The sequence below is a fragment of the Kitasatospora sp. NPDC008050 genome, from assembly GCF_042957465.1.
In the GTDB taxonomy this organism is placed as follows: domain Bacteria; phylum Actinomycetota; class Actinomycetes; order Streptomycetales; family Streptomycetaceae; genus Kitasatospora.
Genome location: NZ_JBIBIJ010000007.1, coordinates 319,696 through 376,203, shown reverse-complemented (window position 1 = coordinate 376,203; position 56,508 = coordinate 319,696). Strand labels below are relative to the sequence as shown.

General features: G+C 73.7%; 50 protein-coding genes (1 of these 50 only partly in view). 30 read left to right on the top strand and 20 right to left on the bottom strand.

Features of this window, described 5'->3' with window-relative positions:
• Positions 1–51: 51 nt before the first annotated feature.
• The 5 genes from egtB to ACFZB9_RS17200 all read left to right on the top strand — a co-directional run bounded on the left by egtB (position 52) and on the right by ACFZB9_RS17200 (position 4,928).
• Complete coding sequence (gene egtB / locus ACFZB9_RS17220; protein WP_391448078.1) at positions 52–1,383, top strand: ergothioneine biosynthesis protein EgtB; 1,332 nt, start codon at positions 52–54, stop codon at positions 1,381–1,383.
• Entirely contained in the window at positions 1,383–2,147 is a 765-nt protein-coding gene (gene egtC / locus ACFZB9_RS17215; RefSeq protein WP_391447891.1) for an ergothioneine biosynthesis protein EgtC, read from the top strand. Before egtB ends, egtC begins: the two co-directional genes overlap by 1 nt.
• Positions 2,148–2,186: 39 nt before the next feature.
• On the top strand, positions 2,187–3,161 hold the full coding sequence (egtD, locus tag ACFZB9_RS17210; RefSeq protein WP_391447890.1) for an L-histidine N(alpha)-methyltransferase: 975 nt from the start codon (positions 2,187–2,189) through the stop codon (positions 3,159–3,161).
• Positions 3,162–3,319: 158 nt separating this feature from the next.
• Positions 3,320–4,021: a TetR/AcrR family transcriptional regulator gene (locus tag ACFZB9_RS17205; protein ID WP_391447888.1), complete on the top strand. Its 702-nt coding sequence runs from the start codon at positions 3,320–3,322 to the stop codon at positions 4,019–4,021.
• Between the two features lies 1 nt (position 4,022).
• Positions 4,023–4,928 carry a diiron oxygenase gene (locus ACFZB9_RS17200; RefSeq protein WP_391447886.1) on the top strand — a complete coding sequence of 302 codons (906 nt, stop codon included), beginning with the start codon at positions 4,023–4,025 and terminating at the stop codon, positions 4,926–4,928.
• A 13-nt stretch (positions 4,929–4,941) separates the two neighbouring features.
• Here ACFZB9_RS17200 and ACFZB9_RS17195 read toward each other — a convergent pair whose 3' ends face one another.
• Positions 4,942–6,774 (bottom strand): NAD-binding protein, encoded by a 1,833-nt coding sequence (locus tag ACFZB9_RS17195; RefSeq protein WP_391447884.1) that lies wholly within the window; start codon positions 6,772–6,774, stop codon positions 4,942–4,944.
• Positions 6,775–6,994: 220 nt separating this feature from the next.
• Here ACFZB9_RS17195 and ACFZB9_RS17190 point away from each other — a divergent pair, with 220 nt between their 5' ends.
• From ACFZB9_RS17190 to ACFZB9_RS17165, 6 genes are all read left to right on the top strand, one after another.
• A complete protein-coding gene (locus tag ACFZB9_RS17190; protein ID WP_391447882.1) occupies positions 6,995–8,695 on the top strand; it encodes an ATP-binding protein in 1,701 nt (566 codons plus the stop codon).
• A gap of 70 nt (positions 8,696–8,765) precedes the next feature.
• A complete protein-coding gene (locus ACFZB9_RS17185; RefSeq protein ID WP_391447880.1) occupies positions 8,766–9,191 on the top strand; it encodes a roadblock/LC7 domain-containing protein in 426 nt (141 codons plus the stop codon).
• Positions 9,188–9,544, top strand: a complete 357-nt coding sequence (locus ACFZB9_RS17180) for a DUF742 domain-containing protein (protein WP_391447879.1) — start codon at positions 9,188–9,190, stop codon at positions 9,542–9,544. Before ACFZB9_RS17185 ends, ACFZB9_RS17180 begins: the two co-directional genes overlap by 4 nt.
• Positions 9,522–10,160, top strand: coding sequence for an ATP/GTP-binding protein (locus tag ACFZB9_RS17175; RefSeq protein WP_391447878.1), 639 nt, complete (start codon positions 9,522–9,524; stop codon positions 10,158–10,160). Before ACFZB9_RS17180 ends, ACFZB9_RS17175 begins: the two co-directional genes overlap by 23 nt.
• Positions 10,157–11,641 carry a cytochrome P450 gene (locus tag ACFZB9_RS17170; protein ID WP_391447877.1) on the top strand — a complete coding sequence of 495 codons (1,485 nt, stop codon included), beginning with the start codon at positions 10,157–10,159 and terminating at the stop codon, positions 11,639–11,641. Before ACFZB9_RS17175 ends, ACFZB9_RS17170 begins: the two co-directional genes overlap by 4 nt.
• Positions 11,623–12,768: a cytochrome P450 gene (locus ACFZB9_RS17165; RefSeq protein ID WP_391448076.1), complete on the top strand. Its 1,146-nt coding sequence runs from the start codon at positions 11,623–11,625 to the stop codon at positions 12,766–12,768. The genes ACFZB9_RS17170 and ACFZB9_RS17165 overlap by 19 nt, the downstream gene beginning before the upstream one ends.
• Before the next feature lie 61 nt (positions 12,769–12,829).
• Here ACFZB9_RS17165 and ACFZB9_RS17160 read toward each other — a convergent pair whose 3' ends face one another.
• Positions 12,830–13,543, bottom strand: coding sequence for a polysaccharide deacetylase family protein (locus tag ACFZB9_RS17160; RefSeq protein ID WP_391447875.1), 714 nt, complete (start codon positions 13,541–13,543; stop codon positions 12,830–12,832).
• Positions 13,540–14,655, bottom strand: a complete 1,116-nt coding sequence (locus ACFZB9_RS17155) for a glycosyltransferase (protein ID WP_391447871.1) — start codon at positions 14,653–14,655, stop codon at positions 13,540–13,542. Before ACFZB9_RS17155 ends, ACFZB9_RS17160 begins: the two co-directional genes overlap by 4 nt.
• Before the next feature lie 557 nt (positions 14,656–15,212).
• Between ACFZB9_RS17155 and ACFZB9_RS17150 the strand changes: the two genes are divergently transcribed.
• The 3 genes from ACFZB9_RS17150 to ACFZB9_RS17140 all read left to right on the top strand — a co-directional run bounded on the left by ACFZB9_RS17150 (position 15,213) and on the right by ACFZB9_RS17140 (position 19,190).
• Positions 15,213–15,890: a response regulator transcription factor gene (locus ACFZB9_RS17150; RefSeq protein WP_391447868.1), complete on the top strand. Its 678-nt coding sequence runs from the start codon at positions 15,213–15,215 to the stop codon at positions 15,888–15,890.
• A gap of 103 nt (positions 15,891–15,993) precedes the next feature.
• On the top strand, positions 15,994–17,358 hold the full coding sequence (locus ACFZB9_RS17145) for a sensor histidine kinase (protein ID WP_391447866.1): 1,365 nt from the start codon (positions 15,994–15,996) through the stop codon (positions 17,356–17,358).
• Positions 17,359–17,474: 116 nt separating this feature from the next.
• Positions 17,475–19,190, top strand: a complete 1,716-nt coding sequence (locus ACFZB9_RS17140) for a sigma-70 family RNA polymerase sigma factor (protein ID WP_391447864.1) — start codon at positions 17,475–17,477, stop codon at positions 19,188–19,190.
• 121 nt (positions 19,191–19,311) lie between these two features.
• Here ACFZB9_RS17140 and ACFZB9_RS17135 read toward each other — a convergent pair whose 3' ends face one another.
• The gene (locus tag ACFZB9_RS17135; protein ID WP_391447862.1) at positions 19,312–19,668 is read right to left on the bottom strand and encodes a hypothetical protein; all 357 of its coding nucleotides are present in this window, start codon (positions 19,666–19,668) and stop codon (positions 19,312–19,314) included.
• A gap of 240 nt (positions 19,669–19,908) precedes the next feature.
• On the opposite strand from ACFZB9_RS17135, the gene ACFZB9_RS17130 reads away from it, so the two are divergent.
• Both ACFZB9_RS17130 and ACFZB9_RS17125 read left to right on the top strand, forming a co-directional pair.
• Positions 19,909–20,355: a MarR family winged helix-turn-helix transcriptional regulator gene (locus ACFZB9_RS17130; RefSeq protein ID WP_391447861.1), complete on the top strand. Its 447-nt coding sequence runs from the start codon at positions 19,909–19,911 to the stop codon at positions 20,353–20,355.
• Between the two features lie 73 nt (positions 20,356–20,428).
• Complete coding sequence (locus ACFZB9_RS17125) at positions 20,429–22,519, top strand: prolyl oligopeptidase family serine peptidase (RefSeq protein WP_391447859.1); 2,091 nt, start codon at positions 20,429–20,431, stop codon at positions 22,517–22,519.
• 5 nt (positions 22,520–22,524) lie between these two features.
• Here the strand turns inward: ACFZB9_RS17125 and ACFZB9_RS17120 are convergent, their stop codons facing one another.
• Positions 22,525–22,875: a hypothetical protein gene (locus ACFZB9_RS17120; protein WP_327066076.1), complete on the bottom strand. Its 351-nt coding sequence runs from the start codon at positions 22,873–22,875 to the stop codon at positions 22,525–22,527.
• 180 nt (positions 22,876–23,055) lie between these two features.
• Here ACFZB9_RS17120 and ACFZB9_RS17115 point away from each other — a divergent pair, with 180 nt between their 5' ends.
• The 3 genes from ACFZB9_RS17115 to ACFZB9_RS17105 all read left to right on the top strand — a co-directional run bounded on the left by ACFZB9_RS17115 (position 23,056) and on the right by ACFZB9_RS17105 (position 26,165).
• Complete coding sequence (locus ACFZB9_RS17115) at positions 23,056–23,244, top strand: hypothetical protein (RefSeq protein ID WP_391447857.1); 189 nt, start codon at positions 23,056–23,058, stop codon at positions 23,242–23,244.
• A 226-nt stretch (positions 23,245–23,470) separates the two neighbouring features.
• Positions 23,471–25,522, top strand: a complete 2,052-nt coding sequence (locus ACFZB9_RS17110) for a transglycosylase domain-containing protein (protein ID WP_391447856.1) — start codon at positions 23,471–23,473, stop codon at positions 25,520–25,522.
• Between the two features lie 250 nt (positions 25,523–25,772).
• Positions 25,773–26,165: an SCO5389 family protein gene (locus tag ACFZB9_RS17105; protein WP_391447854.1), complete on the top strand. Its 393-nt coding sequence runs from the start codon at positions 25,773–25,775 to the stop codon at positions 26,163–26,165.
• A 97-nt stretch (positions 26,166–26,262) separates the two neighbouring features.
• Here ACFZB9_RS17105 and ACFZB9_RS17100 read toward each other — a convergent pair whose 3' ends face one another.
• Together ACFZB9_RS17100 and ACFZB9_RS17095 are read right to left on the bottom strand one after the other, a co-directional pair.
• Positions 26,263–28,038: a hypothetical protein gene (locus ACFZB9_RS17100; protein WP_391447852.1), complete on the bottom strand. Its 1,776-nt coding sequence runs from the start codon at positions 28,036–28,038 to the stop codon at positions 26,263–26,265.
• 371 nt (positions 28,039–28,409) lie between these two features.
• Entirely contained in the window at positions 28,410–29,333 is a 924-nt protein-coding gene (locus ACFZB9_RS17095) for a LysR family transcriptional regulator (protein WP_391447850.1), read from the bottom strand.
• A gap of 84 nt (positions 29,334–29,417) precedes the next feature.
• Here ACFZB9_RS17095 and ACFZB9_RS17090 point away from each other — a divergent pair, with 84 nt between their 5' ends.
• The 11 genes from ACFZB9_RS17090 to ACFZB9_RS17040 all read left to right on the top strand — a co-directional run bounded on the left by ACFZB9_RS17090 (position 29,418) and on the right by ACFZB9_RS17040 (position 43,797).
• Positions 29,418–30,137 carry a succinate dehydrogenase cytochrome b subunit gene (locus tag ACFZB9_RS17090; RefSeq protein WP_391447849.1) on the top strand — a complete coding sequence of 240 codons (720 nt, stop codon included), beginning with the start codon at positions 29,418–29,420 and terminating at the stop codon, positions 30,135–30,137.
• Positions 30,134–32,092, top strand: coding sequence for a fumarate reductase/succinate dehydrogenase flavoprotein subunit (locus tag ACFZB9_RS17085; protein WP_391447848.1), 1,959 nt, complete (start codon positions 30,134–30,136; stop codon positions 32,090–32,092). Before ACFZB9_RS17090 ends, ACFZB9_RS17085 begins: the two co-directional genes overlap by 4 nt.
• Entirely contained in the window at positions 32,089–32,823 is a 735-nt protein-coding gene (locus ACFZB9_RS17080; protein WP_391447847.1) for a succinate dehydrogenase/fumarate reductase iron-sulfur subunit, read from the top strand. Before ACFZB9_RS17085 ends, ACFZB9_RS17080 begins: the two co-directional genes overlap by 4 nt.
• A 114-nt stretch (positions 32,824–32,937) precedes the next feature.
• Positions 32,938–35,076, top strand: a complete 2,139-nt coding sequence (locus tag ACFZB9_RS17075) for a restriction endonuclease (RefSeq protein WP_391447845.1) — start codon at positions 32,938–32,940, stop codon at positions 35,074–35,076.
• Positions 35,077–35,356: 280 nt separating this feature from the next.
• Positions 35,357–36,118: an ABC transporter ATP-binding protein gene (locus ACFZB9_RS17070; protein ID WP_391447844.1), complete on the top strand. Its 762-nt coding sequence runs from the start codon at positions 35,357–35,359 to the stop codon at positions 36,116–36,118.
• Positions 36,119–36,187: 69 nt separating this feature from the next.
• The gene (locus ACFZB9_RS17065; RefSeq protein WP_391447842.1) at positions 36,188–38,740 is read left to right on the top strand and encodes an ABC transporter permease; all 2,553 of its coding nucleotides are present in this window, start codon (positions 36,188–36,190) and stop codon (positions 38,738–38,740) included.
• 187 nt (positions 38,741–38,927) lie between these two features.
• Positions 38,928–39,953, top strand: a complete 1,026-nt coding sequence (locus tag ACFZB9_RS17060; RefSeq protein ID WP_391447840.1) for a DUF4129 domain-containing protein — start codon at positions 38,928–38,930, stop codon at positions 39,951–39,953.
• Positions 39,950–40,603, top strand: coding sequence for a hypothetical protein (locus ACFZB9_RS17055; protein WP_391447838.1), 654 nt, complete (start codon positions 39,950–39,952; stop codon positions 40,601–40,603). Before ACFZB9_RS17060 ends, ACFZB9_RS17055 begins: the two co-directional genes overlap by 4 nt.
• 169 nt (positions 40,604–40,772) lie before the next feature.
• Positions 40,773–41,798 carry an AAA family ATPase gene (locus tag ACFZB9_RS17050; protein WP_391447837.1) on the top strand — a complete coding sequence of 342 codons (1,026 nt, stop codon included), beginning with the start codon at positions 40,773–40,775 and terminating at the stop codon, positions 41,796–41,798.
• Positions 41,795–43,213, top strand: a complete 1,419-nt coding sequence (locus ACFZB9_RS17045) for a DUF58 domain-containing protein (RefSeq protein ID WP_391447835.1) — start codon at positions 41,795–41,797, stop codon at positions 43,211–43,213. The genes ACFZB9_RS17050 and ACFZB9_RS17045 overlap by 4 nt, the downstream gene beginning before the upstream one ends.
• Positions 43,210–43,797, top strand: coding sequence for a hypothetical protein (locus tag ACFZB9_RS17040; RefSeq protein ID WP_391447833.1), 588 nt, complete (start codon positions 43,210–43,212; stop codon positions 43,795–43,797). The genes ACFZB9_RS17045 and ACFZB9_RS17040 overlap by 4 nt, the downstream gene beginning before the upstream one ends.
• A 75-nt stretch (positions 43,798–43,872) precedes the next feature.
• Here ACFZB9_RS17040 and ACFZB9_RS17035 read toward each other — a convergent pair whose 3' ends face one another.
• The 13 genes from ACFZB9_RS17035 to ACFZB9_RS16975 form a co-directional block, all read right to left on the bottom strand.
• The gene (locus tag ACFZB9_RS17035) at positions 43,873–44,829 is read right to left on the bottom strand and encodes an ABC transporter permease (RefSeq protein ID WP_391447831.1); all 957 of its coding nucleotides are present in this window, start codon (positions 44,827–44,829) and stop codon (positions 43,873–43,875) included.
• On the bottom strand, positions 44,789–45,682 hold the full coding sequence (locus ACFZB9_RS17030; protein WP_391447829.1) for an ABC transporter ATP-binding protein: 894 nt from the start codon (positions 45,680–45,682) through the stop codon (positions 44,789–44,791). The genes ACFZB9_RS17035 and ACFZB9_RS17030 overlap by 41 nt, the downstream gene beginning before the upstream one ends.
• The gene (locus ACFZB9_RS17025; protein WP_391447827.1) at positions 45,679–46,275 is read right to left on the bottom strand and encodes a MarR family winged helix-turn-helix transcriptional regulator; all 597 of its coding nucleotides are present in this window, start codon (positions 46,273–46,275) and stop codon (positions 45,679–45,681) included. The genes ACFZB9_RS17030 and ACFZB9_RS17025 overlap by 4 nt, the downstream gene beginning before the upstream one ends.
• Before the next feature lie 109 nt (positions 46,276–46,384).
• The gene (locus ACFZB9_RS17020) at positions 46,385–47,050 is read right to left on the bottom strand and encodes a hypothetical protein (protein ID WP_391447825.1); all 666 of its coding nucleotides are present in this window, start codon (positions 47,048–47,050) and stop codon (positions 46,385–46,387) included.
• A gap of 121 nt (positions 47,051–47,171) precedes the next feature.
• Complete coding sequence (locus tag ACFZB9_RS17015; protein ID WP_391447823.1) at positions 47,172–47,699, bottom strand: GNAT family N-acetyltransferase; 528 nt, start codon at positions 47,697–47,699, stop codon at positions 47,172–47,174.
• Positions 47,700–47,955: 256 nt separating this feature from the next.
• Complete coding sequence (locus ACFZB9_RS17010) at positions 47,956–49,194, bottom strand: styrene monooxygenase/indole monooxygenase family protein (RefSeq protein WP_391447821.1); 1,239 nt, start codon at positions 49,192–49,194, stop codon at positions 47,956–47,958.
• Between the two features lie 75 nt (positions 49,195–49,269).
• On the bottom strand, positions 49,270–49,905 hold the full coding sequence (locus ACFZB9_RS17005) for an ATP/GTP-binding protein (RefSeq protein ID WP_391447820.1): 636 nt from the start codon (positions 49,903–49,905) through the stop codon (positions 49,270–49,272).
• On the bottom strand, positions 49,886–50,368 hold the full coding sequence (locus tag ACFZB9_RS17000; RefSeq protein ID WP_391447818.1) for a DUF742 domain-containing protein: 483 nt from the start codon (positions 50,366–50,368) through the stop codon (positions 49,886–49,888). The genes ACFZB9_RS17005 and ACFZB9_RS17000 overlap by 20 nt, the downstream gene beginning before the upstream one ends.
• Positions 50,369–50,412: 44 nt before the next feature.
• Positions 50,413–50,823: a roadblock/LC7 domain-containing protein gene (locus tag ACFZB9_RS16995; protein ID WP_391448074.1), complete on the bottom strand. Its 411-nt coding sequence runs from the start codon at positions 50,821–50,823 to the stop codon at positions 50,413–50,415.
• Positions 50,824–50,981: 158 nt separating this feature from the next.
• Positions 50,982–53,075, bottom strand: coding sequence for an ATP-binding protein (locus ACFZB9_RS16990; RefSeq protein ID WP_391447816.1), 2,094 nt, complete (start codon positions 53,073–53,075; stop codon positions 50,982–50,984).
• Between the two features lie 837 nt (positions 53,076–53,912).
• Complete coding sequence (locus ACFZB9_RS16985; protein WP_391447815.1) at positions 53,913–55,685, bottom strand: peptide-N4-asparagine amidase; 1,773 nt, start codon at positions 55,683–55,685, stop codon at positions 53,913–53,915.
• A gap of 295 nt (positions 55,686–55,980) precedes the next feature.
• Entirely contained in the window at positions 55,981–56,214 is a 234-nt protein-coding gene (locus tag ACFZB9_RS16980; RefSeq protein ID WP_391447813.1) for a hypothetical protein, read from the bottom strand.
• 81 nt (positions 56,215–56,295) lie between these two features.
• A protein-coding gene (locus ACFZB9_RS16975) for an EamA family transporter (RefSeq protein ID WP_391447811.1) crosses the window boundary here: on the bottom strand, positions 56,296–56,508 show its 3' portion. Its footprint extends 750 nt past the window's final position; only the last 213 of its 963 coding nucleotides appear in the window; the start codon falls outside the window, past its right edge; the stop codon is at positions 56,296–56,298.

The following is a 56,508-nucleotide window of genomic DNA, read 5'->3' as shown; positions in this document are numbered from 1 at the left end:
CCGGGCCCCGCGCGGAGCAACGCACCGGGCCGCACCGAGCTGACCACCGAACTGACCACCGAACTGACCGACGAGCAGCTGCGCGAGGCCATCGCCACCGAACTGCTGGCCGCCCGGGACCGCACCAGCGGTCTGACCGACTGCCTGGACGACGCCGAACTTGCCGCCCAGCACTCGCGGTTGATGTCGCCGCTGGTCTGGGACCTGGCCCACATCGGCAACCAGGAGGAACTCTGGCTGCTGCGCAACGTCGGCGGCCGCGAGCCGATGCACCCCGAGATCGACCCGCTCTACGACGCCTTCGAGCACCCGCGCGCCGAGCGCCCCACCCTGCCGCTGCTGCCGCCCGCCGAGGCCCGCGGCTACGCCCACGAGGTGCGCGGCCGGGTGCTCGACCTGCTGGCCGGCGTCGAACTGGCCGGCCCGCCGCTGCTCCAGGCGGGCTTCGCCTTCGGGCTGATCGCCCAGCACGAACAGCAGCACGACGAAACGATGCTGATCACCCACCAGCTGCGCAGCGGCGCCGCCGTGCTCTGCGCCCCGGCGCCCGAGCCCGCCCCCATCGGGCTGCTGCCGAGCGAAGTCATCATCCCGGCAGGCCCGTTCACCATGGGCACGGACACCGAGCCATGGGCGCTGGACAACGAACGCCCCGCGCACCAGGTGGACCTGCCGGGCTTCGCAATCGACACCACCCCGGTCAGCAACGCCGACTACCAGCGCTTCATCGAGGACGGCGGCTACCAGGAGCCGCGCTGGTGGAGCCCGCAGGGCTGGGCGCACCGGACGACCGCGAAGCTGACCGCGCCACTGTTCTGGAGTCGCACGGACGGCCAGTGGCTGCGCCGCCGGTTCGGCCACCTCGAACCGGTACCGGCCGCCGAACCGGTGCTGCACGTGACCTGGTACGAGGCGGACGCCTACGCGCGCTGGGCCGGGCGGCGGCTGCCCAGCGAGGCGGAGTGGGAGAAGGCGGCCCGGCACGACCCGGCCACCGGCCGCTCACGCCGCTTCCCCTGGGGCGATACACCGCCCGGGCCGCAGCACGCCAACCTCGGCCAGCGCCATCTGCAGCCGGCCCCGGTCGGCAGCTACCCGCAGGGCGCATCGCCCTACGGGGTACGGCAGTTGATCGGTGACGTGTGGGAGTGGACGGCCAGCGACTTCGCCCCCTACCCGGGCTTTCGGGCCTGGCCCTACCGGGAGTACTCGCAGGTCTTCTTCGCCGCCCCCGGCGAGCGGGCCGAGTACAAGGTGCTGCGCGGCGGCAGTTTCGCGGTCGCACCGGTGGCCTGCCGGGGCACCTTCCGCAACTGGGACTACCCGATCCGCCGGCAGATCTTCGCCGGCTTCCGGACCGCCCGGGATCTGGATGTCGCCTGATGTGCCGTCATCTCGCCTACCTGGGGGTCCCGGTGGCCGTGGCCGAGGTGCTCCTCGAACCGCCCTACGGGCTCTACCGGCAGTCCTGGGCGCCGCGACTGCAGCGCCACGGCACGGTGAACGCGGACGGCTTCGGTCTGGGCTGGTATGTCGAGGGCGACCCGCAACCGGCCCGCTACCGCCGGGCGGTGCCGATCTGGGCGGACGAGAACCTCACCGACCTGGCCCGGGCGATCCGCACCCCGGCCCTGCTGGCCGCCGTCCGCTCGGCCACGCCCGGCACCAGCGCGGACGAGAGCGCCGCCGCCCCCTACCGCAGTGACGGCTGGCTGTTCAGCCACAACGGCGCGCTCGGCGGCTGGCCGGGCGCGGCGGGCGCGCTGGCCGGGCTGCTGGAGCCGGGCGAGCTGCTGGAACTGGCGGCCCGCTGTGACTCCGCGCTGGTCTGGGCACTGCTGCGGCGGCGGCTGCTGGGCGGCCAGGAGGTGGGTGCGGCCCTGGCCGACACCGTCGCCGAGGTCGCCGCGCACACCGAGGCCCGGCTCAACCTGCTGGTCACCGACGGCCGGGTGATAGCCGCGACCACCTGGGGCGACACCCTCTTCCACCGCCTGGAGCTGGGGCGCAGCGTGCTGGTCGCCTCCGAGCCGGGCGACGACGGGCCCGGCTGGGTGCCGGTCCCCGACCGGTCCGTCCTGCTGGCCACCCCCGACGCCGTGACCATCCGTCCGCTGGCCGCCACCCCCACCTCCGCCACCTCCTGAACTGCCCGCTGGGCCGCACCACGAGAGGACCCCATCCCGATGACCACCTTCGAGCTCACCCGCCTGCTCCCCGCCGACCACTTCGCCCAGGCGCTGCGCGCGGACGTCCGCCAGGGGCTGACCGCCGACGCCAAGTGGCTGCCGCCGAAGTGGTTCTACGACAAGCGTGGCAGTGAGCTGTTCGAGGACATCACCCGACTGCCGGAGTACTACCCGACCCGCGCCGAGCGGGCCATCCTGACCGAGCGGGCCAAGGAGATCGCGAGCGTCACCCGGGCCCGCACCCTGGTCGAACTGGGCTCGGGCTCCTCGGAGAAGACCCGGCTGCTGCTGGACGCGCTGCAGTCGCTGGGCACCCTGGAGAGCTACGTCCCGGTCGACGTCTCGGAGAGCGCACTGCACGAGGCCGGTCGCCAACTGGCCGCCGAGTACCCGGCGCTGGCGATCCACGGAGTCGTCTCCGACTTCACCGCGCGGCTCGGGCTGCCGCGTGCGGTGCAGGCGCCCAAGCTGGTGGCCTTCCTCGGCGGGACGCTCGGCAATCTGCTGCCCGAGGAGCGGGCCCGCTTCCTCACCGCACTGCGGGCCGACCTGGCGCCGGGCGACGCGCTGCTGCTCGGCACCGACCTGGTCAAGGACCCGGCCGTACTGGTGGCCGCCTACGACGACGCGGCCGGGGTGACCGCCGAGTTCAACAAGAACGTGCTCAACGTGCTGGACCGCGAGCTGCAGGCCGGCTTCGACCCGGAGGCCTTCGAGCACGTGGCCCACTGGGACGCCGAGCAGGAGTGGATCGAGATGCGGCTGCGCTCGCGGCGGGCGCAGCGGGTGGCGATCCCGGCGCTGGGGCTGGAGGTGGACTTCGCCGAGGGCGAGGAGCTGCGCACCGAGATCTCGGCGAAGTTCCGCCGCGACAAGGTGGCCACCGAGCTGGCCGCGGCCTCCTTCGCACTGCGGCACTGGTGGACCGACCCCGAGGGGCGGTTCGGGCTGTCGCTGGCCGAACCGGTGTAGGCGGGCCGGCCGTTGCACACCCGACCGGGGTCCCGGCAGTGCGCCGGGGCCCCGGTTTTTCGTGTCCGCCCAAGGGCCTGTCCGGCGGATCTCGCCGGAGGGGCCCAAGGTCTCGCAGGGTCTTGCTGAAGAACTGAATCGCTGCTTCACTTCTTGCCGTGGCCTATCGGAAGACTCCCGCCGTCCAAGCCCGGCTCGACGCCCAGCGCGAGGCGGTGCTGACCGCCGCGACCGAGCTGCTCGCCGAACACGGTTACGCCGCCTGCTCGGTGGCCGCCGTCGCGGAGCGGGCGGGGATCGCCACCGGCAGCGTGTACCGCTCCTTCCCGAGCAAGGCCGAGCTGGTGGCCGAGGTGTTCGGCATCGTGGTCGGCCGGGAGGTGGCGGCGGTGCGCGAGGCGGCCGCCTTCGCCGGCGATCTGCACGCCCAGGTCGCCTCGGTGATCGGCACCTTCGCCGGCCGCGCGCTCGGCCATCCGCGACTGGCGTACGCGCTGCTGGCCGAGCCGGTCGACCCCGAGGTGGAGGCCGAGCGCCTGGTCTTCCGCAGGGCGTTTCGCGACGTGATCGCCGCCCGGATCGCCGAGGGCGTGACGGCCGGCCGACTGCCCGCCCAGGACGCCGAGTTGACCGCGGCCCTGCTGGTCGGCGGGGTGGGCGAGGCACTGGTGGGCCCGCTCGCGGACGGCGGGCGCGCGCCCGACGACCTGATCCCCGCGCTGATCTCCTTCGCCCTGCGCGCCCTGGGCGGCACCCCCACCCACCCCAACGCGGCCACCCACCCCAACGCGGCCGCCCACCGCAGCGCAGCCGACCACCCCGACGCACGAACCGAGCCCGAGCCCGAACCGGAGCCGTAGCATGCGAGACCTCGTCCCCACCGCCCAGGCAGCCCGCGAACAGAACGCCGAACGCCTGCTGCGCGTCTCGGCCAGGCACTCCCACGATCCGCTCACCGAGATCGACTGGCAGGCGCCGATCGATCCCGACCAGTTCGCCCTGCCGCCGCACCGGGTCTCGCTCTACGGAACCCATCTCTGGGAGCAGTTGACGCTCCGTCAGCAGGTCGGACTGAGCACCCACCAGCTGGCCAGCGTCACCGCGGCGGGCATCTGGTTCGAGCTGATCCTGATGCACGGCCTGGTCCGGCACGTCTACGACAGCGACCTGACCAGCCAGCACGCGCAGTACGCGCTGACCGAAGTGGCCGACGAGTGCCGGCACTCCACCATGTTCGCCAAGTACATCACCAGGACCGGCTACCCCACCGCCCGGCCCAGCAGGCGGGCCGAGCGGCGCGGCCGGCTCCATCTGCTGCTCAACGACACCACATTGACCTTCGCGGGCGCGATATTCGTGGAGGAGTTCACCGACGCGATGCAGCGCGAGATGATCCGCGACGAGAGCCTGCAGCCGCTGGCCCGCTCGGTGGCGAGGATCCACGTGATCGAGGAGGCCCGGCACATCGGCTACGCCAAGCCGGAGTTGGAGCGGCGCTGGGCCCGGATGAGCCCGGCGCGGCGAGCGGTGTTCCGCCAGGTGATCGGCGTGCTGGTGTACGAGGCGGTGCTGGAGTGCGTCAACCCGCGGATCTACGCGCTGGCCGGGCTCGACGTCCGGCAGGCCAAGGCGGCGGCCGCCGCCAACCCGCACTGGCAGGCCGCCCGCCGGGACTGGGCGCGCAAGGCGGTCGCCTTCTTCACCGAGCTGGGCATCATCGACCGGCGCAGCGAGGCCATGTGGCGGCGGGCCGGACTGCTGACCTGAACCCGCGCAGGCGCTACGTCGACTCGGCCACCAGCGACTCCGGCGCGGCGTTGTTGAGCCGGGCCAGGCCGCCGCGGGTCGCGACCACCACCACCCGGTCGCCCACCGCGAAGCCCCGGCTGCGGTCGGCGTAGCCCCACTGGTAGCTCTGCGGCGAGCGGGCCAGCCGGACCGCGAGCACCCGCAGGCCCCCGATCGCCTCCACCTCGTTGCGGTTCATCCCGACCAGCGCCCCGCCCTCCTCGGCGACCAGTTCGGCGATCAGCAGCACGTGCCGGAAGACCGAGAGGGTACCGAGCACCTCCCGGCCCATCAGCGCGGCGGCGAAGGCGGGCGCGGCCAGGTAGGAGACGGAGCGCGAAGCGACGTTGCCGAGCGTGGCGTAGACGTGCTGCGCGAAGTCGTCGTCGAACAGGCGGACCACTATCCGGACGTCCTCGCGCAGCGCGCGGGCCTCCAGCGCCGCCTCCAGGTTGACCGCGTCGTCGCTGGTCACCGCGACCACCGCGCGGGCGTGCCGGGCCCTGGCCAGGCGCAGCTGCTCGACCAGCGGCCCGTCCCCCACCACCACCGGGATCCCCAGCGCCCGCATCGCGACGATGCCGCGGGCCAGTGGATCGCGCTCCAGCGCGGCCACCGGCACCCCGCGTTCGTGCATCAGGGTGGCCACCCGGGTGCCGACGTTGCCGAGGCCGACCACGATCACATGGCCGCGCAGGCCCGCGCTCGGCCCGCGTGGCAGCCCGCGGCGCCCGGAGGCCAGCGAGTCGACCACGATCGCGGTGAGCACCGGCACCAGGGCGATGCCACTGAAGGTGATGATCACCTGGGCGACCCGCTGCCAGGGGCCGCCGGTGCCGGCGGTCGGGTCGCCCATCTGGTCGGGCTGGGCGGAGCCGGCCATGTCGAGCAGGGTGAGGTAGAGCGTCCAGCCGAAGTTCCGGTTGAAGTACCAGATGATCAACGCAGAGGTCGCGATCGCCGCGAAGGCGCCGAACAGCACCATCCGGATCCGGACCCCGGTGAAGAACCGCAGGGTGTCCAGGAACCGGTAGAGCAGCCGGAAGCGGAGCGGCACCCGCAGCCGCGGCTCGGTGGGCAGGGTCTGCAGCACGGCCATGCCGTCCGGCTGCCCTGGGCCGCCGACGCCCCTGGACGCCCCCGCGACCGGGATCGGGGCGCCCTCGCCGAAGGCCTGGGCCAGCCGGATGAAGTCGCTGGAGGCCGGTTCGGTCTCCGGCAGCAGCCGCAGCCTGGTCAGGTCCTGGCGGTCGATCCGGTCGGCGGCCACGCACAGGTGGCCGGCGCGCAGGTCCTCGTCGTAGGCGATGTAGAGGTAGCGGTCGCCGACCCGCACCGAGTTGGGGCGGGCCAGTGCGCCGTTGGCGAAGGCCGGTGCGGCGGTGGCCGAGCCGGAGAGCGCGGCGCAGTTCTTCAGCAGCACCTGGATCTGGTCGCCGAGCCGCTGGTTGAAGATCCGCAGCACGATCCGGATCTCCGGGTTGAGGCCCTGTGCGGCGAGCGCGACATGGATGTTGGCCTGATCGTCACCGTCCACCAGGGCGATGCCGCGCGCGCCGCCGGCACCCGCGGCCAGCAGCGCCTCCTGGGTGACGCTGCTGAACTCCAGGACGGCCGCCACGCCGTCGATCCGTTCGATCCTCGGCGCGTGGTCGCGCATCCGATCCGGCACCAGGGCCACCACGGGCACCTCGTAGTGCTCGATCAGTTCCAGGATCAGGCGGTGTGCCAAGGCATTGGCCCCGCAGACGATGTAGTGCTCCCGGAAGCGGAGCGCCATCGGCTCCGCCGCGACCGGGTTCACCCCCCGAGCTACCTGTGTCATAGCCCGGATGGTACTTGCGGATGACCCACATGGGACCGTCCATCATCAACATCGACTACCGATCAATTTCAGCCACTGACGTGGTCTTTACTGTTCACCAGATCACTTACTGAGACAGACTTCTGACATTCAGTCGTCAATCTGGTTAGATGATCCGCGCCTGCCGCTCGCGGGCCTCCTGTGCTGCCCCCACGAACCGTCAGCTCGTGCAAGGAACTTGATGTCGTCACAGATACCGCAGGCGGTGACCTGGAGCCTGGGTGCGGGCTTGCTGGTGGCCGCCGGCCTGCTGATCCGCCAGTGGCTCACCGCCAGGTCCAGGGCCCGGGCCCTGGCCGGACTGCGGGAGGCCATCCGGGCCAGGGACGAGGAGGCGCACCGGCTGGCCACCCGCCAGTTGCCCTCGCTCGCGCATTCCGCCGTCGCCAGCCCGGTCCCCGCCGATCCGGTCACCGTTGATCCGCTGTTGGCCGGAACCGACTACGAGCGCAGCCTGCTGGCGGTCGCCGAGCAGTTCCGCGGCGCGGTGGAGCAGGCCCAGGCACGCGCCGACCAGAACGCCAAGTCCGCGCTGAAGAGCGCGATGCGGTCGCTGCAGGGGCTGGCCAACGAGCAGCAGGTGGCGATCTCCGAGATGCAGGAGCGGCATGACCAACCCGCCGTGCTGCGCGACCTGCTGGAGATCGACCACGCCAACTCGCAGTTCGGGCGGCGGGCGCAGGCCATCGCGGTGCTCTGTGGCTCCTGGCCCGGGCGCCAGCGCGCGGCCTCCTCGCTGAGCGACGTGGTGCGCGGGGCCAAGTCCCGGGTCCGCGACTACAAGCGCGTCGAGGTCCGCACCCAGATCGACCTGGCGGTGGTCAGCCGGGCCGTCGAGCCGGTGGTGCTGGCGGTGGCCGAGCTGCTGGACAACGCGGCCCGGCACTCCCAGCCCAACACCACCGTCGAGGTCAACCTCCAGCCCGCGCACAACGGCGCCTGCATCGTGATCGACGACGCCGGCGTCGGGATGGACCCGCGCGAGGCCCAGTTCGCCGGTCAACTGCTGACCGGGCAGCGCACGGTGGACGTCACCCGGCTCGGCGACCCGCCGCAGTTCGGCTTCGCCGTGATCGGCGTGCTGGCGGCGCGCTACGGGTTCGGCGTCTCGGTGGACACCCGCTCGCCGTACGGCGGGGTGCGCGCCGTGGTCTTCCTGCCGACCGCGCTGCTCAGCCAGATGGCACCCGAGCCCGCCGTCGCCCCCGCGTACGGTGCTCCGCAGCACAGCGTGGCGCCCCAGACCGCTCCGCAGCACACTGCGGCCCCCCAGAATGCTCCCCAGCACACGGTGACCCCGCAGACCACGCCCCAACACAGCGTGGCCCCGCAGGCCGCCGCCCAGCCCGCTGCCGCCCAGCACCCCGCTCCCCGGCAGCCGGCCCCGCAGCCCGCCGCGGCACACGGCGCGGCCTTCGGCCACCAGCCCGCCGCGGGCGCGGGCGCGGGCGAGAGCACCCCTGCCCAGGGCAGCCTCGGCTTCAACAACCGCGGCTACGGGCGCCCCGCCCCGCTGCCCCCGCGCCCCGCCCCGCAGCTCCCGCACACCCCACAGCCCCCGCACGCGGCCCCGGTCACGGCCACCACGCCCGCCCCACGCACCGCCGGCGGCCTGCCCAAGCGCCGCCGGCGCGAGCCGCTGGACGAGGCCCAGCTCGCCGAGGCCCAGCAGGCCGCCGAGGAGTTCGGCGGCGCGGCCCCCGCCGCCGAGCTGCCCGCGGAGTGGACCAGGGACGCGCAGGCCACCGCCCGCCGACTCGGCGCCTTCGCCCGCGGCACCCGGGCCGGGCGGGAGTCCGAACCCGATCTGCCACCCCCGGGCTACGGCCGCCACGCCGCGCGCCCCGACGGCACCACCTCAGACGATCCCTTCACCGGCTGACCCCCTGGCAGCCACCCGCGGCTGGTCCCCCGGCACAGCCGCCGTCCGCCCCCCGCCTAGGAGCCCTGCGATGAACAGCCGGCTGAACAGCCACCCGACCAACGATCTCGGCTGGATGCTCGACGACGTCCTGCTCGTTCCCGAGGCCCGGCACGCGATCCTGCTCTCCGCCGACGGCCTGCTGCGCGCGCACTCGGCGGGCATCAGCCGGGACGAGGCGGACCGGCAGGCCGCCGCGCTCTCCGGGGTCCAGTCGATCAGCCGCAGCACCGCCGGCTTCCTCGGCACCGCCCCGACCCCCTGGCAGCAGACCCTGATCGAGTTCGCCGGCGGCTACGTCTTCCTGGTCGCCGCCGGCCCCGGTGCCTATCTCGCCGTCTCCGCCGGGGATCGGGTGGACATGGAGGCGGTGAGCTACCGGATGCAGAAGCTGGTGGACCGCCTCGGCAAGGAACTGAGCACGCCGCCCCGCCAGGACCTGGGAGCCGTCCGATGAGCGCGGCGCGGCGCGACCGGGGCTTAGTGCGGCCCTATGTGGTGACGAACGGGCGGTTCGAGCCGACCCGCAACACCTTCGACCTGGTCACCCTGGTCACCGCGATGCCGGACCGGCCCACCGCCGGTCTCGGCCCCGAGCAGCGGCGGCTGGTGGAGCTGTGCCTGCACGGCTCGCTCTCGCTCGCCGAGGTGGCCGCACACCTGCACCTGCCGGTCAGCGTCACCAAGGTGCTGCTCGGCGACCTGGTCGACAGCGGCCACCTGATCACCCGGGCAGCCGTGCCACGTGCCCAACTACCCACCTATCAACTGCTCCAGGAGGTTCTGGATGGTCTCCGCGCCCGGCTCTGACACCGTGGCCGGCCCGCTGGCCGCGCCCGCCCCGGAGCAGGTCAGCTACTTGGGCGAGGGCATCCGGACCGCCGTCAAGCTGCTGATCACCGGGCACTTCGCGGTCGGCAAGACCACCTTCGTCGGCACCCTCTCGGAGATCGAGCCGCTGCGCACCGAGGAGCCGATGACCCAGGCCAGCGTGCTGGTCGACGACCTGACCGGGGTGCCGCACAAGGAGACCACCACGGTCGCGATGGACTTCGGCCGGCTGACGCTCAGTCAGAGCCTGGTCCTCTACCTGTTCGGCGCCCCCGGCCAGCAGCGCTTCACCCCGCTGTGGCGGGACATGACGCTGGGCGCGCTGGGCGCGCTGGTGCTCGCCGACACCCGGCGCCTGGAGCACTCCTTCCCGGTGATGGACCTGCTGGAGGAGCACGGGCTGCCGTACGCGGTAGCGGTCAACCGCTTCGACGGCGCACCGGAGTTCGCCGAGGACGAGCTGCGCGAGGCGCTCGACCTGCTGCCCAGCACGCCGCTGGTGACCTGCGACGCCCGCGACCCGGAGTCCGCCACCCTCGCGCTGATCTCACTCGTCCAGTACCTGCTCAGCCACACCGACCAGGAGTCCGCGTGAACGCCCCTTCGCCACCGCCCGGTTGCCCGGCCCACCAGTCGCGGCCCGCCGGATTCCCGCTCTACGGCGAGGAGTTCGCCACCGACCCGGCCGCCGTCTACGCCCGGCTGCGGGCGTACGGTCCGCTCGCCCCGGTCGAGCTCTACCCGGGCACCACCGCCACCCTGGTGCTCTCCTACCAGGCGGCCCTCACCGTGCTGCGCAGCCCGGAGACCTTCTCCAAGGACTCCCGCCGCTGGCGGGGCCTGGCGGACGGCCGGGTCGCCCCCGACAACCCGGCCGTGCCGATGATGGCGCACCGGCCCAACGCCCTGTTCAGCGACGGCGACGTGCACGACCGGCATCGCGGCGCGGTGACCGACTCGTTGGACCGGATCGACCCGAACGCGCTGCGCGGCTACGTCGAGCGCAGCGCCGACCGACTGATCGACCGCTTCGCCGCACGCGGCACCGCCGACCTGGTGGCCGAGTACGCCAGGGCGCTGCCGCTGCTGGTCTTCAACGAGCTGTTCGGCTCCCCCGCACACCTGGGCGACCGCCTGGTGGCCGGTATGACGGGCATCTTCGACGGCGTCGACGCCGAGCGGGCTAACGCCGAACTCACCGGTGCCCTGCTGGAGTTGGTGGCTCTCAAGCGGGCCGAGCCGGGCGCCGACGTGACCAGCTGGCTGATGGCCCACCCGGCCGGGCTGACCGACGAGGAGATGCTGCACCAGCTGGTGCTGCTGATGGGCGCGGGCACCGAGCCGCAGCTCAACCTGATCAGCAACACGCTGCGGCTGCTGCTCTCCGACGACCGCTTCGCCGGCGACCTGGCCGGCGGCACCCTGCCGGTGGACGACGCGCTGGACGAGGTGCTGTGGACCGACCCGCCGATGGCCAACTACGGGGTGCACTTCCCGGTGCGGGACGTCGAGCTGGACGGCGTGCTGCTCCCGGAGGGCGAGCCGGTGGTGGTCAGCTTCGCGGCCGCCAACACGGACCCGGCGCTGGCCGGGCGCGCCCGCGGCGGCAACCGGGCCCACCTGGCCTGGAGCGCGGGCCCGCACACCTGCCCCGCCCAGGGACCGGCCCGGCTGATCGCCGCGGTGGCCGTCGAGAAGCTGCTGGACCGGCTGCCGGACCTGGAGCTGGCCATCAAGCCCGATGAACTCCGCTGGCGCCCGGGGCCGTTCCACCGTGCCCTCGCCGACCTTCCGGTGCACTTCCCGCCGGCCACCGGCACCGCGCCGCTCGCCCACCCGGCGGCCGCCGGCAGCCCGCTCAGCACGGCCGCGGCCATCCCCACCGCGCCCGCCGCCCCGCAGTCGGCACCGACCGCACCCGACAACGCCCTTGGAGGCCGTTCATGGAACCCGACCGCTGCCCCTACCGGATCGACCCGAGCGGGAGCGACATCCACGGCGAGGCCCGCCGCATCCACCAGGACGGCCCGGTGGCCGAGGTGGAGCTCGTTGGTGGGGTGGTTGCGTGGTCGGTAGGCAGCCAGCAGCTGGTCAAGCAGCTGCTCGCCGACCCGCGGGTCTCCAAGAGCGCCCGGCAGCACTGGCCCGCCTTCGTCAACGGTGAGATTCCCGCCGACTGGCCGCTGACGATCTGGGTGGCGGTGGACAACATGTTCACCGCCTACGGCCCCGAGCACCGCCGGCTGCGCCGCCTGGTGGCCGGCTCCTTCACCAACCGGCGTACCGAGGCGCTGCGTCCGCGCGTCGAGCGGATCACCGAGGACCTGCTCACCGCGCTCGCCGCCACCCCCGCCGGCACCGCCGCCGACCTGCGCGAGGGGTACGCCTACCCGCTGCCGATCCAGGTGATCTGCGAGCTGTTCGGCGTCCCCGAGCACCTCCACCCGGGCCTGCGCGCCTGCGTGGACGGCTTCTTCGACACCACCATCACGCCCGAGGCCGCCCAGGCCAACGCCGAGGAGGTCTACCGGATCCTCGGCGAGCTGGTCGCGATCAAGCGCAAGGAGCCGGCCGACGACCTGACCAGCGCGCTGATCGCCGCCCGGGACACCGAGGTGGACGGCGAGGAGACCGCCGAGGGCACCGGCAGCACGCTCTCCGAGCAGGAGCTGCTCGACACCCTGCTGCTGGTGATCAGCGCCGGCCACGAGACCACGGTCAACCTGCTGGACAACGCGATCCACCTGCTGCTGACCCATCCCGAGCAGCTGGCCCTGGTCCGGTCGGGCCAGGCCTCCTGGAACGACGTGATCGACGAGACGCTGCGGGTGCAGTCCCCGGTGGCCAACCTGCCGCTGCGCTACGCACTGGAGGACATCCAGGCCGGCGACGTGCTGATCCGCAAGGGCGAGGCGATCATGGCGGCCTACGCCGCCGCCGGGCGTGACGAGGCGGTGCACGGCACGGACGCGGACGTCTTCGACCTCACCCGCGAGGTCAAGGACCACGTCGCCTTCGGCCACGGCGCGCACTTCTGCCTGGGCGCCCCGCTGGCCCGCCTGGAGGCCGCCGTCGCGCTGCCGGCGCTCTTCGAGCGGTTCCCCGACCTGGCACTCGCCGAGGGCGAGCTGACCTCGATGGAGTCGTTCATCTCCAACGGCCACCGGAACCTGCCGGTGGTGCTGCGCCCGGCCGCCGGCTGACAGCTCCTCGGCCGGCCCCAGGGCCTGTCGTCACAGGCCCGGCCGCCGGCCGAGGAACCGCTCAGATCCCGTGGTCGCGCAGCGGGCCGACCGTGAGCCCGCGCTCCGCGCACAGCTCCAGCAGCCGGGGCAGCGCGCCGAGCGTGGCACGCCAGGACATCGGCGCCGAGGTGCAGTCCGAGTCGTGCAGCAGCACGGTGGCGCCGGCCAGCGGGGTGCGGGTGAGGGTGCGCAGCACCGACTCGGGCGTGGCCGTCGCCGTCCAGTCCCGGCCCCAGTGGGTCCAGAGCACCGGCGTCAGCCCGCTGGTACGCGCCGCGTAGAGCGCCGAGGCGCTCAGCACCCCGTACGGCGGCCGGTACCAGCGCGGCTGCTGCCCGGTGACGGAGGCCACCAGGTCCCGGGCCCGCGCCACGTCCTGGCAGGTGGCCCGGGGCGAGCGGATCAGCAGCGGCCGGTGCTCCCAGCCGTGCACCGCCACCTCGTGCCCGGCGTCGACCAGTTCACGGCCCAGCTCGGGAGCCCGTTCCAGCATCCGGCCGAGCAGGAAGAACGTGGCCTTGGTGCCGGTCTTCGCCAGCTCGGCCAGGAAGAGCGGGGTGGAGTCCGGGTCCGGGCCGTCGTCGAAGGTCAGCGCGACATGGCCCGGGGCGCCGGGGCCGCTCAGCCGCGGGGCGAGCAGCGGGCGCAGCGGGCCGAGCGAGGTGAGCGCGGGCAGGCTGTGGCCCACCGCGAGGGCGCCGGCGGTCAGCGCCAGGGCGCGGGTCGGCCTCACGAGGCCACCTCCAGCATCGTGGCGGGGGCGGGCAGGCCGCCGGCCAGATCGGTCACGAGGTGGTCGGGGCGGGCGGCGGCCCGTCGGCGCGGCGCCGGGCCCTGGGCGAGCGCGTCGGCCAGGCCGCTCCCCAGCCGCTTCTCCTCGCGTATCCAGTCGGCCAGTCCGGCCTCGTCCAGCGCGGCGGCGTTGGTCACCCCGTGCCCCGGCAGGCAGCGGTAGCTGACCACCGGCAGGCCGCTGGCTATCGCCTCCAGCGAGGTGAGGCCGCCGGCGTTCTGCACCACCACGTCGCAGGCCCGCAGCAGGGCCGGCATGTCCTCCACCCAGCCGAGCGCCACCCCGTGACCGGCCTCCGCCAGCCGCCCGCGCAGTGCCTCGTTGTGCCCGCAGACGGTGACCGGCACGGCCCTGCCCGAGGCCGCGATCTCCCGGGCCGTCTGCTCGACCTCGCCGACCCCCCAGGAGCCGGCCGTGACCAGCGCGATCGGGCCCTCGGCGGGCAGCCCGAAGCGGGCCCGCTCGCGCCGGCGCTCGGCCGCCGAGCGGGCCGGGCGGAAGGCCGGGCCGACCAGCGGGTCGCAGATCTCCACCAGGCGGGCGCCGTGGCGCTGCGCCTGGTCGGCGGCGACCGGGTGCAGCGCGAGGTGCAGGTCGATGCCCTCGGCCACCCAGAGCGGGTGCACCGACATGTCGGTGAGGAAGGTGGCCACCGGCACCGTCAGCCGGCCGCGGCGGCGCAGCCGCCCCAGCGCCTGGCTGGCCAGCGGATAGGTGGAGACCATCGCGGCCGTTCCGGCACCGGCGAGCTTCGCGGTCCGCCGGCCGCCGGCCACCGCGAACAGGGCGCCGACCAGCGCCGCGGAGAGGCGGTTCTTCTCCAGGCCGCGCAGCAGCCAGCCCCAGGCCCAGGGCGCGACCTTGAGCTCCAGCGCGTAACTGCCGCGCAGCAGCCGCCCGCAGCCGCGCGGCAGCAGGTCGAGGAAGTCGTGGCACTCGGCGTCGAACCCGGCCGTCCGCAGGCGGCGGACCAGTTCGCGGGCGGCGCCGTCGTGGCCCGCCCCCACGCTCGCGGACACGACGACGATCCGGCGCGGCTGTGTCGACCGCATCAGGCTCCTTCCAGAGCGGGTCGCGGCCGACCGCCGACGGCGGAGACCGCACCCGCGACTCCACTGCGTCTGACGGATGTACGTGGGAGAGCAGGGCGCCCGGCGGCGCGCGGGCCGATCCCTGACCCGCGCGCCGAGCACCCCCGCTCCCCCGTGCCGGGCTCGGTCGGGAACCTGAGGAACCGTCCCCGGCACACCGGTCCGAACCGGTCGGACCGGACGGTCACGGTGTCGACGTCCGCCCCACCCGCCCGGTGGGCCGATCAGACACGTGACGGTAGGCCGCCCAGCGGGAGTCCATGTGGCGGTTGACCGGACACCAGGTGTCCGGCCCTCGACGGGTCGGCCAACTGCGCGCCGAATCGCCCAGGATGACCGGGATGCCGCTGATCGGCGCCCGGGCTGTCACCCGCCCCAGGGCCCGTCCGGCGGATCGTGCCGGGCCGGGCCTGGTGGACTGCTGCGGCACAGCATGGGCGGCGCTTGCTGAAGCGGGGCTGAAGGCAGCTGAAGCGGTCTTCAGCAAACGCCGAGGACGGCCTGGGATCCTGGTCGGTATGCGGGTACTGGTGGTGGAGGACGAGCGGCGGCTGGCCGCGGCGCTGCAGCGCGGGCTGCAGGCCGAGGGCATGACCGTCGATGTGGCCCACGACGGGCCTCAGGGCCTCTGGCTGGCGGGCGAGCACGACTACGACGTGATCGTGCTGGACATCATGCTGCCCGGCGTCAACGGCTACCGGGTCTGCGCCCGGCTGCGGGCGGCGGGCAACGAGGCCGGCATCCTGATGCTCACCGCCAAGGACGGCGAGTACGACGAGGCCGAGGCGCTGGACACCGGGGCCGACGACTTCCTCTCCAAGCCCTTCTCCTACCTGGTCCTGGTGGCCCGGCTGCGCGCGCTGGCCCGGCGCACCGGGCGGCGGCGCCCGCAGTCACTGGAGTTCGGCGATCTGGTGCTCGACCCGGCCCGGCACAGCTGCACCCGCGGCGGCACCCCCGTCAAGCTGACCGCCCGCGAGTTCGCCGTGCTGGAGTACCTGGCACAGCGGGCCGGCGAGGTGGTGGCCAAGCGCGAGATCCTGGAGCAGATCTGGGACAGCGCCTTCGAGGGCGACCCCAACGTGGTCGAGGTGCACATCAGCGCGGTGCGACGAAAGATCGACGCGCCGTTCGGCCGCAGCGCGCTGGAGACCGTGCGCGGTGTCGGCTACCGGCTGGCGGCCGACGGTGGCTGAGGCGGCGGACGGGGCGGTTGTGGCGGGGGACACGGCCGCGGACAGAGCTGCCGACGAGGACCGGCCGCCGTCGCGACGACGCGGCCTGGGCCGGCTGCGCCCGATGACGGTACGGGCCCGGGCCACCCTGGGGGCCAGCGCCGTGGTGGCCATCGCGCTGGCCATCGCCTCGCTCGCGCTGCTCGGCCTGCTGGACGCCAACCTGCTGCACAACGCCGAGAGCGACGCCGAGGCGCAGGCCACCGCCGTTGCCCAGCTCGCCGACACCGAGACGCTCGACCCGCTGCTGACGCCCACCCACGGCGCCGACTTCCTGCAGGTGGTGACCGCCGACGGGCAGGTGCTCACGTCCAGCCAGAACCTGCTCGGCCGCCCCCCGGTGGCCACCGACCGGCCCACCGTCCCCGGCGTCGTGCGCACCACCTGGGACACCGGACCACTCGGCCGGGGCAACCGGCAGCGGGTGGTGGAGGTCACCACGCGGACCCGCGCGGGCCTGGTCACCGTCTACGCCGGCACCTCGCTGCGGGACGCCGACGCCGCCGACTCGACCACGGCCGCGGCACTCGCCGTGGGCGGGCCGCTGCTGCTGCTCACCGTGGCCTGGGTCACCTGGTGGGTGACCGGCCGGGCGCTGCGCCCGGTGGAGGCGATCCGGGCCGAGGTGGCCGAGATCAGCGACCGCGACCTGCACCGCCGGGTCTCGGTGCCGCGCACCCACGACGAGATCGCCCGACTGGCCGTCACCATGAACAGCACCCTGGACCGCCTGGAGTCCTCCGGGCAGCGCCAGCGCCAGTTCATCGCGGACGCCTCGCACGAGCTGCGCAGCCCGATCGCGGTGCTGCGCACCCAGCTGGAGGTGGCCCTGGCGGTGGACGACCCGGCGCTGCGGCCCGAGCTGATCAGCGGCGCGCTGGAGGACACCGACCGGCTCCAGCAGCTGGCCGCCGACCTGCTGCTGCTGGCCCGGATCGACTCCGCCGAGCCGGTGCCGAGCAACGAGCTGGACCTGACCGAGCTGGTCGAGGAGGCGATCGGCCAGCGGCGCGGCGACCCGCTGCCGATCCGCGCCCAGCTGGCCCCAGGGGTGGCGGTCACCGGCAGCGGCCTGTGGCTGACCCGGGTGGTGACCAACCTGCTGGACAACGCGCAGCGCTTCGCGGCGCGGGAGGTCGCCGTGCTGCTGCGGCCGGCCGAGGACGGGCGGGCCGCGGTCCTGGAGGTGCGCGACGACGGCCCCGGCATTCCCGCGGCGGACCGCGAGCGGGTCTTCGAGCGCTTCACCCGACTGGACGACGCCCGCAGCCGCGATCACGGCGGCAGCGGCCTGGGCCTGGCGATCGCCCGCGACCTGGCCGCCCACCACGGCGGCACGCTGACCGCCGAGCCCGCCGACCAGGGCGCCCGCCTGGTCGTGCGCCTGCCGCTCGCCGTCCCGCGCCCCCGGGCCGCTGTCGCGCGCTGAGCACTCGTAGGATTCTCTGCCGTCAGGCGAGATCCGCGAGAAGGTTTTCGTTATCGGCCGGTACCGGACGCGTCCCCCAAGGTGGACAGGTCGATTGACGAAAGAGGCTGGGCACGGTGGACAGGGCAGTGGACGAGGACGTGGTGGACCGGGCACGGACCGGCGACGAGCGTGCCCGTCAGGAGCTGCTCTCCGGGCACCTGCCGCTCGTCTACAACATCGTGGGGCGCGCGCTCAACGGGCATCCGGACACCGACGACGTGGTCCAGGAGACCATGCTGCGCGCGGTGGACGGCCTGCCCGAGCTGCGCGAGCCGGGCGCCTTCCGGTCCTGGCTGGTGGCGATCGCGATGAACCAGGTGCGCGACCGGCACCGCGCCCAGCAGACCGCCCGGACCGCCCAGACCGGCGGCGGGCTCGACGAGGCGCGCGAGATCGCCGATCCGGCCGGCGACTTCGTCTCCCTGACGATCGTCCGGCTGGGCCTGTCCGGCCAGCGCCGCGAGGTCGCCGAGGCCACCCGCTGGCTGGAGCCGGCCGAGCGCGAGCTGCTGGCGCTGTGGTGGCAGGAGGCCGCGGGCGAGCTGAGCCGCGCCGAGCTGGCGGCCGCACTGGAGCTGGCCCCGCAGCACGCGGCCGTGCGGGTGCAACGGGCCAAGGAGCGTCTGGACACCGCCCGGGTGGTGGTCCGGGCGCTGGCCGCCGGCCCCGCCTGCCCCGAGCTGGCCGCGCTCACCGCCGACTGGGACGGGCAGCCGGGGACGCTGTGGCGCAAGCGGATCGCCCGCCACGCACGCGACTGCGCCACCTGCCAGGGGCGGGCGAACGACCTGGTCCCGGCCGAGGGGCTGCTGGCCGGGCTGGCCCTGCTGCCGCTCCCCCGCCGCCTGCACGCCCGGCCCACGGCGAGCGCCACCGGCACCGCCCACGGCAGCGGCAGCGGCAGCGGCAGCGGCAGCGGCAGCGGCAGCGGCAGCGGCAGCGGCAGCGGCAACAACGGCGGCAACGGCCGGACGTCCCGGTCCGCCGGCCCCCAGCAGCACGCCGCGGGCCACGGCTCGCGGCACCGACCCGGCGGCGGCCGGCGCCGGACCGCGGGCCCGCGCGGGCGTCGGCGCCTGACGGTGCTGGCCCTCGGGGCGCTGGCCGCCCTGGTGGCGGCCGGCCTGGTCTGGGACGGTCTGCGGCCGGGGCCGCAGACCGCCACCTCGACGGGCGCCTCGCCCAGGAGCACCGCCGAGCCCGCCGCCCTGACGATCCCGGGCAGCGCGGTGCTGGACGCGGTGCCCGGCGTGGCGCCCGCGACCTCGCCCTCCCCGTCCCCCTCGACGGCCGGGCCCCAGTCGCCCGCCCCGTCGCAGTCGCCGTCCGCCGCGCCCTCGGCCGTCCAGGCGGCGCCGCCCCAGTCCGCCACCGCTCCGGCCACGCCCGCCGCCGCCCAGCGCGCGGGCAACGACGTCCAACAGGTGCTCAGCCTGGTCAACACCCAGCGCGCGCAGAACGGTTGCGGCCCACTCGCCGAGAACAACAAGCTGCAGGCGGCCGCCCAGGGCCAGTCCGACGACATGGCGGCCCGTCAGTTCTTCGACCACACCAACCCGGACGGCGCCGGACCGCAGCAGCGGATCGACGCGGCCGGCTACCAGTGGAGCACCTGGGGCGAGAACATCGCCCGCGGTCAGGCCAGCGCGTCCTCGGTGATGGACAGTTGGATGAACAGCTCGGGCCACCGGGCCAACATCCTCAACTGCTCCTTCAAGGAGATCGGCATCGGCATCCACTACGGCACCGGCGGCCCCTGGTGGACCCAGGACTTCGGCTCCCCGGCCTGACCCGGTCTGAACCGGTCTGAACCGGTCTGAGCCGGCCTGAGCCGGCCTGACCCGGTCTGACCCAGCAGGGGGGCATAGGACAGGTCCTGCTCCGACCCCGGAGCAGGACCTCGACAGACCCTCAGCTCGCCCGCGTCACCCCGTCCGGCCCGGGTGGCGCCCCGCGATCCGCGCCGCCGGCGGGCACGGCGCCCGCCGCGTTCGCCTGGGCGGCCTGGGCCGCCTGCACTTCGGCGCGGCCGAGCGCGAGGTGGGCGGCGCAGGCGACCACCACCCAGGCGAGGCCGCCGCTGTGGGTGTAGGCGTGCCCGGCCGTGTGCAGCTGCTGCTGATCGGTGCCGCAGTAGAGGCAGGCGTCGGCATGCAGCTGCTCACCGCTGACCAGCAACTGCTGGGCAGGGCCGTCGATCGGGTGGTAGTCGATCGCGATCGGCGGCCGGGCGGCGGTGAGCTGGTGCGGTGTCAGGTCCGAGGTCATCGGGTCAGCTCCAGGGTGAGATCTCCAGTGTTCTGGGCGGATCGACTTCGGTCACCCTGTGTGGCCGCTCGACTCCGCCCATGTGCTCAGACTGGCCCTGCCGGGCCGTCGGCGCACCCCGGATGGACAGATTGGCCGTCCTGTGCGACCCCTGGGGCGAACAGGGACCAGCCCACCGGCCCGGCACCCGACACAACCGTTCCGCCGGCGAACGGTTCCCCCGCTGCTACCGTTCCCGCTATGAATGCCGCTGACCCGGTGCCGCTGACCGCCACCACCACCTACCGGCTCGGCCTTCTCGGCGCCCTCGCCGGCGCCCGCTTCACCGAACGGATCGGATCGCTGCGCCTCAAGCCCAAGGACGTCGCCCTGCTCGGCCTGCTCCAGTCCGACGGCCCCACGGCCCAGCTGACGGTGGCCCGGCGCCTGGGCGTGGCCCCCAGCCTGGTGGTCACGGTGGCCGACCGGCTGGAGGTGCTGGGCGCCGTGCGACGCCTGCGCGACCAGAGCGACCGGCGACGTCAGCAGCTGGTGCTGACCGACACCGGCCAGGAGTTGCTGACCCGCTGCGCCGCCATCGCCCGGGAGCTGGACGAGGAGCTGACCGCCGGCCTGGACCCGGCCGCCCGCCAGGCCCTGGACGCGGCCCTCGGCACGCTCACCACCGGTCCGGGACTGCCGAGCTGACGGACCGTCGCGTTCGCGCACCGGCGCCGGACCCGGCCGCCGCGGGCCGTGCGCCGGATGCGAGAGTGTCGGCATGCCGATGATCTCGCTGCCCCACCAGCTGTCCCGGACCCGTGGATTCACCTTCGGCGCCGTCGATCAGGCCACCGTGAGCCCCGACGGCACCACCGTGCTCTTCCTGCGCAGTCGAGCCGGGGACGACCCGGTCAACTGCCTGTGGGCGCTGGACCTCGACTCCGGGGACGAGCGCCTGCTGGTCGACCCCGCCGAGCTGCTCGGCGGCGCCCCCGAGCAGCTCTCGGAGGAGGAGCGGACCCGACGCGAGCGCAGCCGCCGGCACACCGGCGGCATCGCCTCCTACGTCACGGACACCGCGGCCTCGCTGGCCGTCTTCGCCCTCTCCGGCAGCCTGTGGACGGTGGACACCGGCACCGGCGCCGCCCGCCGGCTGCCCGCCGAGGGCGCGGTGGTCGACCCGCGCCCCGACCCCACCGGGCGCCGGATCGCCTACCTGAGCGGCGGCACCCTGCGCGTGATCGGCGCCGACGGCACCGGGGACCGGGCGCTGGCCGCCCCGGACGGGCCCGAGGTGACCTTCGGCGCGCCCGAGCACGTCGCCGCCGAGTCGATGAACCGCGACCGCGGCTACTGGTGGGCCCCCGACGGCGAGCGGCTGCTGGTCGCCCGGGTCGACGCGGCCGAGGTGCTGGTCTGGTACCTCTCCGACCCCGCCAACCCGGACCGCCCGCCGCGCGCCATGCGCTACCCGGCGGCCGGCAGCCGCAACGCCGAGGTCACCCTCTGGCTCACCGAGCTGGACGGCGCCCGGCGCGAGGTCCACTGGGACCGGAGCGCCTTCGAGTACCTGCCGGCCGCCGGCTGGGACGCGCACGGCCCGTTCGCCGCCGTGCAGACCCGCGACCAGCGCACCGTACGGGTGCTGGCGATCGACCCCGCCGACGGCACCACCACCGTGCTGCACGAGCAGCGCGACGAGCACTGGGTCCAGCTGGTCGACGGCCTGCCCGCGCGCACCGGCGGCGGCGCGCTGCTCGGCCACCTCGACGAAGCGGACACCCGGCGCCTGACGGTGGCCGACACCCCGGTCACCGGACCCGGCCTCCAGCTGCGCGCGGTGCTCGGCACCGACGGCGACACGGTGCTCTTCACCGCCGGCACCGAGCCGACCGAGATCCACCTGTGGTCCTACCACCCGGAGCGCGGCACCGAGCAGCTGAGCGCCGAGCCCGGCGTGCACACCGGCCGGCTCAGCGGCGGCACCCTGGTGCACACCGCCCGCACCCTCGACCTGGCCGGCCCGCGCACCAGCGTGCGGCGCCCAGGGCGGCCCACCGTGCCGATCGCCTCGTCCGTCGAGACCCCGGTGCTGGCGCTGCGTGTCCTGGCGGAGGCGGTCGGACCGCGCGAGCTGCGCACCATGCTCTACCTGCCCTCCTGGCACCGGACGGGCGACGCCGCACTGCCGGTGCTGCTCGACCCCTACGCGGGCCCGGCCATGCAGAAGGTGCTCGCCCAGCAGTCCGGGCACACGCTGACATCGCAGTGGTTCGCCGAGCAGGGCTTCGCGGTGCTGGTCACCGACGGCGCCGGGGTGACCGGGCGCGGCCCGGCCTGGGAGCGGGAGATCCACGGCGACACCCTGGGCCCGGTCCTCACCGACCAGGTGGACGCCCTGCACGAGGTCCACCGGCGGCACCCGGGGCTGCTGGACCTGGGGCGGGTCGGCATCCGGGGCTGGTCGTTCAGCGGGGGCCTGGCCGCCCTGGCGGTGCTGCGCCGCCCCGACGTCTTCCACGCCGCGGTGGCCGGCGCCCCGGTCGGCGACCAAGAGCTCTACGACACGCACTGGCGCGAGCGGTTCCTGGGCGACCCCCGGGAGCATCCGGAGCGCTACGAGGCGTGCTCGCTGCTCGCGGAGGCGCCGAAGCTGAGCCGTCCGCTGCTGCTGATCCACGGGCTGGCCGACGACAACGTGTTCATCGCCAACACCCTGCGGCTGTCCAGCACCCTGCTGGCGGCCGGGCGGCCGCACGAGGTGCTGCCGCTCAGCGGGGTGAGCCACGCCGCCATGGCCTCACCGCTCTTCCCGCAGCTGCTCGCGCACCAGCTGGAGTTCCTCAGGCGGCACCTCGGCCTGGACTGACCTGCCTACGGCTGGACGTCGCTGCGCCCGGAGACCCAGGCGATCGCGTCGTGCACCCCGCGTGCGTACTCGCGCACCTCGGCGTCCAGGCGCAGGTCCAGGTGGCGCACCTGGGCGGCCTGCTGCTCGGCGCCGAGCTGCGCCGGGCAGGGGCCCTCGGGCCCGCTGGCGACACTCGCGGTGACCGGGGCGAGCCGGCCTCGGCCGAGCGCCCAGCGGTAGCCGTCCAGGGCTCCCTCGCGGGCGTGCGAGGGCTCGAAGGGGGTGTCGCCGATGTACTCCAGGCGCGCGAGCGCGCTCTCAACCTGCTCCCGGGAACGCGCCCCGACTCGGGACGTCACATCGTGGCTGGTCATGACCGCAGACTAAGCACGCCGCCGCGGCCGGGGCGCCTTCGAGGGGGCCAAGGGGGCGAACTCTTCACGAAGTTCGTACCGATTTGTTCCCTCTCAAAGGTGCGCGAGAGGCCGCTTCGGTTCCACACTCGTGAGAGCAGGGCCATCCGGCCGACCACGCCCCGAGCAACGGAGGCATTCATGTCCGAGCCCATCGACAGCGAGTCGCCCACCCCCGACCACCTGCTGCACACCGGATCCGAGCATCCGATCGACCCGGAGGACCTGGTGATGGCCTCCGGCCAGGACCCGACCCCGGCGCTGATCGAGAAGGCGCGCCAGGCCATGGAACGGGACGGCGCGGCCGCCGTCGAGCGCGTGCTCCCCTGACGTCGACCAGCCGCCGTCCCCTCCCGACGCCGCCGCCCCGGGCCCTGGCCCAGGGGCGGCGGCGTCGGCGTGCGCGGAGGGGGCCGGTGACCTGCGCCGCAGCACTGCGAGCACGAACGGACCGGCTGTCCCACCGATCGTGAGCACGCGATTGTCGCAGGCTTGTGACAGATCCCGCTCGCCGATTGGTCCGATTTACTCATTTTTACTGTTTAGGCTTCCCTGCATGTCTTCGTCGCATTCGGGCTCGTTCGTCCACAAGACCAAGCTCACCGCCACCTTCCTCGGTGTCAGTGTGGTGGCCGGCGCACTCACCGCGGGGCTCGCGCTGCCCGCCGTCGGTGGGGTCGGGCTGGGCGCCAAGAGTGCCGTCGGGGACTTCAACAGCCTGCCCGACGACTTCACCACGCCCGCGCTCTCCCAGGCGTCCACGATCTACGACGCCAACGGCGGGGTGATCGCCACCGTCTTCGACCGCGACCGCACGGTGGTCCCGAGCGACCAGATATCCCCGCTGATGAAGTCCGCGCTGGTGGACATCGAGGACAACCGCTTCTACCAGCACGGCGCGATCGACGTGAAGGGCGTGCTGCGGGCGCTGAGCAGCAACGCCTCGGGCGGCGGCACCCAGGGTGCGTCCACGCTCACCCAGCAGTACGTGAAGAACGTCTTCGTCGAGGAGGCCGGCAACGACTCGGCGGCCGTCCAGGCGGCGCAGGCGCAGGACGTGGGCCGCAAGGTCAAGGAGATGAAGTACGCGATCAAGGTCGAGCAGACCCTGACCAAGGACCAGATCCTGACCAACTACCTCAACATCACCTTCTTCGGTGAGCAGGCCTACGGGATTCAGGCGGCCGCCCAGCGCTACTTCAGCGTCGACGCCAAGGACCTCAGCCTGCCGCAGGCCGCGCTGCTGGCCGGCCTGGTGCAGTCGCCCAGCGGGTACGACCCGGTCGTCAACCCCAAGGCCGCCAAGGAGCGCCGGGACACCGTCCTGAAGAAGATGGCGCAGTACGGCACGATCACCCAGGCCCAGGCCGACCAGGCGATCGCCACCCCCGTCACGCTGAACGTCAGCCGGCCCAACCAGGGCTGCATCACCGCCCAGCAGGGCGAGGGCTTCTTCTGCGACTACGTGAAGAACCAGGTGCTCAACGACCCGGCGTTCGGTGCCAGCTCGGCGGACCGGGCGGCGCTGTGGAAGCGCGGCGGCCTGCAGATCCACACCACGCTGGACCCCAAGGCGCAGACCGCCCTGCAGGCCTCGGTGACCAGCCACGTCTACGCCACCGACAAGGCGGCGACCGCGATGACGGTGGTCCAGCCGGGCACCGGGAAGATCATCGCGATGGGCCAGAGCCGCCCGTACGGCGTGAACGCCAACCAGACCCAGATCAACTACAACGTCCCCAAGTCGATGGGCGGCGGCATCGGGTTCCCGACCGGCTCGACCTTCAAGCCGATCGTGGCGGCGGCCGCGCTGGAGAACGGCATCAACCCCTCGCAGTCCTACCCCTCGCCGTACAGCATGCAGTGGCCCGCCATGACGGACTGCGACGGCGGCAAGTACAAGTCCACCAGCGCCAGCATCGTGCACAACGACGCCACCTCGCTGGTCGGCCCGTTCACCATGGCCCCGGCCATGGCCCAGTCGGTGAACACCTACTTCGCCTCGCTGGAGGCGGACGCCGGGCTGTGCAGCGTGGCGCAGATGACCAACAAGCTCGGCATCACCCAGCAGGCCGGCGGCGAGAAGCTCAGCGTGGTGCCCTCGATGGCGCTCGGCAGCAACGACCTGACCCCGCTGGAGATGGCGAACGTCTACGCGACCTTCGCCGCGCACGGCACCTACTGCACGCCGACCGCGATCACCAGCGTCACCGGCCCCGACGGCAAGCCGCTGAACGTGCCGCAGAGCCAGTGCACCCAGGCGATGTCGACGACCACCGCGGACGAGATCACCACGATGCTCAAGGGCGTGGTGCAGGACGGCACCGGCAGCCCCGCCGGCCTGACCGACCGGGACAGCGCCGGCAAGACCGGTACCACCAACGACAGCCAGCAGGTCTGGTTCGTCGGCTACACGCCCGAGCTGTCGGGCGCCACGGTGGTCACCGACACCGATAACCCGACCTCGCTGGACGGGCAGCGGATCGGCGGGAAGTACGTCGACCAGGCCTTCGGCGGCACCCTGGCCGGGCCGGTCTGGCGGGACGCGATGAGCGGCGCGCTGCAGGGCACGCCGCCGTCGTCACTCTCCTCGGTGCCGCTGCCGTAGGCGGTACCGCCGTAGGCGATGCCACGGCCCGGGCACGGCGGTCCTCCGCCGTGCCCGGGCCGTTCGTCGTCGGTCGGCGAGCGGCCCGGCCACCGGCCCGGCCGTCGCGGGACGGCGGAGCGCTCGGGGCGTCGGTTGACACGGCGTCGTCGGTTGACACGGCGTCAGCGGTAAGCCACGATCCTTGATGGAAATGGATTTCATTTCACTCAGTGGTCCCTCGTCCGCGTCCTGAACGGAGCCCCACCGCATGTCTCTCACCGTCTCGCCCGAACTGCTCGCCCAGGCCGAGGCCGGGGAGGTGGCCGAAGCCGACTTCGTCGCCACCGTCCGCGACTCGCTCCCCTACGCCTACGGCATGGTCGAGCAGCTCAGCCTCGAACTGGCCGCCGGCGGCGTCGCATTCGCGGACAACCAGGTGGAGCCGCCGTCGGACGCCGAGCGCGGGCAGCTGCTGCGCGCGATGGCCAGCGACTCGATCCGGGGCAGCCTGGAGCGGCACTTCGGCGTGCGACTGGCGTTCATGAACTGCCACCGGGTGGCGGTCTTCCCGGTCGGCGCGGAGCAGGGCGCGGAGTACCGGGCGTTCGTCTCGATGCGCGCCCAGCTGCTCAACCAGACACCGGAGCTGCGCAGTTGCTGAGGCACGGGGTGAAGTGACGGAAACGGCCCGGCCCGAGCGAGTGACTCGCTCGGGCCGGGCCGGTTGTGCGCCGGGTGGCGGTGGGGCCGCCGGTGGGTCAGTCGGTGGGACGGGCCGCGGCGACGGCGACGCTCAGCGCCTCCTTGATCCGCGGGCCGAGCCGGGCGAACCCCAGCTCCTTCATGGTGGCGCGCAGCAGTTCGTCGTCGGTGCGCTGGACGTAGTCGCCGTCGATCCAGCGGACCAGGGCCAGCAGCTCCTCGGCGGAGTAGGCGGTGATCGGGCGGCCGGGGGCGAGGTCGGGCTTCTTCGGCCGGCGCACCCGCTTGGGGGCGGGCTCCGACTCCGGCTCGGGCTCCGACTCGGGCTCCGCGGCAGCGACGGGCTCGGGGGCGGGCTCGGGCTCGGGAGTGACCTCCAGCTCGGGCTCGGGGGTGAGCTCCGACTCGGGCTGGGCGGGGAGTTCCTCGGCGGCGGGGGCCTCGGCGACCGGCTCCGCCGTGGCGGGCTCCTCGACGACCGGCTCCTCAGCAGCCGACTCCTCGACGAGCGAGGCCTCGACATCCGCGACCTCGGTCACAACGGCCTCGGCCTCGGCGTCCTCGACGACGGGCTCCTCGACCAGCGTCTCGGCCACCGCCTCGACGGCCTCGATGGCCACCTCCTCGACCACCAGCTCCTCGGCGGCAGGCTCTTCGGAGACCCCCTCCTCGGCCAGCGGCTCCTCAGCAGCCGACTCCTCGATGACCGCTTCCTCGACGACCGACTCCTCGACCACCGACTCCTCGGCCACCGGCTCCTCGGTGCGGGCGATGGTCTCGGCGGCCGGCTCCGGGGACGGGGACGGGATGGTGATGTGCGGGACGGCCACCTCCCCCGCCTCGGCCTCGGTCACGACGTCCTCGACGTCCTCGACATCCTCGGCGTCCACCGCGCTCTCGGCCTCGAACTCGGCCTCGAACGCAGCCGTCTCCTCGGCCTCCGCCTCCCCGGTGGCGCGCTCGTAGGCGAGCAGCGCGGCGGGGCGGTCGGCCCGGGCGGCCGCGAGCTCGGTGAGCAACTCGCCGAGCGCGCCCGCCTCCAGCCCGGCACGCAGGGTACGCAGTTCGGGCAGGCGGTAGAGGGTGCCCTCGTCGGCGGCCAGCGCGTCGACCAGCGCGGCCAGTTCCTCGAACGGCAGGCCGGTCAGCTCGCGGTCGGCCAGCAGCCGTCCCAGCCCGCGCAGCGCGCCGGCCAGGGTTTCGGCGGCCTGCCCGGTGACCTCCAGCAGTTCGGCGTCGACCGGGCGGGCGGTGGTGCCGGCGGCCGGGGCGAGCGCCTGCCATTCGGCGCGCTCGGCGGCGGCCGCCACCAGCGCGGCATGCAGTGACTCCCGGCGCGGGCGGTCGGCGACGGCCAGCCGCTTGGCCTCGGCCCGCAGCTTGCGGCGCCGGCCCCAGGAGATCTTCAGCCCGCGCTCCTTGCGCCAGCTGCCGTTCGCGGTGGCCGCGGCGAGCGCGTCCAGGTCCGCCCCGTAGGCGCCCGAGCGCAACGTGGCGGCGGTCTCCTGGACCCGGCTCAGCAGCGCGAGCAGGGTGAGCACCTCGGCGAGGGTCGTCGGTTCGCGCAGCGCCGCCTCGGCGGCCAGCCGCGTGGCGGCCTCCTGCAGGACGGCCAGGTCGCCGCCGCGTACCTCGGCCAGCACGGTGGAGGCGGCCCTGGCCTCCTCGGGGTTGGTCACGGTGCCGGCCGCGGCGTACCAGGCATGGGTGTCGGCGGCGAGTGTGAAGCCGCCTAGTTCGGCGTACCGGAGCAGGTCCGCACGGAGGTCCGGCGCCCGGTCGGCCGCGGGACCGGCCGAGCGGTCCTGCGGCGGTACATCGGCGTTCTGCACGGGAAGTACTGTCATTGAGAACCGTCCGGTTCGTGGCGGGGAATGCGGGCTTTCGGAGAAGACTGGGTAAAGCTTCGGCGGGGCGGAGCGGGACGGCGCCCGGGGCGGGTGGAGCGAGTCCCGCGCACCGGTGTCCGTGCTGGTAGGCCAGGATACGGGTGGGCGTTCGAGGCTTGCACGCACCTGACCCTGTCCGCTGCCACTGTGGCGCGCCCAGGGCTGCGGCGCCCGCCTGACACGCCTCGCACGGCGAGCCGGTGGTGTCGCGTCACCCGAGGCGCCCAGCTGACACACCGTCAGACGAGGTGGGCCGGACCTGGCGATTCGGGCCGGGCGACGGCCGGACAGTCCGGACAGGCCGGTCAGTCAGGTCAGTCCGGGCCGAGCAGCCGGGTGCCGGGCGGCAGTGCCCCCACTCGCCCGGCCTGGGCCAGGTGATCGAGCAGCACGTCGCGCAGCGCCGCGGCCGCGCGGCTGAGCGGCAGTTCGGCACCGCTGGCCAGCGCGATCACCCGGCCCAGGCCCGGGCCGGCGAACGGGGTGACGCTCAGGCCGCTGCGGGCGGCCACCATGCCGGGCAGCACCGCGGGTCCGAGGCCGGCTCGGACGAAGCCGAGCACGGCATCCATCTCCCCGCCCGCCACGGCGAATTCAGGTTCGAAGCCGGCTGCCCGGCAGGCCGCCAGGGTGGCCTCGCGCACGTCGTAGCCCTCCCGGAACATCACCAGCGGCCGGCCGCGCAGGTCCTCGATCCGGGCCTGGCGACGCCTCGTCGGGGTGGCCGAGACCAGCACCAGGTCCTCGTAGAGCAGTTCGGTGACCGCGAGTCCGGGCGCCTCGCCGGCCTGCGGTGTGATGATCAACGCCAGGTCCAGTTCGCCGGCCGTCAGCGTGCGGACCAGGTCGCGTGAACCGTCCTCGCGTACGACCAGCTCGACGCCCGGGTGCCGGGAGCGGTAGACGCGCAGCACGTCGGGGACCAGGCTGGTGCACAGGCTCGGCGGGGCACCGAGCCGGACCCGGCCGCGCCGCAGCTGCACCGTCTCCTGGACAGCGAGCCGGGCGCTCTCGGCGTCGGCCAGGATGCGCCGGGCCAGCGGCAGCAGCGCCGCACCCGCGTCGGTGAGCGCGATGTTGCCGCGCGCGCGGTGGAACAGCTCGGCACCCAACTCCCGCTCCAGCGAACGGATCTGCTGGGAGAGCGAGGGCTGGGCGACCCGGGTCTGCTCAGCGGCCCTGGTGAAGTGCCGCAGTTCGGCGACGGCCACGAAGTAGCGGAGCTGGTGGAACTGCACAGCAGCCATCATAGCCGCTGCCTATGGTGGCGAGCCGGAAGATGTCTTGGACGGATCACCACTGCGGTTCCTAACGTTCTCGCCATGGCAGTGACAACGGGAGCGCGACCCCGCGAGTCGACGCGGAAACGGTCCACCCTGGCGGTGCTCTGGGGTTCGACCATCGGCAAGAAGGCCGCGATGGCGGTCAGCGGTGTGGCGATGCTGACCTATCTGGTCCTCCACATGCTGGGCAATCTGAAGATCTTCTTCGGGGCCGGCGACCTCAACGGCTACGCGGCCTGGCTGCGCACCATCGGCCAGCCCTTCCTCGGCCACGCGTGGTTCCTGTGGATCGCCCGGACCGGCCTGGTGCTCGCCGTGGTGGTGCACGGGGTGGCCGCCTACCAGCTGAGCCGGCGCGATCTGGCCGCCCGGCCGACCGGCTACCGGCGCACCAGGGCGCGGGCCGGCTACGCGACGCGGACCATGCGCTGGGGCGGGGTGATCCTGGCGCTCTTCATCGTCTGGCACATCCTGGACCTGACCACCCTGACCGTGAACCCGGTGGCCGACCCCGGGCACCCGTACCAGAACGTGGTGGGTGCCTTCCGCACCTGGTACGACGGCGGGATCTACTGCGTGGCGATGCTGGCCGTCGGCCTGCACGTGCGGCACGGCTTCTGGAGCGCCGCACAGACGCTGGGCGTCAACAACCCGCGCCGCGACCGGGCGTTGAAGCTCACCGCGAACCTGCTGGCGCTGGTGCTGACCGCCGGCTTCCTCTCCGTGCCGCTCGCCGTGATGACGGGAATCGTCCGATGACCTCCGAACTGCCCACCGACTACTCCGACTTCACGATCGGCGCGCCGATCGCCGACGCCACGGCGCCGGACGGCCCGATCGCCGGACGCTGGGACCGGCGCCGGTTCGAGGCCAGGCTGGTCAACCCGGCCAACCGGCGCGGGCGCACCGTGATCGTGGTGGGCACCGGCCTGGCGGGCGGCTCGGCCGGCGCAACCCTGGCCGAAGCGGGCTACCACGTGGTGCAGTTCTGCTTCCAGGACTCCCCCAGGCGGGCCCACTCGATCGCCGCGCAGGGCGGCATCAACGCGGCCAAGAACTACCGCAACGACGGCGACTCGGTGCGCCGGCTCTTCTACGACACCGTCAAGGGCGGCGACTTCCGGGCCCGGGAGTCCAACGTGCACCGGCTGGCCGAGGTCTCGGTGCAGATCATCGACCAGTGCGTGGCCCAGGGGGTGCCGTTCGCCCGCGAGTACGGCGGGCTGCTCGACACCCGCTCGTTCGGCGGCGTCCAGGTGTCCCGCACCTTCTACGCCCGCGGCCAGACCGGACAGCAACTGCTGCTCGGCGCCTACCAGGCGCTGTCGCGGCAGATCGCGGCGGGGAACGTGGAGATGCACCCGCGCACCGAGCTGCTCGACCTGCTGGTGATCGACGGCCGGGCCCGCGGCATCGTGGCCCGCGACCTGGTGACCGGCGCGGTCAGCGCCCACCTGGCCGACGCCGTGGTGCTGGCCACCGGCGGCTACGGCAACGTCTTCCACCTGTCCACCAACGCCAAGAACTCCAACGCCACCGCGATCTGGCGCGCGCACCGGCGCGGCGCGTACTTCGCCAACCCCTGCTTCACCCAGATCCATCCGACCTGCATCCCGCGCTCGGGCGAGCACCAGGCCAAGCTCACCCTGATGAGCGAGTCGCTGCGCAACGACGGGCGGATCTGGGTGCCCAGGACCGCCGGCGACACCCGATCGCCGGAGCTGATCCCCGAGGCCGAGCGGGACTACTACCTGGAGCGGATCTACCCCGCCTTCGGCAACCTGGTGCCGCGCGACATCGCCTCCCGGGCCGCGAAGAACGTCTGTGACGAGGGCCGCGGGGTGGGGCCCGGCGGGCAGGGCGTCTACCTGGACTTCGCCGACGCGATCGCCCGGCTGGGGCGGGCGGCCGTCGAGGCCAAGTACGGCAACCTCTTCGAGATGTACCAGCGGATCACCGCCGAGGACCCGTACCGGGTGCCGATGCGGATCTACCCCGCGATCCACTACACGATGGGCGGGCTGTGGGTCGACTACGACCTGCAGACCACCGTGCCGGGCCTGTTCGCGATCGGCGAGGCCAACTTCTCCGACCACGGCGCCAACCGGCTGGGGGCCAGCGCCCTGATGCAGGGGCTGGCCGACGGCTACTTCGTGCTGCCGGCCACCCTGGCCGACTACCTCGCCCAGGCGCCGAGCACCCCGGTGGCCGCCGACCACCCGGAGGTCACCACGGTGATCGCCGAGGTGACGGACCGGCTGAAGCGGCTGCTGGCCGTGGACGGCGACCGCAGCCCGGAGTCCTTCCACCGCGAACTGGGCCAACTGCTCTGGGACGAGTGCGGGATGGCCCGCGACGAGGCCGGGCTGCGCCGGGCGCTCGCCAGGATCCCCGAGCTGCGCGCGGAGTTCTGGCGCCGGCTCGCCGTGCCGGGCACCGGCGAGGAGCTCAACCAGACACTGGAGAAGGCCAACCGGCTGGTCGACTACTTCGAGCTGGCCGAACTGATGTGCCTGGACGCGCTGCACCGCACCGAGTCCTGCGGCGGTCACTTCCGCACCGAGAGCCAGACCCCGGGCGGTGAAGCGGCCCGCAAGGACGAGGAGTTCGGCTACGTGGCCGCCTGGGAGTACACCGACGGCGGCGCACCGGTGCTGCACCGCGAAGAACTGACCTTCACCGAGGTCCACCCCACCCAGCGGAGTTACGCATGAACCTCACCCTGCGGATCTGGCGGCAGGCCGGACCGGAGGCGCCCGGCGCGCTGACCACCTACCAGGTCACCGGGATCAGCCCGGACATGTCGTTCCTGGAGATGCTGGACACCCTCAACGAGGAGCTGATCCCGCGCGGCGAGGAGCCGGTGGCCTTCGACCACGACTGCCGCGAGGGCATCTGCGGCGCCTGCGGCATGGTGATCAACGGCCAGGCGCACGGCCCGGAGCGGACCACCACCTGCCAGCTGCACATGCGGCACTTCCAGGACGGCGACGTGATCGACGTCGAACCGTGGCGCTCGGCGGCCTTCCCGGTCGTCAAGGACCTGGTGGTGGACCGCTCGGCGTTCGACCGGATCATCGGCGCGGGCGGCTACATCACCGCGCCCACCGGCAGCGCCCCCGAGGCACACGCCACCCCGGTGCCCAAGGAAACGGCCGATCTCGCCTTCGAGCACGCCGAGTGCATCGGCTGCGGCGCGTGCGTGGCGGCCTGCCCCAACGGGTCGGCGATGCTCTTCACCTCGGCCAAGGTGGTGCACCTCAACGTGCTGCCGCAGGGCGCGCCGGAGCGGCGCAGCCGGGCGCGGGCGCTGGTGGGGGCGATGGACGAGGAGGGGTTCGGCGGCTGCACCAACACCGGCGAGTGCGCCACCGCCTGCCCCAAGGGCATCGGGCTGAACGCGATCGCCACGCTGAACCGGGAGTTCCTGCTCGGCGGCCGGTGAACCCACCGCGGCGCTGCCGCATGCCGCCTACGGTATCTCTGACACCGCCTGAGGCCGACCGGGAAGCGCCTAAGGTATCTCTGCGCAAGTCGGCGGCAGGGTGAAGGGGTGGACGTGGCAAGGCGAGCGGGCGGCGGGGTGCTCTCGGTCTGGGCGGAGGCGCAGCGGCAGGAGCAGCGGCGCAGGCAGGCCCAGGAGCGGGCGCAGGCGGCGGCGCAGCGGCAGGCGGCGCAGGCCGCCAGGGCCGCTTCGCTGGCCGCCGCGCGCGGGGAGCGGGAGGCGCAGAAGGCGTACCAGCAGAGCCGGGAGGCCGAGGCCGCCGAGCTGAGCGCGCGGCTCGACGAGCGGGTGGCCGAGCTGGACGGCCTGCTGCGGGTAGGCCTGGGCCGCCCCGCGTTCAGTCTCGATCCGCTGCTGGCGCCCGCCGCGCTGCCGGCCGCCTTCGATCCGGGGCGGCTCGGGGTGCCGGTCCCGATGCCGGATCCGGCGCGCTACCAGGTGCCGGCCCAGGGCGGGCTGCTGCAGCGCCGCCGCTACGAGGAGCAGCGCGCGCAGGCGCAGGCGCAGTACGAGCGGGACTGGCACCAGGCGCAGGCCGCCGAGCGGGAGCGGGTGCGGCAGCTGACGGAGTACCAGCGCGGCTTCGACGAGTGGGCGGCCGAGCACCGCCGGCAGGACACCGAGCGGATCGCCCGCACCCGGGAGCTGGCCGAGCGGCTGGGCCGCGGCGAGGACGAGGCGGTGCGCGAGTACTTCAGCGCGGCGCTGTACGGATCGGCCGGCTGGCCCGAGGGTTTTCCGCGCCGGCTCAGCCTGGCCTGGGATGCGACGCAGCGTCAGCTGGTGGTCGAGTGGGAGCTGCCCGGCTTCGACGTGGTGCCCGAGCACAGCCGGGTGCGGTACGTGAAGACGGACGACCGGCAGGCCCCGGTGGCCAGGGCGGCGGCCGAGCGCAAGCGGATCTACCGCGAGGTGCTGGCGCGCGGCGCGCTGCGGGTGCTGGACGAGCTGTTCCGGGCCGATCACCGCGGCCTGGTCGACTCGGTGGCGCTGAACGGCCTGGTGCAGGGCGTGGATCCGGCGACCGGGCGGGAGACCGGCCGGGTGCTGGTGGCGGTGGGCGCCGCCCGTGCCGCGTTCGGGGTGATCGCGCTGGACCGGGTGGCGCCGGTGGAGTGCCTGGAGGGCCTGGGCGGGCGGCTGTCGGCCCGCCCCGAGCGGCTGGCCGAGGTGCGCGAGGAGCGGCGGCCGCACGAGGTGGGCGCCCGGGTGCTGGGTCACGGCGAGGACGACCCGGACCTGTTCAGCATGGACCCGATCGCCTTCGAGGAGCTGATCGCCGAGCTGTTCCGGGCGCGTGGCTACCGGGTGGCGACCACCGCGCGCAGCGGGGACGAGGGCGTGGACGTGGTGGCCGTCGACCCCGACCCGGTGACCGGCGGCAAGATCGTCATCCAGGCCAAGCGCTACCGCTCGACGGTCTCCCCCACCGCGGTGCGGGACCTGGACAGCACGGTGCGCCACCACGGCGCGATCAAGGGCATCCTGGTGACCACGGCGCACTTCGGGCGCGGCAGCTACGACTACATCGAGAACAAGCCGCTGTCGCTGGTGAACGGGCCCGAGCTGGTCGAGCTGCTGGCCGAGCAGGGGCTGCGCGGACGGCTCGGCCCGGCGCCGTCGGCCCCGGTGGCCGGGCAGTCGGCGGACGAACGGTCGGGAGCCGGGGCGGGCGAGGTCCGGCTGCGGGTCGAGTGGCAGTCCCACACGGTGGCCGGTGATCCGGTCGAGCTGGACGTCTCGGCCTTCCTCTGCGCGGGCGGCCGGGTGCTGAGCGACGAGCACTTCGTCTTCTTCAACAACCCCGCCGATCCGGGCGGGGTGGTCCGGCTCGGCTCGGCGAGCACCGCCGCGGGCGACCGACTGCGCACCGCGACGCTGTCCTTGGCGCTGGACCGGGTGGGCCCCGAGGTGACGGAGGTGGCCGTCGCCGTCTCCACCGAGGAGGACCCGGGGCCGGCGCTGCCGCTGGGCTACCTGCACGGTCTGGCGCTGGTGGTCGCCGATCGCGCCTCGGAGCTGGAGCTGCATCGCTGGGCCGAGGGCACCAGCGGGATCGCGGAGAGCGCGCTGGAGCTGGGCGCCTTCCGGCGCACCGGGCCGGGCGGCGGGTGGCTCTTCGAGGCGGCGGTGCGCCCGGTGCCCGGCGGGCTGGCGGGGCTGGCGACCGGGCGCGGGGTGGCGATCGCCTGACACCCGGGACCCTGGGCCCACAGCTTCCCTGGGCCCACAGCTTCCCGGGGCCCGGCGGCGGGCGGCGGGGACTTCCGGTTACTGACGGATTGGCAAGGCCTTCCGGTTGCGGTCGCGGCGGCATTTCAGGGTGTTGTCATACCTGAGGAGGAGAACCGCCCCCGCCGCCCCTCCGGCCGGGGATCGGGCAACCGTTCGACGGAGCGACAGATCGGCCCTCGGGCGCCACCAGGATGGGACCGAACCTGCACGAGCCTGTCCGTCCCCGGGAGCCCTCACCATGCCCATGACCCTCGCCCCCGTCAGATCCGCCGCCACCGCGACCGGGCTGACCAAGGTCTACGGTTCCGGCGCGACCCGGGTGGTGGCGCTGGACGAGGTCAGCGTCTCCTTCCGGCCCGGCGAGTTCACCGCGATCATGGGCCCCTCCGGCTCCGGCAAGTCGACCCTGATGCACTGCATGGCCGGTCTGGACTACGCCACCGCCGGCTCCGCGCGGATCGGCGACACCGAGCTGGTGGGCCTGTCCGACCGGGCCCTGACCCGGCTGCGCCGGGACCAGCTCGGCTTCGTCTTCCAGGCCTTCAACCTGCTGCCGCAGCTGACCGCGCTGCAGAACATCACCCTGCCGATGGACATCGCCGGGCGCAAGGTCGACCAGGCCTGGCTGGACCGGGTGATCGGGACGGTGGGCCTGTCCGGGCGGCTGTCGCACCGGCCGAGCCAGCTCTCCGGCGGCCAGCAGCAGCGGGTGGCCTGCGCCCGGGCGCTGGCCGGGCGGCCGGCGATCGTCTTCGCCGACGAGCCGACCGGCAACCTGGACTCCCGCTCCGGTGCCGAGATCCTCGGCTTCCTGCAGAACTCGGTGCGCGAGCTGGGCCAGACCGTGGTGATGGTGACCCACGATCCGATGGCGGCCGGCTACGCGGACCGGGTGGTCTTCCTGGCCGACGGCCGGATCGTGGACGAGCTGTCACTGCCGACCCCGGCCACCGTGCTGGACCGGATGCGCCGCTTCGAGGGCGCCGGCCGGACCACCTGACCGCCCCCCTGAGCCTCCACCGAGGAAGCCCACCGGCCGCACCGAGGAAGACCGGGAGCCCCGCACCCCATGTACCGCACCGCCCTGCGCAACGTCCTGGCCCACAAGGCCCGCCTGCTGATGACCGTCCTCGCCGTGCTGCTCGGCACGGCCTTCGTCTCCGGCACCCTGGTCTTCACCGACACCCTCGGCAGCGCGCTGAAGTCGCGGAACGCCAAGAGCTTCACCGGCATCGCCGTCTCGGTCAGTGACGACCGCGCGGTCAGCAACGGCTACGCCCACGGCCTGCAGAAGGCCACCACCAGCCACCTCACCGAGCAGACCCGGCAGGCGATCGCCGCGCTCTCCGGCGTCGCCGAGGCCCGCGGCGTGGTCAGCGGCTTCGCCGGCATCGCCGACCACAGGGGCGCGCTGATCGGCGACGGCTTCTCGACCACCGGCACCAACTACCTGCCGGACGCGGGCGGCCAGGACGCCCGCTACCCGCTCGCCGAGGGCCGCGGCCCGCAGCACCCCGACGAGCTGGCGCTGGACACCAGGACCGCGCAGAAGGGCGGCTACCGGGTCGGCGACACGGTGCGGGTGGCCGTCAACGGCCCGGTGATGCGGCTCAAGCTCACCGGCCTGCTGCACGTCAACGACCCGCGGATCACCGCGGGTGGCTCGCTGGCCGCCTTCGACACCGCGACCGCGCAGCACCTCTACCTGACGCAGGGCCAGTTCAACCAGATCGACGTGCGCGCCAAGCCCGGCACCGACGACCGGAAGCTGCTCGACCAGGTCCGGCAACTGCTGCCCAGCGGCGGCGACTTCACCGCGCAGACCGGCGCCGCACTGGCCGCCGAGCAGGACCGCCAGATCACCGAGAGCACCAAGGGGCTGAGCGCCTCGCTGCTGGTCTTCGCCGGCATCTCGCTCTTCGTGGGCGTCTTCATCATCGCCAACACCTTCAGCATGCTGGTCGCCCAGCGCACCAAGGAGCTGGCGCTGCTGCGCGCGATCGGCGCCAGCCGCAAGCAGATCACCCGCTCGGTGCTGGTCGAGGCGCTGCTGGTCGGCCTGCTGGCGGCCACCGGCGGGCTGGCGGCCGGGGTCGGCATCGCGGCCGGGCTGCGCGCGATCCTGAACGGCCCGGGGCAGGCCGATCTGCCCGACGGCCCGCTGATCGTCACGGCGAGCACGGTGGCGAGCGTCCTGCTGGTCGGCGTGCTGGTCACCGTGCTGGCCGCCTGGCTGCCGGCCCGCCGCGCCGCCCGGATCGCCCCGGTGGCCGCGATGAGCAACGGCGACCAGCCGGCCACCCAGAAGAGCCTGCTGATCCGCAACACCATCGGCGCCCTGATCGGGGCGGCCGGCAGCGGACTGCTGGTGCTCGGCGCGGGCAGCCATGACACCGACACCGTGGGCCTGGGCGCCGGGGCGCTGCTGATCGGGGTCTTCATCCTCACCCCGCTGCTCTCCCGCCCGCTGATCGCGCTGCTCGCCCCGCTGCTCCAGCGGATCTACGGCAGCCCCGCCAAGCTGGCCCGGGAGAACGCGCTGCGCAACCCGCGCCGCACCGCCGCCACCGCCTCCGCGCTGACCATCGGGGTCACCCTGATCACCGCGCTGACCGTGGTCGGCGCCTCGGTGAACCGCGCCGTCGACCGGGCGGCCGGCACCGACCTGAAGGCCGACTACGCGGTGGCCATGCAGAACTACGCCCAGCTCGCGCCCGAGGTGGCCTCGCAGATCGCGGCCACGCCCGGGGTGAGCGCGAGCAGCGTGCTGCGCCAGGTGCCGGTGGCGGTCGGCGACCAGGACCGCTGGATCACCGGCGTGAACCCGGACGCCATCGGCGCCTTGGCGACCCTCACCCAGGTCGCCGGCTCACTCGACGCCCTGACGAAGGGTCAGCTGCTGGTCGACCGCAGCACCGCGGCGGGCGAGCGCCTGTCGGTGGGCGATTCGTTCACCGGGAGCTACCCCGACGGCAGCACCGGGACGTTCACCGTCGGCGGGATCGTGGCCGACAACTCGGTGGTGAACGGCCTGCTCGCCCCCGACGCGCTGCTCGCCCCGCACAGCGCGGGGCAGGGCCCGGACCGGGTGCTGGTCAAGGGCGCGCACGGGGCCGATCCCGCGCTCAGGCAGGCACTGCAGGACGCGACCGGCGGCAACCCGCTCATCTCGATCAAGGACCAGGCCGATCTGAAGAAGGAGAACCGACAGATGCTGAGCGCGGCCTTGAACATCATGTACGGGCTGCTCGGCATGTCCGTGGTGATCGCGGTGCTGGGCGTGGTGAACACGATGGCGATGGCCGTCTTCGAACGGCGCAGGGAGATCGGCATGCTGCGCGCGGTCGGGCTCGACCGGCGCGGGGTGCGCCGGATGGTGCGCCTGGAGTCGCTGCTGATCGCGCTGCTCGGCGGGCTGCTCGGGGTGGGGCTCGGGATCCTGACCGGGTGGGCCGGCAACCGGACCATCGCCGGCAGCTTCAAGGACCTGACCACGGTGGTGCCGCCGCTGCCGATGCTCGGCTTCGTCGCGGCCGCCGCGGTGGTCGGCCTGCTGGCCGCCCTCTGGCCGGCCCGGCGGGCCTCGCGGCTGGACGTGCTGGACAGCATCCACGCAGGCTGACCTGCCCGTTTCGTGCCCGCCGCGGGGCGGCCCGCGCGGCCGCCACCGGCCCTTTCGGGCAGTTGGGCACCCCCGGTGGAGGGCGCGGTCCTGCGAGTGCTGACAATGTCTGGACCACTGTGCCAAGCTGCACTGCTAGCGGGCCGTCACCGGTATGCGGACGGACCCGTACGGGGGGAGCACGACCATGAGAGCACCGCATGGTTCGGACGGCCGGGAACACCCGGAGCGTCCAGAACCGAGCACCGCCCGGCTGCGCCAGACCCTGGCCGTCATCGCGGTGGCGGGCCTGGGCTTCGCGGCCCTGGAACTGCGCCCGAGCGGCAGCCTGCTGCAGGGCAGCACCCACGCGCCGCTCAGCGGCGAGCTCGGCCTGGTGATCGTGCTCGGCCTCGCCTGGATGTTCCTGATCGAACGCACCTACCGGCACTTCCGCGGCCAGGTCCAGCACCTGACGGACCTGCCGCCGCGCGCCGAACGGCTGAAGGAGGCGGCGCTGCGGCTGCTCCCGCTGGTGGGGCTGCTGCTGCCGGTCGCCCTGCTGCTGGTCTACCGCGCGGCGAGCGTGCTGCACCCGCAGCCGCAGGTCACGACGGGCCGCCCGCCGCGTCAGGGCCCGACGCCCGCACCGGAGCCGCGCAGCGGCGGCACCCCCTCGCTCGGTCTGCTGGTCTACATCGTGCTGATCGCCGCCCTGGTCGGGCTGCTCGTCCTGCTCTGGCTGGCCTGGCGCCAGCTGCGCCGGGTGCCCAAGGCCGAGACGGCGCCCACCAGGCGCCGGGTGCGCACCATCGAGCGTGAACTGGCCGAGGCGGTCGGCGAGGCGCGGCGGGCTCTGCTGCACGGCGACGACGCGCGCACCGCCGTGATCGCCTGCTACCTGGCGATGGAGGAGTCACTGGCCGCCTCGGGCGTCGAGCGGGAGATCTCGGACAGCCCCACCGACCTGCTGGAGCGGGCGGCGGCCGCCGGGACGCTGCGCGGCTCGGACGCCACCGCGCTCACCACGCTCTTCCACGAGGCCCGGTTCTCCCGTCACCCGATGGACCAGAGCCACCTGGAGCGGGCCGGCGCCGCCCTGGACGCGATCGCCGGACAGCTCGCGGGGCGGATCGCCGAGCGGGCGGCCGCGGAGGCCGAGGCCGCCGCGGCCCGGGCGGCGGCAGCGGCGGACGGATCCGAATCGCAGTCGACGGGGGTGCAGTCCCGATGAGCCCGCAGTCTCCGGAGCACGAGAGCATCACGCGCAGCCGGGCCGGCCTGAAGGCCGAACGCAAGGCCGAGCGCAAGGCCGAGCGCCAAGCCGCCCGTAGGGCCGACCGCGACCCGGCCACCGGTGGGCGGGCCGAAGCCCGGGCAGCCGGGGACCCGAAGCCCGCACCGAGGCTCGGCTCAGTGCGGCACACCCTGGTCGTGCTCGGCCAGCTGACGCCGATCGCGCTCCTGCTGTTCGGCCTGGTCGGTGGCGTGCCCGGGCTGGCCGCCGGGGTCGTCCTGCTGGGCGGCTCCGCCCTGCTGCTGGCCCGCCACGTGGCCGGCGCCGACAGCGAGGACGGCGGCTTCCGGCGGCGCCAGCGGCTGATGGTCAGCCGGGACCCGAGCCTGGCCGACTGGCACTGGACCGTGCGCAACGGCCTGAACGGCAAGGACTTCCCGCACCCGCTGCGGCCCCGGCTGCGGGAGCTGTACGCCGCCCGGCTCACCGAGCGGCACAGCATCTCGTTCTTCGCCGAACCGCGCCGGGCCGCGGCCCTGCTCGGCCCCGAGGTCTGGCCCTGGCTCGACCCCGAGGACCCGGGTGCCGACACCGAGTTGTCGCCGGCGGTGCTTGCCATGCTGATCAACCGCCTGGAGGCGCTGTGACCCACGCCCCGGCCCGACGGACCCGATGTACCTGACGTACCCGATGTACCTGACATGGCTGACGTACCTGACGTAGCTGATGTACCGGCCCTTCCGACTTCCCCGTGCCGGGTGCCCGGCCGGCCCCCGCACCCACCGTCGCGAACCCTTCCCCTTCTGTGAGGACCCTGTGACCACCGATACCCTGACGCCCCAGCAGGCCGGCAAGCTCGCCCGCGAGGTCCTGGCGGAGATCGAGCGCGCCGTGGTCGGCAAGCCGCAGGCGCTGGAGCTGGTCATGCTCGGCGTGCTGGCCGGCGGCCACATCCTGATCGAGGACCTGCCCGGCCTCGGCAAGACCCTGCTGGCCCGCTCCTTCGCCACCACGCTCGGCCTGGACTTCCGCCGGATCCAGTTCACCCCCGACCTGCTGCCCTCGGACGTCTCCGGCGCCCCGTTCTACGACCAGCGCAGCGGCGACATGGTGTTCCGTCCCGGACCGATCTTCACCAACCTGCTGCTGGCCGACGAGATCAACCGCACCCCGCCCAAGACCCAGGCCGCGCTGCTGGAGGCGATGGCCGAGTCGCAGGTCTCGGTCGACGGCACCACGCACAAACTGGCCGACCCGTTCGTGGTGATCGCCACCGCCAACCCGATCGAGTACGAGGGCACCTACGCGCTGCCCGAGGCGCAGCTCGACCGCTTCCTGCTGCGGGTGCGGATGGGCTACCTGACCACCGAGCTGGAGGCCCGGATGCTGCGGGCCCGGGTCGACCGCGCCGCGCCCGAGGCGGTGCTCACCGCGCTGACCAACCCCGCCCAACTGCTCGCGATGCGGGCCTCGCTGGAGCAGGTGGAGGTCTCCGACGACCTGGTCGAGTACGTCGTCGCACTGATCGACGCCACCCGCTCGCACCCGCAGATCCAGGTCGGCGCCTCGCCGCGCGGCGGCCTGGCGCTGGTCCAACTGGCCCGGGCCCGGGCCGCCTTGGAGGGGCGCGACTTCCTGACCCCGGAGGACGTCAAGGCGGTGGCGGTGCCGGCGCTGGCCCACCGGGTCACGCTGAAGCCGGAGTTGTGGGTGCGCCAGGTCGAGTCGGACGACGTGCTGGCGGCGCTGGTGGCGCAGGTGCCGACCCCGCAGACCGTGCCGCGCGCCTCGGCACCGGCCTCGGCCGAGGGCGAGGCGGCGGCCGAGGCCGCCCGGTCATGACGACGGGTACGGCCACCGCGAACGACTCGGCGGGCGAGCCGGCGGGCCGCTCCGCCCCCACGACACGGGCCGTCGGCAGCAGCCGGGCCATCGTCACGGGCCGGCCGCCGCTGACCGAGGACCGCAAGTGGCAGCTGGCCATGAGCGAGTTGGCCAGCCCGCCGCCGCCCGGCTGGCGGGCCTCCGCACGGACCCTGCGGCTGCTCACGGTGGCCGTCGCAGCGGTGGTCGCCGCGCTGGTCACCGGCCACGCCTGGCTCTTCGCGCCGGCCGCCGGGGTGGCCGTGCTGCTGGCGCTGGCCGCGCCAGGGCGCACCCGGCCGACCCGGATCGACGCCGAGGCGAGCGTCTCGTCCCGCCGCTGCTTCGAGGGCGAGCAGCTCACCGCCACGATCCGGGTCGGCCACGACGGCGAGGCCGGGCTGCTCGACCCGCGCAGCGTGCTGGGCCACGGCGTCTCGATCAGCTCCGAGCAGATCACCCTGGACACCGTCACCCTGGAGCTGACCGCCGCCCGCTGGGGCCGCTGGACCATCGGCCACGTCGACCTCGACGTCTACGACACCGGTCACCTGGCCCGGCGCACCGTGCGGGTCGACCTCGGCGAGGTGGAGGTCTTCCCGCTGCCCACCAGCGCCGGCCTGACCCCGATCCCGGTGCGGCTGCCGGAGCGGCTCGGCGAGCACACCACCCGTCAGCACGGCGAGGGCGCCGAGGTCAACGGGGTGCGCCCGCACGTCTGGGGCGAGCGGCAGCGGCGCATCCACTGGCCGTCGACCACCCGGCGCGGCAGCATCCAGCTCAACCAGTTCAGCGCCGAGCGGGCGGTGGACACCGTGATGCTGCTCGACGCGCTGGGCGACTTCCGCGACCCGGCCACCGGCACCTCCACGCTGGACGAGTCGCTGCGCGCCGCCGCCGGGCTGACCCGCGCCTACCTGCGCCTGCACGACCGGATCGGCGTGGTCTCGGTCGGCGGCACCACCCGCTGGCTGCAGGCGGGCAGCGGCAGCCAGCACTTCTACCGGATCGTGCAGAGCGTGCTCGACGTCCGTACCGACCTCGGCTACCGCACGCCCGAGGTCAACCGCCTGCCGCCGACCGCGCTGCCCTCCGGCGCGCTGGTCTACGTCTTCACGCCGCTGGCCGACCAGCGGATGCTGAACGTGCTCGTCGACCTCGCCGACCGGGGCAACCCGCTGGTCGTGGTGGAGGTGCCGGTCGGCGACCCGGTGGTGGAGCAGGACGACGAGATCGGCTGGATGGCGCTGCGACTGTGGCGGGCCGACCGCGAGGCGATGCGGTTCGCGCTGCGCAACCGCGGCATTCCGGTGGTCGCCCACCGTCCCGGCGAGGCGCTCGACCTGGCGCTCGCCCCGCTCCTGCGCAGCCGGATCCAGGGGAGGCAGCGATGAGTTCCGCCGATCACGTGATGGCCGGGGAGGCGGTGGCCGGGGAGGCGGTGAGCCCTCGCGCCCGGGCGTTCACCGAGCACCTGCCGGCGCGCTGCCTGGGCGTCGCGCTGATGGTCTCGGGCACCGTCCCGCTGGCGCTGGGCACCAAGGGCGGCCCGGAAGTCGCCCTGTGGCTGTCCGTCGTCGGGGCCGGCTTCGCCTGGTGGGCCGCACCGCCGGTGCCCGAGGACCGGGAGCAGCCCCGGCTGCGGGCGCTGCGGCGACTGGCCCGGTACCGCAACACGGTGCTGGCCGTCCTCGCCCTGCTGCTCGCGGCGGTGGCGCCCGCCGCACCCTGGGCGGCCGCGGCGCACACCGCGCTGCTGCTGGCCTACCTGCTGCACGTGGACACCTTCAGCGACGTCCACCGGCCGCCGGGGCGCACCGCCGTCGCGGTCGCCTACCTGGCCTCGGGCCTGGTGCTGCTCGCCGCGCTCGCGCCGACCGGGCACTCCTCGGCGGCCCGCCTGCTGGCCGCGCTGGGCGTGGCCGTGGCGGCCGGGGCGGTGGGGCTGACACTCCACGAGCGGCGCGCGGCGGGCTGAGCCGCTCTGATGAGGAGCTGACGAGGGGGTGACTGCTGCTGCTCAGCGGTCACCCCCTCGTCCGTCTGTGGGGCGTTACCTCGCCAGCCGTCCCAGCAGGGCCGAGGCGGCGGTGATGCCGAGCACCGTGGCCAGCGCCAGCACCGCGAAGTCGGAGGCCAGGTGGGCGTGCGTGCCGATCAACAGGCCGCGCAGCGCGTCCACCTGGTAGCTCAGCGGGTTCGCCTTGCTGATCACCTGGAGCCAGCCGGGCATCAGCGCCACCGGGTAGAGGGCGTTGGAGCCGAAGAAGAGCGGCATGGTGATCGCCTGGCCGATGCCCATCAGCCGGTCGCGGGTGAGCACGATCCCGGCGATGGTCATCGAGAGGCAGGAGAAGAACGCCGAGCCGAGCAGGACCACCACCACGACACCCAGCAGCCGCAGCGGGTTCCAGGTCATCGCGACCCCGAGCGCGGCGGCGATCACCACCACCACGACGGCCTGGATCACCGCCTTCACCCCGGCCGCGAACGCCTTGCCGGTGACCAGGGCGGCCCGCGGCGTCGGAGTGACCAGGAGCTTGGTGAGCACCCCGGAGTCGCGCTCCCAGATGATCATGATGCCGTAGAAGATCGCGATGAACATCGCGGACTGCGCGATGATCCCCGGCGCCAGGTAGTCGAGATACGGGATCCCGCCGGTGGGGATGGCGTGCAGCTTGGTGAAGGTCTCACCGAAGATCAGCAACCACAGGGCCGGCTGGACGGCCCGGGTGTACAGCTCGGTACGGTCGTGGCGCAGCTTCTGCAGCTCGACCGCGCACATCGCCAGCACACGGGCGGGCACCAGCCGCCAGCCGGTCCGGGCGCGCGGCGGGACCAGCAGCAGCCCGAGGTCGGGACGGCGGGCCGACGACTGCCCGAGGGCGGCCTGTCCGGCGGGGCTCTGCGCGGTAGGGGTCTGCGCGGCAGGGGTCTGCGCGGCGGGGGCAGACTCGCCCGCGGCCTGGTCAGCCGACGCGGGAAGCGGTGCGGCGGGTACGGCGGACATCGCTGAAGTCTCCTTCCGGTGCCTGGCCACGGCCGAGATCGCGCCCGGCGAAGTGGCGGAACACGTCATCCAGGGTGGGGTGTTCGAGCTCCGGGTTCTGCCCGCTCACCTGGTCCTTCAGCTGCTCGGAGGTGCCCAGGGCGCGGATCTTGCCGCGGTCCATCAGGCCCACCCGGTCGCAGTACTGATCGGCCTCGTCCATGTAGTGGGTGGTGACCAGCACGGTCATGCCGGTGGCCTGGCGCACCGCGTCGATGCACTCCCAGACGCTGGTCCGGGCGATCGGGTCCAGGCCGATGGTCGGCTCGTCCAGCACCAGCAGCCGGGGCGCGCTGACCAGCGCCTGCGCCAGCTCCAGACGCCGGACCATGCCGCCCGAGTAGGTGCCGGCCAACCGGTCGGCCGCCTCGGTCAGATCGACCGCGGCCAGCGCCTGGGCCACGCGCGGGCCACGCTCGCCGCGTGGCACGTCGAAGACCCGGGCGAACAGCTCGACGTTCTCCCGGCCCGTCAGACCGGCGTCGGCGGAGAGCTGCTGGGGAACGTAGCCGAGCATCCGCCGCACCTCCATCCGGCGCCGGGCGACGTCCTGGCCGAAGACCTGGACCATGCCGGCGGGCACCGGCAGCAGGGTGGTGATGGCGCGGATCGTGGTGGTCTTGCCGGCGCCGTTCGGGCCGAGCAGGCCGAAGACCTCGCCGGTGTACACCGTGAGGTCCACGCCGTCCACGGCCTTGGTGCCGGCCGAGCCGCGCTTGCCGTGGCCGAAGGAGTACTCCAGGTCGCGGCAGACCACGGCCTCCTCGGGGGCCGGTGGGGTCGCGGCGGTGGTGTCGGTGTCGGTGTCCGTCATCGGTCGTCCCCTCCATCGTCGTCGACGCCGGCACGGTCGCCGGTGTGATCGCCGTCGTGATCGCCGGTGTGATCGCCGTCGTGATCGCCGGTGCTCTCGCCCCCGGCGCCGTCGTCCCCGCGCTGGAGTCCGGCCGCGAGCCGGCGCAGCGCGGGCAGCGCGGCGGCCAGGGCGGCCCGGTCCTCGGCGGGGAGTTCGGCGACCAGGCCGCCGACCAGCGCCTTGTGGTTGGCGGTCCAGGCCTCCAGCCGCTCGGCCGCCTCCGCGGTGACATGCAGCAGCGCTGCCCGCCGGTCGGCCGGATCCACCTCGCGGCGCAACAGACCGGCCGCGACCAGCTGGTTGACCAGGGTGGACACCGAATTGCCCGCCAGGCACAGCTCCTTGGCGGCGGCCGAGACCCGCAGACCGGGATTGGCCGCCACCAGGCGCAGCAGCTCCACCTGGGCACCGCGCAGGCGCGGCACCGTGAGCTCCTGACGCAGGCGGCGACGCACCAGGCGCGGGATGCCGGCGAGGAGAGCCGGGAACTCGTCGATGAGTTCCGGGTCCGAGCTTGGCGCTGCGGGGAACCCGGGGTCGGTGACAGGCATACGATAATTTTAGCTCTCAATAAGAGCTATCTGTCCAGAGGCAACCTTTCACGGCCTTCGGGAGGGCCTGCGCCATGGTCGGCGCGACGGCCTGCGACGGATGACTGCCCTACGTCAGCGGAGCGCTGTGCCACCGCTCGAACACGCGGCGCGGCCGCCCGGGCAGTTCGACCCGGCCGACCGCCCAGAGCAGGTTCGTCCACTGGTCCGCCACGGCGCCGTCCCGCGGCACCTCGGGGAAGAGCCGTGCCAGCACGCGCTCGCACAACTCCCCCGACGGCGCCCAGTCCAGCCCGAGCCCACGCACCACGTCCTCCGTGTGCACCAGGGTCTCCACCACGCCCATCGCGGCGAAGCCCTCCGGATCCGCGACCCCGTAGGAGTGGTAGCCGCGCACCTGCGGCGCCGTGGTCCGCACAGCTGAGGCCAGCAACGCCCCACCGGCCTCCAGCAGTTCGAGCAACGCGGCCGGCCCCGCCTCGCGCTGGCCCCACACCGCGTTGGCCGGACCGCCCGGCCGCTCGCGATGCCAGCGCAGCGCCAGGTAGCGCTCCAGCGGCACCCGCCGGGTGACCACCTGCGCCGCATAGGCCCACAGGCCGTCCTGGGCGTGTTCCAGCGTCTCCCAGCAGTCCCACTCCAACTCGCCGGCCGGGACGGACCAGTCGGCGCCGACGACGGCCCCCTCAAGGGTCGCGAGGGCCAACTGGACGGCCTGGTCGACGTCGTCCGCGGTGACGGGCGCGGGCCTGCGGGCTTCATGATCAATGGTCATGCGGCGAAAGCTACCAGGGGCCGAGCAGCACGGGGCCGCCTCGTGAGGCCATTCCCCGCCCACTCCCTGCGAGACCGTTCCCCGCGCGCGGCCGCTGCGGCGGCGCCCACCGCCCGGGCAGTCAGGCGCCCTCGGCCCCCGCGAAGCAGTGCACGGCCACCACCGATCCGTTCGGCCAGGTCTGATCAACCGTCAGCATCAGCTCCCAGCCGAGCTGTTGATAGAGCGCGACGGCGGCGCTGCCGGTCGTCACCACGTCCAGCACCGGGTGCAGCCCCCACGCCTGCGCCTGCCCGACCACCGAGGCCAGCAACCGCTCGCCGAGCCCGTACCCGCGCGCGGGCGGCGCCACGTACAGCCGGCTCACCGCGCCCGCCTCCGCCGCCTCCCGCCCGGCCCGCCGCGCCCAGACCTCACCCGCCGAGGACCCGGCACCGCGGCAGAGCGCGGCATGCCCGACGATCTCACCGCCCGCCGACACCGCTACCCAGGAAGCGAGTTGGTCCGACTCGACCAGCCAGCGGGCCGGCTCGGCGGGCCAGTCGACCGGGTAGCCATCGGCCTCGTGAACACCGGCCAGCGCGGCCACGCAGCCGTCCAGATCCCCGGACCAGCGCCGCCGGATCTCGAATCCGCCCGTGCTCTCCATCGCCCCCACCCCTTTCGACACTCCCCCAGGCTAGCCGTAGCGGACAGTTCGGCGACCTGTCCGTGACGTGGCTGCGACAGCAGATCACGAACCGTCGGCCGGGACCGCAGCGTGGTGAGGGGAGTTGGCACGAACGCGTGTGCAGCGAGTTGAAGGCTGCCATCCAGTCCTGAGCGGGGCGCCGAGGGCCCTGAAGCGAGCTGCCCCGCCGCCGGTGGCGCCGGGGCGGGGCAGGGCGGCGGACTCGACTGCCGGGTCAGGCCTGCGGGGTCACCGAGGCCAGGAAGGCGCCGGCCTTCTCCGGGTCGTAGAACCAGTTCTCGAAGTCGGCCGGGTTGTCGAAGCCGTTGGCGAACCGGTCAGCCACGGCCGGGAGCTGGCCCGCCGCGCCGAACAGGTTGAGCACGTGCTCCGGCGGCGGGGCGAGCATCGCGTTGGTCCACTTGGTGACGTGCTGGGCGTTCTCCCAGTAGCGGTCGAAGGCGGACTGCATGAAGTCCCGGTCGAACGGCTTGTCGCCGTGGGCCAGGATCGCGTCCAGGTAGACGGCCGCGCACTTGGCCGCGTTGTTCGAACCCTGGCCGGTGATCGGGTCGTTGGCCACCACGACGTCCGCGACGCCCAACACCAGCCCGCCGCTGGGCAGTTCGCCGATCGGGTTGCGCACCACGGGGGCGTAGCGGCCGGCCAGCGTGGCGCCCGCGTCGGTGAGTTCGACACCGTCGCGGGCGCGGTCGTACTCCCAGGGGGTGTAGGTCTTCATGAGCTCCAGCGTCAGGCGCAGGTGCTCGCCGGGGTCCTTGACGCCCCCGAAGACGTCCAGCGGTCCGCCCGGGATGCCCTCCCAGAACAGGATGTCGCAGGCGCCGGAAATGGTCAGCGCGGGGATCACGAACAACTCGCCGACGCCCGGCACCACGTTGCACCGCACCGCCTTGAAGTCGTGCTCGGGGCGCGGGCCGAGGCCGTGCACGTAGGAGACCGCGAGGGCGCGCTGCGGCGAGTCGTACGGCGAGCGGCTCGCGTCGCGGCCGAACATCGAGACCAACTCGCCCTTGCCCGCGGCGACCAGGACCAGGTCATAGGTGCGGGCGAAGTAGTCGAGGTCCGAGACGGCGACACCGTGGATGACCACCTGGCCGCCGCGCTGGGCGAAGGTCTCCAGCCAGCCGGACATCTTGATCCGCTGGTCGACCGACTGCCCGTAGCCGTCCAGTCTGCCCACCCAGTCGATCACCCGGGCGGACTCCGGGCCGCTGACCGAGACGCCGAGCCCCTCGACCTTGGGCGCCGCGTCCTCCCAGAAGTTGATGCCCAGCTCGCGCTCGTGGCCCAGCGAGGTGCTGAACATGCACTGGGTGGAGAGCACCCGCCCGTCGCGCACCTCGGCCGCGGTGCGGTTGGTCATCACCGTCACGTCGTAGCCGTGCGACTGGAGGCCCAGCGCCAGCTGGAGCCCGGCCTGCCCGGCCCCGACGATCAGTATCTTGCGCATCGCTGCCTGCCTTCTTGCTTGGTGGATCACTGACTTGCCTGGCGGCCCGACCGGCCCGGCAGATGTGACGGAACGTCAGAGGCGTGCCGTCAGAAGCGGACTGGAGGGCGGCGGCCCGGGCTCGGCGGCCAGCGCGTGCAGCACCAAGGCCGCCAGCACCTCGACCGCGGAGGACCGTTGACGCGCGTCGCAGATCAGCACCGGTACCTGGTCCGGCACCGCCAGCGAGTCGCGGACCGCCTCGGGTGTGTAGACCGGAGCGCCGTCGAACTGGTTGACCGCCACCACGAAGGGCAGCCCGCTGCCCTCGAAGTAGTCCAACGCCGGGAAGGAGTCGGCCAGTCGGCGGGTGTCGGCCAGCACCACGGCGCCGACCGCGCCGCGCACCAGGTCGTCCCACATGAACCAGAAGCGCCCCTGCCCCGGGGTGCCGAACAGGTAGAGCACCAGGTCCGATTCGAGGGTGATCCGCCCGAAGTCCATGGCCACGGTGGTGGCGGACTTCGCCGGGACCGCCGCGGTGTCGTCCACCCCGACACTCGCCTCGGTCATCACCGCCTCGGTGGTGAGCGGGGGTATCTCGGAGACCGAGCGGACGAAGGTGGTCTTGCCGACCCCGAATCCGCCCGCCACCACGATCTTGGTGGAGGTGGCGCTGCCCGCCACCAGCGGAACGCCGGGCGGAACCACCTCAGAGCTTGCGAAGTCCACCCAGCACCCTCTCCAGCAGATCGCGCTTCGACGCGCCGGGAAGCTCCCCGGCCAGATCCGTACCGTCAGCCACGTCCGCTCCGTGCACCCGGATCCTGCCCTGGTCGGCGAGGTCGCTGACCAGCACCTTCACCACCCCGAGCGGCATGTGCAACAGTGCGGAGATCTCCGCGATCGAGCGCATCTGCCCCCGGCAGACGTCACAGATCGCGGCCAGCTCGGGCAGCCCGCGGTCGGCCGGGTCGGCCGGCCGGTTGAGCGCCGACACCAGGGTCTCGACCAGCAGCACCCGGCCGAACCTGGTCCGGCCGCGGGTGATCGCATACGGCCGCACCCGGGACGAACGCCCCTGCCCGGGACGGACGGTGTCGGTGCGCCGCCCGTGCCCGGGGCCGACGCCCCCAGGGCCGCTCGGACCGAACGCGCCGTTCCCACTGCTCCCGCTGCCAACGGTGCCAGGCATGCTCCCGACCTCCTCTGGACTCGATTCCGGACTCGACTCCGGACTCATCGGACGGCCATCGCCCGGTGGAGTTCGCTGCGCACCTGAGGTGTCAGCGCATGGCCGGCGCGCTCCACGAGCAGCGCCATCTGGTAGGCCAGCACGCCCAGATCGCTCTGCAGCGAGGCGTAGACGCCGAGGCAGGACCCGTCGCTGATGGCCATCACCACCAGGTGCCCCTCGTCCATGGTGACCATGGTCTGCTTGACCCCACCGAACTCGATGGCCCGCGCCAGCCCGCCGGCCAGGCTGGTCAACGCCGAGACGATGGCGGCCAGTTCGTCGGAGCGGGTGCTGTGCCGCGCGTCGGCGAGCAGCAGTCCGTCCGAGGAGACCACGACGGCCTCCTCGACTCCGGTGACCGAGTCGCGGAAATCGCCGAGCAGCCAGCGGACGTTCGACGCGCCCTGGCTCACCGGCTGGTGGCTGGCGGCGAGTTGACCGGCACCCGGCTGTCCGATGCCGGGCCGCCCGGTGCCGGACTGCCCGACGCCTGGCCGGCCGATGGCGTAGGGGATGGCGTACGAGCTGGACAGCGGGGCGGCTGCCGGGGTGTTCCGGTGGTCGGGATCGGTCATCGGTCCTGTTCCTCGGCGGCGGAGTCGCGGGCCGCCTGACGCAGCCCGCTCTGGAAGCCGCCGAGCCTGCGGCGCAGCTCCTCGGCGGAGGTACGGGGCCGACGCGACGGCGTGGCGGCGGCGCCCTGGCCGGCCTCGGTCGCCGTCGGCTCGGCGGCGAGCCGGCGCAGGCCGGAGGTCGGGGTCTCGCCAGTACCCGGAAGCCCACTGCCTCTGGGGACCCGCTTGGGGAGGCCGAGCGAGGTGACCTCGCCGCCCTCGGGTGTCTCGCGGGTCCCGCGGTCCCCCGGGGCCCCGGCACCCTGGGCGGGCTCGGCAGGCTCGGCGGGCCCGGCAGGCCCGGCGGGCCCGGCGGCGGCCCCAGGGGCTGCACCGGTATCTGCACCGGTATCTGCACCGGCCTCGGCGCCGAGCGCCCGGCGGAGGTGGCCGACCATCAGCTGCTGGGTCGGCGGGTCGATCTCGGCGGCGCGGTCGTCCTCGGCCACCGGTGAGAACGTGGGGGCGGGGGCCGGAGCGGAGTCCGCAGCAGGCGTGGGCGTGGCGGACTCCGCCGCCGACGCGGGGGCGGCCTGGGGCGCGTTCGGCGCCGCGTGGGCCGGGCGACGGCGCGGCAGTGGCGGCAGGTCCGCGTCGTCGACGCTCTCGCCGCCCGGGCCCTGTCGCGTCGCCGGGGTCGCGGACCGACCCTCACGGGCCGCCGCGGCCACGGGTTCGGCCGGCGCCAGCTCGGCGGCGAACTCCGCTGCCGCGCGGACCTGTTGCGCCTGCGCCGCGGCGCTGCGTTCGGCCCGCCGCTGGTCGTCCAGGTCGGCACCGACGGTCCCGTCCTGGTGCAGCGCCTCGCGCGGCAGCACCACCATGGCGGTCACGCCGCCGCCCTGCCCGTTCTCGCGCAGCTGCACCCGGACGCCGTGCCGGGCGGCCAGCCGGGCCACCACGAACAGGCCCATGCTGCGGCCGGACAGCGCGCCCGAGAGCAGCACGTCCCGACGGTCGGCGGGGCCGGCCGGCAGCGGCTCGGCGAGTTGCCCGTTGAGGGCGTGCAGCCGCTCCGCGGGCAGGCCGATGCCCCGGTCGCTGACCGAGATCATCACCTCGCCGTTGTCCAACTGCCAGCCGCCGACCTCGACCTGCTCCTGCGGCGGGGAGAAGGCCGTGGCGTTCTCCAGCAGTTCGGCCAGCAGGTGACTGGTGTCGTCGGCGACCGCGCCGGATAGCCGGACGGCGGCCAGGAAGCCCAGTTTGACGCGCTCGTAGCGTTCGATCTCGGAGACGGCGGCCCGCACGACGTCCAGCAGGGTGACCGTCTTGCGGCTGCGCGAGCTGTTCTCCAGCCCGGCCAGCAGCAGCATGTTCTCGCTGTTGCGGCGCATCCGGGTGGCGAGGTGGTCGAGCCGGAACAGGCTCTCCAGCTGGGCCGCGTCGGCCTCCCGGCTCTCCAGGGCCTCGATCAGCACCAGTTGGCGCTCGACCAGGGTCAGGGTGCGCATCGCGAGGTTGACGAAGGTGGCGTCGACGCTGCCCTGCAGCTCGTCCCGTTCCTTGGCCAGGTCGTCCCGCTCGGCGAGCAGCAGCTCGCACTCCCGCAGCAGTTCCTCCACCCGGTCGGCCGACTCGCCGCCCGCGGCCACGGCCTCGCCCCACTGGCGGCTCAACTCCTGCTGCTGTCGCTGGAGTTCCTCCCGCTCCTGGAGCAGCATCCGGCGCTCACCGGCGAGTGACTGCACCTGCCCGTTCTGCGCGTCGCGTTCGGCGGTCAGCCGCGCGCGCTCCTCCAGCAGTCCACCGCGCTCGTCGAGCAGCGCGGCGAGGTTGCGGGTGGCCAGATCACGGGCCTTCTCCAGCGGCCGGGCGGTGACTCTGCGGACCACCACGGCGGTGCCGCCGAGCAGCACCACGGCGGCGGCGCCGCTCGCGACCCACAGCTCACTGCCGCCCTGGCCGTGCGCGGTGTCGCAGCCGGCCAACGAGGTCAGGGCGGGCAGGGTGACCAGCGTCCCGAGGAGGCGGCGCGGTAGCCGCCGGTCCGTCACCCGGGCCAGGTGTCGGCGCAGCGCGGGTTTCTGACGCGCGGTCCTCTTACGCAAAGGTGCTCACAATCTCGTCAGGCCTCAAGCATCGGAGCCGCACCTGGCCCCGATCGCACTCTCAGACAGGCGGCCGCACCCCGTTCCGCCGCTGACACCCGCACGAGTGAAGCGCAGAACACAGTTCAGAACAAGATCAACTCAGTCGGTGGACTTGGTCGATCCTCCAAGCATCACACCCGACACAGGACGTTTCCGCAGGTCACAGATGTATCACTGGCCGTCAGGCGAAAACCTTCGAGAAGCGCGATGTGACGGAGATCTCACCATCCGCAAGGCCGTGTCGGCCACCCGGTCGACGGAGCATCAGCTGGTCCGGAGGAGCACGCGGACACGGAACCGGAATCCCGCAGTCCGCCAGCCCGGAACCGGACATGAGGGCAGGCCAGAGGCGTTTTGACGCGATCCTGACGCCCCGTCGCCCGCGCTGCGGGAGCACGACGGCGGACGGCTCGACGGACGGCTCGACGGATCGCTCGGGCGGCTGGTTCGGGCGACTGATTCGGGTGGCCGGTTCGGGCGGCTCGGCAGATCGTCGGCCGGAGAGATCTCCGGGCGACGGAATCATTGCCCCGCACGTCCCGCTCACTTTCTCGCCGCATTACCCGCCGGGGGCGGCGAGGGCGGCCGGTCGGATCCGGCGCGCCCACCCGAGGTAGGCGGAAAGCGCTTTTCGAGCCGGGTGCCGATCGCCGCGCACGGTGGGGGCTGCGAATGGAGAGTTCGCTCACGAAGAGCATGCGGATCAGGGTGACGAATGCGCTCGGCGGCCTTTACTCCGGCGGCAGTTGACGGCATACGGACCGTCAGCTGCCGCCGGAGCGGCCGAAGGCTCGGCTAGCGGCAGCTGCGGAGCCGGTCCAGCGTCAGGTAGCCGTGATCGGCGGCCAACTCGTGGTCGTAGCAGCCGCCGTCGGCCGTGCGGCCCACGTAGTGCTCGTCCGAACTGCCGTCGGCCTGCACCATGGTGCCGGACTGGCGCTCCAGCACGCCCTGCGCCGACATCCGGTCGTCGGTGCTCGCCCGCTCGTGCCAGCGCCCGTTGCCGCGGCGCGTCTCGTCCGTCAGGCTGCGGGCCACCGTGACCTGACCGCGGGCCAAGTAGCTGTCCGCGCCCGTGCCCGGCACGTAGGTGCTGGTCACGTCGATCGGGTAGGACCAGCTGCTGCGTGCCTGCTCCGGGGCGCCGTGGCCGCGGTCGGTGCTGGTCACCGTCCAGCCGTTGTCCTGCTGCGAGCTGACCTGGTTCTGCCCCTGGCCGGAAATGGTGTCGCTGTTGCGGTACTCGGCATGGTGGTCCAACCGGGTGGTGATCCGGCCGCGCGAGGTGTCGACGTAGCCGGCCACCGTCCAGTCCCGGCCGGTGCTCGCGGTGATCAGCTCGCCGCCGTCGGCCTGCGCGGTCTCGGTGGTGGCCACCTGCGGCGCGGCGGTGATGGTGTCGCTGGTGACCGCACCACTGGTCTGCGCGCGCGCCGGGTCGGTGTCCAGGAACAGGCTGCCGTCGAGCGTCCAGCCGTCGCTGATCCCGGCCGGCGGGACCAGCGTGACGGTGTGCGGCCGGCCGTCGGTGAGGGTGCCCGCGAACGGCGTCAGGTCGACGTCGTAGGGCTGGGTGCGGAAGGCGTCGATGCTGGGGATCGGCCGCCACATCATGGGGCTGATCCCACCCGTGTAGATGGCCGGGAACGGCTGCACCGTCCCGGCGAGCCGCCCGTCGACCAGGACCTGCACCTCGCGGTAGGTGCCGCCGCCGCAGAGCCCCCAGGAGGGGTGGGCGGCCGCGTAGTCGTCCGGCACGTTGGAGTACCAGAACTCCTCGCAGCCGCCGCCCCGGGCGTAGAGCTGGAGGTGGGCGCTGGTGAGGTTGCGCGGGAAGGTCAACGTCGACGTGGCGGTCTGGCCCTTGGTCAGCGTCCACCAGCCCGCGGCGGTGGTCGACTGCGAGACCGGGAGCACCTGGTCGGCCGTGGTGGCCGCCGGGTGCTTCCGGTCGGCCTGGTAGTAGGTGACCGTGAGCGTCATGTGATAGACGCCGGTGTAGGTGGAGTTGACCACGTTGCCGAGGTCCACCACGAGCGGCTGCGGGGTGCGCAGCAGCGGGATGAAGCTGGTCAGGTCCTGGTCCACGTGCCAGCTGATGCCGGCGGCGTCGGGCTCCGGGGTGCTGGTGCGCAGGACCTCGGCGCCGCCGATCCAGACCCCGGCCAGCCGGTCGTACTGGCGGCCCGCGACGCTGCCGCTCCAGTCCAGGACCACCTTGTTCCACGGCCCCGGGCAGGAGGCGGGCGGCGCGAGGGTGCCGGTGAACGGCTGGCCGTAGCTGTTGGCGAAGTCGTGCTGCATGGCGGTGACCGTGCAGTGCGGGGTGTCCGGGCGGCTGATCGGGGGCAGCGCGGTGACCGGGTTGCCGTAGTTGGTCTCCAGGTGCCCGGTGGGCGCGGGAGCACCGGCGGCGGGCGCGGTCGCCGACGTGGCTGCGGTGGCCGCGGTGGCCGCCGTGGGGAGGCAGAGTGCGGCGGCGACCGCCAGCACGAGAGCGGGTACGGCGCGGGCGAGCGGGCGCCGTAGGGAGGCTGGGACGGGAGCGGGTATCGGCACGGTTGGCATGTACTCACGGGCCCGCGATCACTGTCAAGGGTTCCGTGTGCTGTGACTGGCAGGGGGGTTGACGCTCTGTCGGGGGGCGGTGGGGCGGGTGGGGCGGTGGGTGACAGGCGACGGATGACGGTCGGCGGATGGCAGGTGTGCGATGACGGGTGACGGTCGGGGGACGACGGATGGCAGATAGCAGCTGGCGGATGACAGATTCTGAAATCTGTCATCCGCCAGCTGCTATCTGCCATCCACTAGCCGTCGACTGCCAGCTGCCAGCTGCTGCCAGCCATCCGCCAGCTGCGCCCGGTCAGTGCTTCTCGTGCAGGTGCGCCGCCATGCCACGGCACCAGCGGGCGAACTCGTCGCGGTTGCGCTCCTCGCCCCCGCAGAGGGCGCTGACCTGGGCGTCGGTCAGGCGGTTGGGGCCGCCCATGGCCAGCAGGTGGCCCATCTCATCCAGCAGCACGGCCAGCCGCTCGGCATCCGCGTGCTCGACAGCGGTGACGGCCTCGGTGTGGCCGATCGTGACGGAACCAGGCATCACGGACTCCATTCACTCCTAGCCCCCTCCCCCCAAGGTACGGCCGCCCCGTACCCCCCGCCCACCCGCGCCGGTGCCACCTCACCGCCGCCGTTCCGTACTCACCACCACGCAGACCGCCGCCACCACGACCGCCCCGCCGAGCAGCTCCGACCCGGTCAGCCGCTCGGAGAGGACCAGCCAGCCGAGGAAGACCGCGACCACCGGGTTCACGTACGCGTAGGTGGCGACCAGGCTGAGCGGGGCGGACTGGAGCAGCCACGCATAGGCCGTGAACCCGACGAGCGAGCCGAC

What these genes read in the sequence shown, in the direction of transcription:
- ACFZB9_RS17105 (WP_391447854.1), top strand. Translation starts at nt 25,773, where the DNA reads ATGTCTCTCACCGTCTCGCCCGAACTGCTCGCCCAGGCCGAGGCCGGG.
- ACFZB9_RS17150 (WP_391447868.1), top strand. Translation starts at nt 15,213, where the DNA reads ATGCGGGTACTGGTGGTGGAGGACGAGCGGCGGCTGGCCGCGGCGCTG.
- ACFZB9_RS17130 (WP_391447861.1), top strand. Translation starts at nt 19,909, where the DNA reads ATGAATGCCGCTGACCCGGTGCCGCTGACCGCCACCACCACCTACCGG.
- ACFZB9_RS17090 (WP_391447849.1), top strand. Translation starts at nt 29,418, where the DNA reads ATGGCAGTGACAACGGGAGCGCGACCCCGCGAGTCGACGCGGAAACGG.
- ACFZB9_RS17185 (WP_391447880.1), top strand. Translation starts at nt 8,766, where the DNA reads ATGAACAGCCGGCTGAACAGCCACCCGACCAACGATCTCGGCTGGATG.
- ACFZB9_RS17110 (WP_391447856.1), top strand. Translation starts at nt 23,471, where the DNA reads ATGTCTTCGTCGCATTCGGGCTCGTTCGTCCACAAGACCAAGCTCACC.
- ACFZB9_RS17120 (WP_327066076.1), bottom strand. Translation starts at nt 22,875, where the DNA reads ATGACCAGCCACGATGTGACGTCCCGAGTCGGGGCGCGTTCCCGGGAG.
- ACFZB9_RS16980 (WP_391447813.1), bottom strand. Translation starts at nt 56,214, where the DNA reads ATGCCTGGTTCCGTCACGATCGGCCACACCGAGGCCGTCACCGCTGTC.
- egtC (WP_391447891.1), top strand. Translation starts at nt 1,383, where the DNA reads ATGTGCCGTCATCTCGCCTACCTGGGGGTCCCGGTGGCCGTGGCCGAG.
- ACFZB9_RS17000 (WP_391447818.1), bottom strand. Translation starts at nt 50,368, where the DNA reads ATGCCTGGCACCGTTGGCAGCGGGAGCAGTGGGAACGGCGCGTTCGGT.
- ACFZB9_RS17135 (WP_391447862.1), bottom strand. Translation starts at nt 19,668, where the DNA reads ATGACCTCGGACCTGACACCGCACCAGCTCACCGCCGCCCGGCCGCCG.
- ACFZB9_RS17015 (WP_391447823.1), bottom strand. Translation starts at nt 47,699, where the DNA reads ATGGAGAGCACGGGCGGATTCGAGATCCGGCGGCGCTGGTCCGGGGAT.
- ACFZB9_RS17040 (WP_391447833.1), top strand. Translation starts at nt 43,210, where the DNA reads ATGAGTTCCGCCGATCACGTGATGGCCGGGGAGGCGGTGGCCGGGGAG.
- ACFZB9_RS17190 (WP_391447882.1), top strand. Translation starts at nt 6,995, where the DNA reads ATGTCGTCACAGATACCGCAGGCGGTGACCTGGAGCCTGGGTGCGGGC.
- ACFZB9_RS17200 (WP_391447886.1), top strand. Translation starts at nt 4,023, where the DNA reads ATGCGAGACCTCGTCCCCACCGCCCAGGCAGCCCGCGAACAGAACGCC.
- ACFZB9_RS17175 (WP_391447878.1), top strand. Translation starts at nt 9,522, where the DNA reads ATGGTCTCCGCGCCCGGCTCTGACACCGTGGCCGGCCCGCTGGCCGCG.
- ACFZB9_RS17055 (WP_391447838.1), top strand. Translation starts at nt 39,950, where the DNA reads ATGAGCCCGCAGTCTCCGGAGCACGAGAGCATCACGCGCAGCCGGGCC.
- ACFZB9_RS17145 (WP_391447866.1), top strand. Translation starts at nt 15,994, where the DNA reads ATGACGGTACGGGCCCGGGCCACCCTGGGGGCCAGCGCCGTGGTGGCC.
- ACFZB9_RS17035 (WP_391447831.1), bottom strand. Translation starts at nt 44,829, where the DNA reads ATGTCCGCCGTACCCGCCGCACCGCTTCCCGCGTCGGCTGACCAGGCC.
- ACFZB9_RS17045 (WP_391447835.1), top strand. Translation starts at nt 41,795, where the DNA reads ATGACGACGGGTACGGCCACCGCGAACGACTCGGCGGGCGAGCCGGCG.
- ACFZB9_RS17060 (WP_391447840.1), top strand. Translation starts at nt 38,928, where the DNA reads ATGAGAGCACCGCATGGTTCGGACGGCCGGGAACACCCGGAGCGTCCA.
- ACFZB9_RS17010 (WP_391447821.1), bottom strand. Translation starts at nt 49,194, where the DNA reads ATGCGCAAGATACTGATCGTCGGGGCCGGGCAGGCCGGGCTCCAGCTG.
- ACFZB9_RS17085 (WP_391447848.1), top strand. Translation starts at nt 30,134, where the DNA reads ATGACCTCCGAACTGCCCACCGACTACTCCGACTTCACGATCGGCGCG.
- ACFZB9_RS17030 (WP_391447829.1), bottom strand. Translation starts at nt 45,682, where the DNA reads ATGACGGACACCGACACCGACACCACCGCCGCGACCCCACCGGCCCCC.
- ACFZB9_RS17195 (WP_391447884.1), bottom strand. Translation starts at nt 6,774, where the DNA reads ATGACACAGGTAGCTCGGGGGGTGAACCCGGTCGCGGCGGAGCCGATG.
- ACFZB9_RS17080 (WP_391447847.1), top strand. Translation starts at nt 32,089, where the DNA reads ATGAACCTCACCCTGCGGATCTGGCGGCAGGCCGGACCGGAGGCGCCC.
- ACFZB9_RS17070 (WP_391447844.1), top strand. Translation starts at nt 35,357, where the DNA reads ATGCCCATGACCCTCGCCCCCGTCAGATCCGCCGCCACCGCGACCGGG.
- ACFZB9_RS17115 (WP_391447857.1), top strand. Translation starts at nt 23,056, where the DNA reads ATGTCCGAGCCCATCGACAGCGAGTCGCCCACCCCCGACCACCTGCTG.
- ACFZB9_RS17180 (WP_391447879.1), top strand. Translation starts at nt 9,188, where the DNA reads ATGAGCGCGGCGCGGCGCGACCGGGGCTTAGTGCGGCCCTATGTGGTG.
- ACFZB9_RS17020 (WP_391447825.1), bottom strand. Translation starts at nt 47,050, where the DNA reads ATGACCATTGATCATGAAGCCCGCAGGCCCGCGCCCGTCACCGCGGAC.
- ACFZB9_RS17155 (WP_391447871.1), bottom strand. Translation starts at nt 14,655, where the DNA reads ATGCGGTCGACACAGCCGCGCCGGATCGTCGTCGTGTCCGCGAGCGTG.
- ACFZB9_RS17125 (WP_391447859.1), top strand. Translation starts at nt 20,429, where the DNA reads ATGCCGATGATCTCGCTGCCCCACCAGCTGTCCCGGACCCGTGGATTC.
- ACFZB9_RS16985 (WP_391447815.1), bottom strand. Translation starts at nt 55,685, where the DNA reads ATGCCAACCGTGCCGATACCCGCTCCCGTCCCAGCCTCCCTACGGCGC.
- egtD (WP_391447890.1), top strand. Translation starts at nt 2,187, where the DNA reads ATGACCACCTTCGAGCTCACCCGCCTGCTCCCCGCCGACCACTTCGCC.
- ACFZB9_RS17025 (WP_391447827.1), bottom strand. Translation starts at nt 46,275, where the DNA reads ATGCCTGTCACCGACCCCGGGTTCCCCGCAGCGCCAAGCTCGGACCCG.
- ACFZB9_RS17065 (WP_391447842.1), top strand. Translation starts at nt 36,188, where the DNA reads ATGTACCGCACCGCCCTGCGCAACGTCCTGGCCCACAAGGCCCGCCTG.